Genomic DNA, 57,671 nt, shown 5'->3' on the forward strand with positions numbered 1-57,671 from the left:
AATCTGCGCCATGCCCGAGAGCTGATCTCGGCTTGGCGCGTTGACTAAAACCTTCACCGCCCCCACACGAGCCTCGACGGGCTCACTCCGTGGGAGTATCACAAACGGTCAGTAGAGGACCAAAACCTGAACAGAGCGAACTAAAGAACGCGGACACTCAGGGGAGCAGGTCAGTCGTAACCTGATGCCGTATCAGACCTATGGTGAGTGAGTGCGAACGTCATCCCGCTTGAACTTTTCGCTGTGTATCGCTGTCCTGTGTCCTATGAACAGAGCATCACTCTCAGAAGACCGGAACGAGGCCGCGATAGGTTGACGACGAATCTACAAAACTCGCGAGGTGTCAGGCGGGACGTTTTCGACTGCATCGAAGTGTTCTATAACTCCAAGCTCAAACACGCGTGCAACGGAATGCTGTCGTCCATCGACTTCGAACGACAGCAGAAAACGACTACTGACGGCGCCTAACAAACGCGGGACTATTCAGTCCAACTGCCCCGCAGAACGATGATTGCGGTTAGCCGCGGTCTCTCATACTTCGGGCGGCGGCGGTCGTCAGCAATTCACCGCCATAGCCCCATGCACCACTGCTCACTTCATGTATTCGCACGGATGTCCCAGATTTAATTGTTTCGCCAGCTATATGGCCGAAGGCATCGGTCACTCGCAAGATGATGTCAGCTTTCTCTTCCTTGGAGAAAACACCATCTAGGACGTGAATATCGATTGAGGGCATAAGAACGCCTCCTATTGGGATAAGTATCTAATCTTCTTGTTGTTTCTGACTTCTCGGCGACTGGTTTTGCATGATTGAACAGAACAACGGGACCAATCAGTTTGGTAAGGGCAAAGGCGGTGCGGAACGCCGCAGCCCGTCATCTTTTTTAAACCTTCAGAATTGCAGCCGTTCTTCTGGAGCCGTAGCAATTGCCACAGGTGAACGACTGCATTCTGGTTTCGTTCATTGGGAGCGTGTCATCCTTTCACCACAGTGAGGCTTGAGGAATACTTCCTGTTTGGCCGCTGTGGCGCATATTCGCTTCTGTGCGGGGAGGAATCCCCATGTCTTCCAGGCGTTCACGTGAGAGTCCGTCCAGGCGGTCGGTTTCAACTTCAACCCAGCCGTTACTCCCAATTGTACGGAAAAAAGCTGAGAGGGACCGGTTAACTGCATTGCGTGGGAGGGAAAGCAACTGATGCATTGGAAGTCTCCATATCGAAGTTAAGATAAGTCCATTGTGACCAGCCGCCGTCAGAGCAGCGCAATTTCGGGGCTGTGCCGCCGTCCAAAAAGTGCAATAGTTTCGTAAAATCAGCGTTGTTCGGCGTAAAAATCTCATTTGGAACCTGTCGGATACTCAATGCCGCATGTCGTCTTGCATCTATCCGGTCCTTTCCGAGCCGAGCGCGACGGCGCGGCAATTCCTGGATTAAGTCGTCGGGCGCAGGGCTTGTTGGCATTTCTTGCTTGTCAGCCCGGTATGCGCGCAGAACGCGGAGCGATTGCCGATTTGCTGTGGTCGGATCGCAGCGAAGCGCAAGCGCGCGCATCACTTCGGCAAGAACTTTCAGTGCTTCGAAAATCGCTCAGGGAAGCAATAAAGGCTGACCGCCGTTGCGTCTGGATGGACATAGAACAGTTCGAGGTTCGAAGGGGCGCCGAAACTTTTCTGGAAGGTTTCGACCTCGCTTCTGAAGGGTTCGAAGACTGGTTGCGTGAACGCCGACAAGCGGACGCGGTCGCGGCAGCACCATTGACGGCAAGGCGAGATGAGCGGCCCGCTTTGGCGGTTTTGCCTTTTGACGAGATTGGCGCAAGCGAGGCAGACATGTTTGCCGACGGGATCGTTGAAGAGATTACCGGCGCGCTTGGCAGGAGCCGGGATTTCGATGTCATTGCCCGGCAATCGGCGTTTATGCTGCGCGGCCAGAATTTACCGATACCTGAGATCGCAAAAAAGCTCGGCACCGAATACTTGCTGGAAGGCTCGGTACAGCGGGCGGGTGAACGGGTACGGATCTCGGTCCAGTTGGTCAGTGGTGCAGACGGGCGCACGCGCTGGTCACGTCGGTTCGACGATCGCATGGATGATCTTTTCGATTTACAAGATCGGATTGCGGCGCATGTGGCAGGGCAACTTTCTCCCAATCTGCGTGCGGCCGAGATTTTGCGTGCAAGAGGGCATCCGCCCGAGGTCCGAAGCGCCTATGACCTTGTTCTGACCGCGATGCCGCATTTCTGGGTTCACGACCCAGCGGAAAATCGTCGTGCCATTGAGTTCTTGGATCGTGCCTTGGAGAAGGATCCGGACTCGGCTCATGCCTTGGCTATGAAAGCATGGTGTCATGCACACGAATGCTGCTATCTTTGGTCACTGCCCACGGACAAGGCACGGGCGGCAAGTCGAGCAGCGTTTGATCGGGCGCTGCCGAGGGCACAGGATCATTCCGCAACCGTGACGGCACTTAGCGCTGCTGCTGCACTGGCTCTCAAAGATTTTCCGACTTCCGAAGATTTGGCCCGGCGCGCTTTGGAACTTGACCCCAACAATGCCTGGGCGTGGCTAAGGCTGGGGTGGGTGGCGGTTTACCTTGGGCGAGCCGAGGAAGGACTTGCACATTTCGACAGGGCAGAGGAGTTGAGTCCGCTTGATCCATTCCTGTTTAACATTGAATTTGGTCGATCCGCAGCTGTTCGAACACAAGGCCGCTTTGAAGAGGCGGTCGCGTTGATTGAGAAAGGATTGCGTGCGGCACCTAAAGCACATTGGGCCTATCGAATGCTATTTGGAACTCTCTGGCTCATGGGCGAGCATGACCGTGCCATAGCGGCCGGCAGAAAATGGCTAGCGGCACATCCTAATTTGTCGACGGAGACCTTAATTGAGGGGCTTCCATCTTGGAATCATGATCCGGAATATCTGAAGGTTCTCAGCGCGTTCGATCAGATCATTCCCCGAGGGAGGTGATCATTTATGGTAGTGTCCTGCGAGCATTGATCTATCCATTTTAATAACGTCTGCCGGTCTCATCCAGGAAACTCGATCTCGCGAATTATATCGCACTAGTATAGATAGTTTTCGGATTTTGTGATCATTGACGTTTGCAAGTTCCGATGTTCTGCTTAATCGGAAAGCCTGTTTCGGTGGCGAACGACTGCTTGCGGTCAACCGTATCTTCAGTGCGACATTCCCGTTGCGATAGCGAAATGAGGATCTGGTAATGCGCGCCTTTGGCGCGTTACTCGAAGCAGACCAGAGCGAGGATCTTTTTACTGTTGTCTTATGAATTGCCCGGGAGGTGCCAAAGGAGAGCGTATCGAGCTTCGGACGTTTTCCTTGCCGATAAGGATGTGTGTTCGAAAACCATGCACACTGCAGTTTCTCCGGTGGGGTGCCCCTATCACTTTCGGCAGCGTTATTGATTTTCGCCATGACTAATCGAAACCTTTCCGGCGGTATTAGCGCTCGGGGGTCAATCGGTTTCAAATGCCAGTTTGGCCGCAAGCATCAGAAACGCCATTGAGAACCCGCGCTTCATCCATGCGAGGATGGAAGGTGTGCCTTCTACCCGGGACCGGATTTTTGCAGCGAAGCCACCGTAGAGGATAAAAATTGCAAAGGTCATTGCCATGAATATCCCACTCAACAGAAGCATGTGAGCCAGAGGGTGCAAAGTCTCCGCCGGTACGAATTGCGGCAGGAAAGCCAGGAAGAAAATCGACAGCTTGGGGTTCAGAATGTTGATCAGGAACCCGGTCATTGCCACCTTGCGCAGCGATCCCGGTTCGGACTTCGTGTCAAAGTTGACCGAGCCCTTGTCCCGCAAGACTGACCAAGCCAGATACAAAAGGTAGAGGATGCCGGCCCATTTGATCGCTTGGAAAGCCACCGCGCTCGCGTGCAAAACGGCCGCAAGGCCAGCGATGGCCGCAGCCATTGCCGGAATAATCCCGCAGGTGCACCCCGCAGCCGCGGCGACGCTGGCACTGACACCACGCGACATCCCGACGCCGATCGTGTAGATGACGCCGGTACCCGGTGCGACGACGACGACGAAAGAGGTTACGAGGAACTCAATCCACATGATGTTTCCCCATGTCGTTACTTGAAAGGAACGAGGTATCTGAGGTCTTCCTCGCGAGCTCCTCTAGGATCCGCTGAATATCAGCACTGCAGCCGTGATTTAGCGGCTCGATGACGCTTAGCTCCTGCGTCGTCTCCGGCGAGACAGCTGACTTCCGGCTTTGGCGATTAGGCAGTCGACAGGCATGGGCGGTTCCAGCGTCATCGGCAAAGATCACCTCGCTGATGTCCGGTGCTTCGACATCGCGAGTGAAGGTCAGGTATACGTCCCGCACCATCGCCCGGTGCACTGTAAGATCTTCGGCGAAATTTTCGAAGTCGCAGACTGAAACATGAAGGTCATAGGCCACCAAGGCGACATTGCATGGGTCGAAGAGAGGATCCAGCGAGGTCCGCGTGCCTTCCGGACGCAGCCGGCGAAGGAGGGCTTCGGAGGCACATCGAGACCGCGTCGGCTTTAAGGCCATCGTGGAATAGGCGCGCCGACAGGATCGGATTTCTGGGAAAGCGCCTTCGGTTTCTAGACGCTGCAGTGCAGGTGAAGTCAGTGGGTCGACGGCCTCAGTGACCTTTGGCTCCGTCTCGATGCCTCCAATTGTCAGGAGACCTATCGCTCTCCCCCTGAACGTCTGTTGCACGTAATGTGAATGGAGAAGCGGCATTGGTATCTGATCCTTTTACAGGACGATAGCCGTTCGGCGCGCGCAGAGATTGAAAGATATTGCAGACGGGTTAGCCGACCTTCCGAACGAAGCAACCGGGAGTCAGTCCTAGTTGCCGGGAGAAAGCGCGCGTCAGATGGCTCTGGTCCGAAAACCCGCAGGCCAAGGCCGTCTCGGCCAGAGGAGAACCCGCAACGATCATTTCCTTGGCGCGCTTGATGCGGTGCTGGGTCAGATATGCATGTGGCGTCGTTCCTACCTCGCGCGAGAACCGGCGCAAGATCTGGTAGCGGCTGGAATTCGTCGCGATCGCGAAGTCGGCCAAGGAGAGGCAGGAATCCCAGCATTGGAAGATCATGTCCATAACCGTCCGGACCTCGGGAGTGCGCCGGGTGTCCCTGCCGGTTAATGGGTTGGAATCGAGCTGGGTGTGCAAAGCCAGCATCAAAAGCTGCTCGGCGTGGTTCGCGTCAGGCTGATCTTGTGTCAGAGCCGAGAATGCTCCTGCAGACTGCTTCAATGCCTGCCTAGACCGAAGAACCGGACGGGAAAATTCAGCACTGCCGACGGGCTTGTTAATGTAGTCCCGAATTGCCGCCGGAGACAGAAACAGCATCCGCCAGTCGCGTGGATATCCTTTTCGGCCGACACCGTCATGAAGTTCTCCTGGATTGACCGTTATCGTGTCACCTGCTTCCGCCTCGACAAGGCCACGGCCGCTCCAGCTATCCTGAGCCCCATCAACGATATAGCCAAAGCCGAACTCATCATGTGAATGACGCGGAAATGTTCGGTCCGAACTGATCGAGATCGCGTCGACACCTGTAAGGATAGTTTTATGGCGGACTGATTTGTGCATCTCTGATATATAGCACACTTGCATTGGAGTGAAGACGTTTTCAGCGGTTTGAGACGAAACAAAAAATTCAAGCCTACTGACCGAACGATCAGTTCGTCTCGCTTGGCTGACCTTGGCGGTACGGTGTATTCCTAACGGGTCTCGGCTCACACCAAAAACTCGTTGCGCAGTGAGCAAGGATCAACTCAGGGCCGATTGCTCTATCGGTTGACCGGAACGGGGTTTCTATGGCAGCCGGACGACTTTCTTGATGAACGCCCGACGCGTTTGTGTCGGGCCCAGCCGAAGGAAGGACCTATGAACCTAACTCTGGTTAGAAACCGTGACCGCGATCTGACCCCATTGGCATTGATGCTGCCGGACGCTGAAATCCCACTGCTGAACCCCAATGCGAAAGTGCCCTTCGATGAGATGGAGTGGCATAGGAAGTGGCTTGGAGACCTTGAGGATGTCTCGTTCTACCTGCAAGATATCGACGGGCGCAACGTCGGTTTCTTCGCCCTTCGGGTGGGCATTGGGCCGGAAGTCCGGCACCTTAGCTATGTCTTTCTCGCCGAAGAGGCGCGCGGAGGTGCCGCTCAGGAGTTAACGAGGCGAGTGGAGCAGGCGGCACTGGAACTCGGTGCATTGACCCTGACCTTGAAGGTGGACCGCGGTAACACGCCCGCCTTCAACGCCTATCTCTCGGCCGGTTACGAAGAACTATCTCGTCGCCAAAATATGGTCACGATGCGGCTGGATCTCGAAGAGCGGCGTGCGTTCTAAGCGGAACGGTCCGAAAAGTAAGCTTGGTTGTAGAAAGACGCTTACTGTTTGTCTCTCAATTTAGCCCACCGAGATTGTATGAATTCTGTGGGCTAAATTGAGAGACCCAAAGGTGGATCAAATAACCGCTGCGGTGACGCAGACAGTCTTGCTGAGCAATTGCAGTAATGTCTTCCATGGGCTTATGGTGTTGAACAAACAGAACCTTGTTTAATTCGCTCAAAGTTATAGAAAACCTTTTCTCGCAGGCTGCGATAGTGGCTGAACAGAGGATCTATTTCGACGTCTCCCGGAGCATGAACTTTGGCCTTTGGTCTAATTCTAAGGGCAGAAGGAGTTTTTTTAAGCATAGGGTGGAAACAGACACGCCATAGTGATCACTGCAAGACGACGTGAGCAGCGGGTGTCTCTCTGACCAGCTTCTAGTGACATCCGCCATGTTTCGAATGACCGCGAACGATCCCCCGCGCAATCACCAACTTCAGGGGCTCACTAAACAACCGCATTCCCTCTGTATCCGTCGATTGCAATGGAAGCTGCGTCAGGATCAGGTCCTGCTCTCCGCTCAGCAGTTCGTCCTGAAGAACGGATGGGGTCGCATCGCGCGCGGTCCCCTTCAATGCGGGATACGTTTTGTGCAGCTTCGCCATGACATGAGGCAGTAGATACGGGCCCAAACCCACCATTATACGACTGAAGAGGACCTAATTATTTTACCTCTTCCAGCGATTGCAGAGCGTCTTGTGCAGCCAATAGTTTGCAGGCGCATCGCGCTATCGTAATTAGTGAAGATAATCCCGCTCAACACCCGCCAATCAGCTACTCGAGACTTGCCGTGCGATTTCAGCAAGTAGAGCTCAAGGCGCGCCGGCTGCACATCCGTCAGCCAGGAGAGACCAGACATTGTCACTGCCCGGTTATTGAACCGTGAAACACGCATCCAAGCGGAAATTAATGGGTCCTGATCCTTGCATGAAAGATCGTTTTTATGTCGGTGTCGTTCGGTCGAAATGACGCTGGTATCCAAATATTCGGAAGAGACATTTGGATTATATGGGCGAGAACAAGACATTCGCCGCTTACGTGATGAATTGCCGGTTCGAAAATGAGAGTTAGCCGCGTTCGTTTTCGCGGCCGAAACGGCTTGCATCGCTTCTGCGCCTCATTTGCTGGCGAGGGATCTTTGAGGCACGACGCTCCGCCAGCAAATGCAAGTGTCGCTCAACTGTGCCGGATTTCTGTGCCCAGCACTTTCAGACATTCCCGCATGAAGGCAGCTAGGGCGGTCCAGCCCTTGGCCGAAACCATGGTGCCGTCGACATAGGCTTCCTTGGGATCCGCATCATAGTAAGTGCCGCCTACGGCCCTAACCTCTGGGGCACATGCGCCGAGGCCAGCAACGGTTTTGCCCTTCAACACACCGGGCACCGCCATCAGGATCTGTACGCCATGGCAGATGGTGAAGATTGGTTTGCCGGTGTCGTGGAAATGTTTGACGATCGCTTGGATGCGGGGATCAGTGCGGATGTATTCCGGGCCTCGACCGCCGGCCGCGTAGACCGCGTCATAGCTGTCGAGCTCGGCTTCTGCTTCGGAAAAGGTCTTGTTTATCTCGGCATTATGGCCCGGCTTTTCCGTATATGTCTGGTGTCCCTCGAAATCGTGCAGCGAGGTGGCGATCATGTCGCCTGCGTTCTTGTCGGGGCAGACCACATGTACGGTGTGGCCGACGGCCTCCATGCCTTGCTGGTAGACGTAGATTTCGTACTCTTCGGTGAATTCACCGCAGAGCATGAGGATTTTCTTGCCGCTCATCTGGGCCTCCTGGATTAATGTGTGGAAACGCCCGGCCGCTGGAAAGGCCGGGCAGGGAAATGGGTTCAGAACGGGGAATCGGGGAAGTAGAACTGATCCGCGTTCTCTGGGGTGATTAGCGGCGCGTCCAGCTTGAAAGATCCCCGCATCGGTGCTTGGCCCGCGAACTGCGCTGCGGTCATGTACATGGCCGAGGCGATCATCGACGGCGCGTAGGGTGTCGAGATCGGTGTGCGTTCGTCACCCGCCTTCACCATTTCGATCACCTGCTTCATGCCATTGCCGCCAAGTGCATATTTGATGTCCGTGCGGCCCGCCTGATCGACGGCCTCGAGCACGCCGAGCAGCATGTCGTCGTCATTGGCCCAAACAGCGTCGATCTTCGGATATTTACCAAGATAGTCCTGCATCAGGGTAAAGGCCTCGTCCTGGTTCCAGTTGGCATACTGGATATCGAGGATCTTGATGTCCGACTGGTCGATGACGTCCTGAAATCCCTTGATGCGTTCGTCATCGATCACCGTCGGAATGCCACGTAGCACGACAATTTCGCCCTCGCCGCCGAGCTTGTCCACCAGCCAGTCGGCGGTATTTGCTCCCACTGCGATGTTGTCTCCAGCGACGTAGAGATCCTGGATCGACGGGTCCGAAAGGCCCCGGTCAACCACCGTGATAAATGTGCCGTTGGAGGCGACCTGCTCGACCGGGCCGGTCAGCTCTTCCGAGGTGAAGGGCAGGATCACCAGTGCGTCGAGATCATTCGTCGCCGACAGATCCTCAAGCGAGGAGACCTGCGCCGTAGCGGAGGACGCGGTCGAGACGATAACGTCGATGTTCGGGAACGCGGCCTCTAGCTGCTTCTCGGCCTCCTGCGCATGATAGACGACGCCGCCGGTCCAGCCGTGGGTCGCAGCAGGAATGGACACCGCGATGGTGAACTCTTTATCCTGGGCGTGGGCCATGGCACCGGTCAGCGCACCGGCAACGATGGTGGCCGACAAAAGCGCCGCTCCTTTGGTCAATTTCCTCATTTTCCCCTCCTCCATTGGGATGATTTGGCGCCCGCCTTTTTTAGCGGGGGCCTGTAAAGCGGTGAGCCAGCATGGCGATAATGATTATCGTTCCCTGGACCGCGGCCACGAGGTATTCCGACACCATGTCCGATAGGACCATGACATTGGCGATGACCTCGAGAATGAGTGCACCGGCGACCGTTCCCCAGATATGGGCCTTGCCGCCGCGCAATAGCGTGCCGCCGATGACGACCGCCGTGATAACCTGAAGCTCCCAGAGCTGCCCGGTGGTGGGCGTCGCGGCGCCGAGGCGCGGCACGTAGCAGATCGCGGCCACGGCAACACAAAATCCCTGGATGACAAATGCCATGGTGCGGACACGCCCGACATGAACACCCGAGAAACGGGCAACGTCAGAATTGGACCCAACGGCGGTAACCCGACGACCATACTTTGTCCGATACAGGATAAAGGCCCCAAGCGAGGCAATGACCAGCGTGATGATCACCGGGTACGGGATGCCAAGAAAGTCACCGAAGTATACCGGGCGATAGGCGCTTCGCAGGCTCCGGTCGATCGAAAGCGAGCCGCCATCGGTCATATAGGTGATAAGCGCGCGGAAAATGCCCATGGTGCCCAAGGTGACGATAAAGGGCTCGATCCGCCCCACCGTGATAATGAGCCCGTTCAAAAGGCCGCACAGCGAGCCCACCACCAGTGCGACCAGCGCGCCTACCGGGATTGCCCATGCGCCCAGCGATGGGGCTAGCGCATTCATCGCCATGATCATGATACCGACGACAAAGGCCATCATAGACCCTATCGAAAGGTCAAGCCCACCGGTCGCGATCACAAACGTGGCACCGACGCCAATGATCGCGATAAAGGCGCTGCGCGTGATGACGTTCAGGATATTGTTCGTCGACATGAAGTTGGAATTGATCAGTGCGCCCAGCAGGATGATGAGCGCCAGCGCAATGAAAGGGGCAAAGTCGCCCCAGCGGATCTTGAAGCCTTCGTTTTCCGGAATGGCTGCGATTTCGGCACTGCTCATGCGCGTTTCCTCCCCTCGGTGTCGTTGCCGCTGCTTGCGGCGGCATAGACAATGTTCTGTTCCGTGATGTCCTCGCCCGTCAGTTCGGCGACGAAGCGCCCGCCGCGCATCACCAACACGCGGTCGGACAGGCCGACAAGTTCGGGAAGTTCCGACGAAATCACGACGCAGGCCTTCCCCGCCCGGACGAGATCGTCGATGAAACTGTAGATCTGGCTCTTGTTGCCGATATCGATGCCGCGCGTTGGCTCGTCGATAATGACGACCGAGGGATCGGCCATCATCACCTTGGCCAGCAGCAGCTTTTGCTGGTTGCCGCCCGAAAGCTGTCCGGCCTCGACCGACAGGGTGCGAACGCGAATGTCGTAGTCCTGCACCGCGCGCCTGACCGTACCGGTTTCTTTTCGACGATCGAGGCGAAGATTCGGATTGAGGATGTCGAGTGCCTGAAGCGTCAGGTTCGGGCCCAGCCCCTCGTTGAGCAGCAGGCCCTTTCCCTTGCGGTCCTCAGTTAGATAAACAAGTCCCGCGCCCATCATGGTGCCGACGTCAGGTAGCGTGACATTCTTGCCGTTAAGAATGATGGAGCCCGCCTGTGCCCGTCGTAATCCCATCAGACCCTCGATAAGTTCGGTGCGGCCGGCCCCGATCATGCCGCCAATTCCAAGCACTTCGCCCGGGCGGACAGTAAAAGACCCAATGGTCTTGCCATGATCAACTGAAAGATCCTCGACAGTGAGTACTGGATCGGCGGCAGATAGACCGCGTTTCGGCGGGTAGAGCATCGATAACTCGCGCCCAACCATCAATTCCGCCATCTGGCGCTGATCAAGCTCCGTCGCCGGCCAAGTTCCGATCATCTTTCCGTCGCGCAATACGGTGACACGGTCGGCCAACGTCTCAACCTCTTCAAGACGGTGGGAGATGTAGAGCACGGCAACGCCCTGCGCGCGCAGGTTCCGAACGATGTCCAATAGCGCGTCGACCTCGTCATTGGCGAGCATCGCGGTAGGTTCGTCCAGAATGATAACCTTTCGGTCGTCGAGAAGGGCACGGGCGATCTGAACCAACTGCCTCTGAGCAAGGGGCAGGTCGCCCACTCGCGACGAGGGACGCGCCGTTGAGCCGACGCGTTCCAGCACCTCGGCAGAGCGCCGATTCATCTTCCGGTCGTCTACGCTGAAAAAGCGCGACAGTTCGCGCCCCAGAAAAAGGTTCTGCGCCACAGTAAGATCGGGCGCGAGCAGGATTTCCTGATGTACTAGAACGATGCCCGCATCTTCGGCCTGTACAGCATCTGCAAAGGCGAACCGTTCACCAGCCATGGCCATCGTGCCGCTGGTCGGCGCGGCGTGGCCGGACAACAGCTTCATCAACGTCGACTTGCCGGCCCCGTTCTCGCCGATAATTGCATGGACCTCGCCTGCGCGTATGTCGAGTGTAACGTCGCTCAGCACGGTGATCGGGCCGTAGGCCTTGGAGAGGGCCTCGGCGTGGAGCACCGGCGGCGTGGGCGCGTTTTCGGCATCCGAAGTCTCGGGCAATCGGGAAATCATTCGAAGGCCGCCGCAAGCCGGTCACGGGACCGTTCAATGTGTTCTTTCATGGCCTCATAGGCAGAATCCGCGTCCGCTCTCCTAAAGGCGGAAAGCAGGCGATCGTGCTCTTCAAGCGCCTCCTGTGTGACGCGGCTGTGGAACATGAGGCGAAAGATATGCAGGTGGATATGCTGGTCATTCAGCGCCTGCCTGACAAACTCATTATCCGCTACCCGCAGAATCTCGTCATGGAAATGCGCATCCGCCCGTGCAAAGCGCGAATACCGGCTGTTACGGTCAACCGGGGGGCCGCCCTTTTCCATGTCCGCCGCGGCGCTCTCGATCCGGGCGAGCGTGTCCGGCGTCAGCTTGAGGCAGGCTTGCCGGGCGCTCTCGGGCTCGAGCAACAGCCGGAACTTGTAGAGGTCGTCGAATTCCTTGCGTGTCAGCTGGGGCGAGGCAGAATAGCCGATCAGATGCGCCTTGCGGACCAGACCCTCGCGTTCGAGGCGGGTCAGGGCTTCACGCACCGGGGTCTGCGACACATTGAGTTCGCGAGCCAGCCCATCGATTGGAATGCGGGCCCCGGGCGGAATTTCAAGCGACATGATGCGCTCATAAATCCGCTCGTGGATGCTCTCGGCAATGCTGGAAGGCCGCACGAACCCTTTCGGGTCACGATCCGTCGATACAGCCATCATTCCTCCCAGTTCAGCGTTCTTGACAAGCATGATCCTAACACTGATAGGATATCGAATGTCAAATACAATATCATATACGATTTGATTCAGGGAGGTTTGGCGTTTGCTGGTTTCGGCCGAAAATCTACGGGGACTTTCGGAAAGAACGCTGCTTGCAAGGGCGGTATCACCTGAAAATGCGCGCGTACAAGCGGACCTGTTGATCGAGGCCGAGCTGAGGGGGCTACCTTCCCATGGGCTTCAACGGTTGCCGCGAATCGCCGAGCGCCTCGTCGCCGGCGTTGCCGATCCCATTGCGTCGGGCGCTTCTCGGAAATCCGGACCCGGCTTCTTGATCGTGGACGGGCAACGCGGGCTCGGCCCGGTTGTAATGATGCAGACACTGGAGGAGCTGGCCGAACTGGCGCCTGCGCAGGGAATCGCTGTCGCCGCAATCCGAAACGCCAACCACATCGGTATGTTGGCCTATTACGCTGAGGCCGCCGCCAATCGAAACCTGATTGGCATCGTCCTGACCACCAGCGAGGCGCTCGTTCATCCCTTTGGCGGGACCGAGGCGATGCTGGGCACGAACCCGATCGCCATCGGAATCCCAACCGGGTCTAAACCCTACATCCTCGATTTGGCGACCAGCCGCGTTTCGATGGGCAAAATCCATCACTACGCGCTGACCGGCACCGCCATTCCGGAAGATTGGGCCGTCGATGCTCACGGCCGTCGGACCACCGATCCCGAATCGGCGAAAGGCGGGGCTATCGCACCGTTCGGCGATGCGAAAGGGTATGGCCTCGGCCTCGCCGTGGAACTCCTCGTCGCCGGATTGGCCGGTTCAGCCTTCGCGCCCGAGGTAGGCGGCACGCTTGATTCAACTGCTATTGCCAACAAGGGCGACATCCTCATCCTGATCGACCCCGCCGCCGGGGAAGGCAACGCCGTCGCGCTGGCCGCTTACCTCGACCGTCTGCGCGCGTCGCGGCCCGCAGACCAGGCCAACCCGGTGGCCGTACCCGGCGACGGGATGCGGGCCCGCCGGGCAAAGGCTCTGGCCCATGGCATCGATCTGCCCGACCCGCTCTACTACGAAATCCGTGCCCTCGCTGAGGGCTGAGACCATATGACAGGAGACGATATGACCCTTTTCGGCACGATCAGAGCCCCGCGAGAATTGATCTTCGGAAGCGGCCAGCGCAACGCCCTCGGCAAGGTCGCGGTGAAACTTGGCAAGCGGGCGCTGGTGGTGACCGACGAACGGCTGGCGGACGACGCGGAGTTCCGGGCAATGGTCGCGCAGCTCGAGGCTGAGGGGCTATCGGTGCGTGTCGATGGCTCGACCTTGCCGGACGTGCCGGTCGAGACCGCCATCGCCAGCGCCAAGGCGGCGCAGGACTTCGCGCCAGATCTGGTGATCGGGGTCGGCGGCGGATCCTGCCTCGACATGGCGAAATGCGTGGCGGTTCTGCTAACCTACGGTGGCACACCGCAGGACTACTATGGGGAGTTCATGGTACCGGGGCCGGTCATGCCGCTTATCGCGGTGCCGACGACCGCGGGAACCGGGTCGGAGGTAACCCCAGTGGCGGTACTGTCGGACAGTGAACGCCAACTCAAGGTCGGCATCTCCTCTCCCCACATCATTCCCACTGTCTCGATCTGCGATCCGGACCTAACGCTGACCTGCCCGCCCTCGCTCACCGCTATCGCGGGGGCCGATGCGCTGACCCACGCAATCGAGGCCTTTACGGCGATCCGACGCGCGCCCACGCCGGGCTTGGCGCAAGAGCGGGTCTTTGTCGGCAAGAACGCCACGTCGGACCATTTCGCACTACGCGCCATAGGTCTCATCTGGGAGGGGCTGGAGGCCGCCTTTACAGACGGCGCCAATGCAGAGGCGCGTGCGAAGGTGATGATGGGTGCGACGTTGGCAGGTCTTGCCTTCGGGGTCGCGGGCACTGCTGCCGCCCATGCGATCCAGTACCCGGTCGGCGCGCTGACCAATACGGCGCACGGGGCAGGGGTGGCCTGCCTTATGCCCTATGTCATGGCTTGGAACGCGCCCGAGATCGGAGCGGAGCTCGACCAGATCGCCAGAACCATCGGCCTGAAATCCAGCGCCGAGGTCATTCCTGCTATGGCTGCGCTCTTCGGGCGTATTGGCATCCCCCACACGCTCCGGGACCTTGGACTGGCCGAGGAAAAGATCTACTGGGTCGCCGAGCAATCGTGCGGCATTGCCCGGCTGATCCAGAATAACCCTCGACCGTTACCGCCCGAAGACATGCGTAGACTTGTCGGTGCTGCTTTCTACGGCGAGCTCGCCGTGCTTGAAACCAATTGAGGGAGACTTTGAAATGACACTCGACACCGCTTTCACCGGCTACGCCGACCCTGCGCTCCACGCCGAAGGTCTCTATATTGGCGGAAAGTGGGAGGCCGGGACCGGCATTCCAGTGACCGATCCCTCGACCGGAAAAACCCTGGCCGAGGTGCCCGATGCCAGCATTGAGGACGCGATGCGAGCAGTCGATGCCGCCGAAGCCGCAGCCGCCGGCTGGCGCCGTACGCCGCCCCGCCAGCGCTCCGAAATCCTACGCCGCTGGTTCACCCTGATGACGGACCATGCCGAGGAGCTGGCGCTGCTGATTTCTATCGAGAACGGCAAGGCGCTGGCCGACGCTCGTGGCGAGGTCGCCTATGCCGCCGAGTTCTTCCGCTGGTACGCCGAGGAGGCCACGAGGATCGGCGGCGAATTCCGCCACACGCCGTCGGGCGCGCACAATATTCTCGTGGATCATGAACCCATCGGGATCGCTGTCCTCATCACGCCGTGGAATTTCCCTGCTGCCATGGCCACCCGCAAGATCGGCCCTGCACTGGCTGCCGGCTGCACCGTGATCCTCAAGCCTGCATCGGAAACCCCGCTGACCGCCTACGCCATGGTCCGGCTCGGGGCGGAAGCCGGGGTGCCGCCGGGCGTGCTGAACGTGCTGACCACCTCCAACCCCGGACCTGTCACTGCAGCGATGCTGGCCGATCCCCGGGTGCGTAAACTGTCCTTCACCGGGTCCACCGGGGTTGGTCGCACTCTACTGGCCGAGGCCGCCAAAACTGTCGTTAACTGCTCGATGGAACTGGGCGGCAACGCGCCCTTCGTGGTTTTCGACGATGCCGACCTGTCTGCGGCAATCGACGGCGCGATGGTCGCCAAGATGCGCAACGGAGGCGAGGCCTGCACCGCGGCGAACAGATTTTACGTGCAATCGGGAATTCACGATGCCTTCGTCGAGGGTCTGACCCAGCGTATGGCCGCGTTGAAACTGGGGGCGGGGTACGACCCCGACACCCAGTGCGGTCCAATGATCACCACCAAGGCGGTGGACAAGATCGACCGGCTGGTGTCCGAGGCAAAGGATCGCGGCGCGCGGGCCACAACCGGTGGCGCGCCACTGGACAGCAGCGGCTACTACTATCCGCCGACGGTGTTGGAGAACGTGCCGACCGACGCCTCCCTCGCGCACGAGGAAATCTTCGGCCCAGTCGCCGCGATTTACCGCTTCGAGACCGAGGAGGAAGCCATTCGTTTGGCCAACGCCACCGAGTACGGACTTGCGGCCTATGTCTATTCGCGGGACATCATGCGGGCGATGCACGTTGGGCGCGGGATCGAGACCGGCATGGTCGGCATCAATCGCGGCTTGATGTCGGACCCGGCCGCCCCGTTCGGCGGCGCCAAACAGAGTGGCCTTGGACGCGAGGGCGGTGTCACCGGCATCCTCGAGTTCATGGAGCCCAAGTACTTCGCCGTCGAATTCTGACGGGTTGAAAGGAACACAATGGCCGAGCGCGACCTCTACCTCAACCGGGATTTCATCCCTGATTTCGACGCGATCATGGAAGAGACTGAGGCGCGCAGCCGCGCCTTAGCCGACACCGCGCGTGTCGAGCGGAACCTGAGCTATGGGCCGACGCCACGGCAGAGCTTCGATCTTGTCTTTCCGCCAGACATGGCGCCTGGCGCACCGCTGCACATGTTCATCCACGGCGGCTACTGGCGCGCGGGGAGCAAGGAGGCGCATAAGCTCGTAGCGGCTCCCGTGCTCGCCGCGGGCGGGGTCGCAGCGCTGATCAGCTACGACCTTATGCCGGGGACCCGGCTAGCCGATATTGTCGGGCAGGTTCGCAGCGCCGCGCGGCACCTCGCCAAGCTTGCGCCCGAAATCGGCGCCGACCCGGCCCGCTTTACCGTGAGCGGTCATTCGGCAGGGGCACATCTCGCGTCGCTGCTTGCGTCGGAGGCTCCGGGCGATGCAGGGCCGATCAACCTGCCCGATCTTCGCGGGCTGCTCCTTGTCAGCGGGATTTACGACCTCTCCGATATCCCTGGGTCATTTCTGAAGGACGAGACAAAAATGACCCGAGATGAAGCAAGGGCATGGTCGCCGCTTCTGGCAGAGCACGGGCCTGGCCCAATGCGGATCATCACCCGCGGCGAGGACGAGACCGCACCTTTCCAGAATCAGGCAGTTGCCCTGAACGCACTGCTCGAACGCGAAGCGCATGCGGTCGAACTGCGCAGCGAGAGGGGCAGGAACCACCTTACGATCGTCTTTGACTTGGCCGATCCAGATGCACCTCTCGGTCGAAGGCTGACCGAACTTGTCGAGTCGTCCTGAAGGGCTATGACGACGTCGAGAACGTTGCGACATCTTTCGTTTCGGGGCGAAGCAGGCTTCTCTAGGCCGTCGGATGAACGACTAGTAAGGACCAAAACGGTTCTAGGAAGGGTTTGCCTCCAAACTCGGTTTATTGGCGATGCTATCTTTAAGCGAGCTTTCGGTACTGCGCGATAGCATCTTGCTTGAGGGTAAACACAGGTTTTGTCGCTTGCATGACAGTCTAAGAAGCCATTGCTCTCCTTCGAGAGCTACTGCCATTGCCTTGTAGGCTAGACTTCAGATCTTCCTTCGAGCAGATGCGTTTCAATTTTTTCGGCGGTTTCTTTTAGCGCTTCGAGCAATTCTGCTTTTCGACCGGCTTCCTTCAGGCGCACCGGTGCGAGAGAAATGTTAGCTGCTGCGATCACGCGGCCGCTTGCCGCGCGTATTGGAACCGCAAGTCCGGCGATGCCTTCTTCTAATTCGCGATAGACCATGGACCAGCCTTGGTCTCTATCGCTGAGGATGGCCGCTTTCAGGCGATCGGGCTCTGTGATCGTCCAAGGGGTAAAGGCTTCGAGGCGGACCGTTTCGAGGTAATGTCGAAGCTCCCGTTCCGATAGTTCCGCAAGTTGAATTCGGCCCATGGAATTTGCGTGTGCGGGCACCCGGCTGCCCACATTTAGCGAGTTCTTCAGAATTCTGTGGGTCTGAACACGGAGTACGTAAACGATGTCATGCCCGTCCAGAACCGAAATGGATGAACTTTCCCCGACCCTTGAGGCAAGCGCCTGAATGTCCGCCTCGGCAAAGCGCCAGATCTCCGATGAAGACAGGTAGGCAAAACCAAGATCAAGGATCTTGGGCGTAAGGGAAAAATACTTTCCGTCTGTGGCCGCATAGCCGAGTGTGACCAGCGTGTGGAGCAACCGACGTGCCGTTGATCGGGTGACGCCTGTTCGTTCCGCGACGTCCGAGAGGGTCAAGACACGCGAACCTTCGTCGAAGGTGGTAATGACTTTCAAACCACGTGCAAAAGTTTGGGCGTAGGTGTTCGACGGTTCGTTCTCTGACATCGGCCTTTCCGTTCTCTATTCAAACAAATGCAGCGGTTCGGGCTTTCGAGCGAATTTGCCGAGTTGACGCGACGCTGATCCGTGGCTCAGGTTATACATCAGTTGTTTGAATAATACGCAATGTGTTTGAATATAAAACACGTTGTGTGAGGAGGAGGTGAGCGCATGAATGTCATGGGCGAAGATTTCGAAACGGATTTCTGGAAAGAAGTGAACGATCGCGCGACATGGGATCTGATCGTTCCAGGTGAGCTGCGCGAGACCCGGCCTGTCACGCTGACCAAGAAAATTATCCAGGATTTTGCCCGTAAGGTTGGCGAGGACAATCCGCTATATTTCGACGAAGAATATGCCAAATCGACGCCTTATGGCGGTATCGTCGCGCCTCCGTCGATCCATATCCTGTTGATGTTCGCATGCACGACATCGAAAGACTGGATGCGGTCACCCGGTACGATCAACGCCGGCCAGAATTGGTATTACAACGCGCCGATCCGACCTGATGATACGATCACCATGCGCGGCACGGCGCTGGACAAGTTCATCAAGAAAGATCGGCTCTTTGCGGTTCATGAGAACCTTTTTACCAACCAGCACGGTCAGGTGGTCTGCACAGGCCGGGGCCAAACCATTCGGCCTGTGTGAGGAGATACGATCATGAACGCAAAAGAAAACTTCGAGAAGATTCAGACCGGTGATGTTGTCGAGGGGCGTCCCTTTACGGTGACGACGGACACGATTCAGGATTTCGGCGACGCATCGCTGGACTATAACCCGCTGCATTTTGACCCGAACTGGATGGAGAAGAACGATTTCGGCGGGACCTCGTTCAATGGAGTCATCATGCACGGAATGCAGAATTTCGCGTTGATTACCCGCACCTTGACGGACTGGTTGGTGCCGCGCGGTGGGTATCACCGGCGGCTGGAAACGCGCTGGATCAAGCCGGTTAAACTTGGTGACACCATTACGCCTGAAGCCAAAGTGATCCGTAAGAACCCGACCGACGGCGGGCATTGGGTTCAATTCGAGGTCATCGTCAAGAACCAGCATGGCGAACCTGTCGCGACAGGACAGGCGCTGGCTGAATTCCGCGACACGATCCCGGCGTGAGGAGCAGGCGGGCCATCGCCTGCCTGGTCGGGGTCTTTTCAATTTCAAAGGGAGGAACGATAATGTTTAACTCAATAACACGCCGCGGTGCGATGGCCATGGCCATCGCGATGCTGCCGGTCATGGGTATGGCTCAGGATGTGCCGAAATTCTTCAAGATTGTGTCGACGTCACCCGGCGGTCTCTGGCACACCTTCGGCACGCAACTGGCAGACAAGTTAGGCAAGGCTTTTCCGGAGATGGCGGTCAGTCACGTGCCCGGAGGGTCGAACGTGAACCACAAGCTGGTCAGTTCCGGCGATGCGCAGATGGGGTTCAGCTTTGCCCCGACCTCCATCGAAGCGTGGAACGGGGAGGGCGGGTTCGACCAGAAATGGCAAGATGCGCGCATAGTCGGTACTTTCTATCCTGCCTATCTGCATGCTGTGGCGCGCAAAGGTGCGGGCATCGAAAATATGGAAGATCTGCAGGGCAAGGTGGTCAGTCCGGGCAAGCGCGAGTGGTCCACTGCTGCCATCGCGATGCAGATTCTGAACGATTTTGGCATTACCGAAGAAAGCCTCTCGGAAGATGGTGGCCAGATGCAATACCTCGGGTTTGGCGATGTTACAAACATGATGGCCGACCGTCGATTGGACGCCTTCATGTACTACTCCTCGGTGCCCAGCCCGCTTTTGCTGAAGCTCAACGAACAGCCCGGCATCACAATTGTGCCCTACACGCAGGAAGAGGTCGACCGCATCCTGCCAACCCTGACGCCCAAGGGCGCCTACGTCGAGATGACCTATCCGGCTGATCCTTACAAGGGCAGTGCTGGCAACTTTCCGGTGCCCACGATGTGGTCGATCTTCCTTGTTAACAAGGACGTGCCGGACGCCGTTGTTTATGAGCTGACAAAAATTCTCTACGAAGATCCGGACCTCAAGAAGTTTATGGGTGAGGATCCTTCTCTGGCTCTCGACTATGCAACTACGGGCCTGACGGGCGGCGTGATTCCTTTTCATCCCGGCGCGCAGAAATACCTGGAGGAGAAGGGCGCATTCTGAATGTGCTCTTTAGCTAACGAGCTTTCCTGAAGGACTGCAGACTTGTCGGACAGACGTGAATTCGAAACTGCGACCGATGCTTATGTGTCAGGGCAGGCGCTGCCTGTTCCGACTTGGCTGGTTGCTATCATCATCGCGGTCTCGCTTGGGACCGCGATGTATCACTTGCTTGGCGGAATGTTCGGGACCGCTGAAGCTTTCCTTCATCGCACGGCCCATATTACACTCTTTCTTGTGCTCGGTTTTCTGTTTTTTCCACTTGGAAGATCTGATTGGCAGGAGAAACTGCGCTGGACGTCGGTGATCGACTTTATGCTCATCACAGCCGCAATCGGTGTGTTCATCTACCGTATGCAGGACGTTGACTCCTTGGCTTCGCGTTCGAGTTTTCCTAACCAAGGCGATGTAATCAGCGGGACTATTCTAGTGCTTCTGGTGCTTGAGGCGGTGCGGCGGACAGTGGGCCTCGCCCTCGTTATCCTACCGACGCTTTTCATGCTCCACGCACTCTATTCCGATCATTTCCCGTCCATCTTTCTGGCCGCACCGACGCGGTTCTCATCGCTCATTGGCTACCTGACCGTCGATCTTGACGGAATGTTGGGTGTCCCGATTGCCGTATCGTCATCGTTCATTGTAATATTCATGATGTATGGTGCCGTTCTGGTGCGCTCCGGCGCGGGGACTTTTTTTACGGATCTCGCCTTTGCCGCGACCGGCTGGATGTCGGGTGGAGCAGCCAAAGCCGCAGCGCTGGCCTCCGGGCTTTACGGAACGCTCTCGGGTAGCACTACGGCGAACGTCGTGACGACCGGTTCCTTTACCATCCCGCTTATGAAAAGCTCGGGGTTTAATCCGCGTTTTGCGGCATCAGTTGAGGCGATGGCATCGAATGGCGGCCAGATCGTGCCGCCGGTCATGGGCGCGGCCGCGTTTATCATTCCGATGTACATTCCAGGCGCAAGCTACCGAGACGTGGTGTTGGCCGCTGCTATCCCCGCAGTGCTGTATTATATTTCGATCCTCGCCATGATCCATTTCCAGGCCAAGCGCACCGGACTGACAGGTGTAGCACGAAAAGATCTCCCAAGCGCCTGGATGACCCTGCGTAAGGGCTGGCCAATCTTGATCGCGTTTGGCGCCATTGTTGGATTTCTTTTGGCAGGGTTCACCCCGATGATTGCGGGCGCTACCGCGCTGGTGCTGACAGTTATCGTCACAATGTTCCGAGCAGAAACGCGTCTGACGCCACAGGACCTTTGTGCGGCGCTCGAGACCGGTATCCGGGCCACGATCCCGATTGTGATGGCCTGTGCTGCGGCCGGGATCATCATTGGGTCGATGGACTTGTCGGGTCTTGCAGGACGGGTATCCGGAGCAGTGACTTTATTGGCTGATGGCAAACTGGCGCTGGCGCTCGTCATCACTGCGGTGGTCTGCGTCATCCTCGGCATGGGCATGACCACAACCATAGTTTACATTACACTTGCCGCGTTGGTTGCGCCTTCGATCACAGAGATGGGCGCACCGGTAATGGCCGCCAACCTGTTTATCTTTTACTTCGGATGCCTGTCCGGTGTTACACCGCCGGTGGCGCTGACAACTTATGCTGCTGCCGGGATAGCTGGGTCCAACCCTTGGTCAACCGGTATAGAGGCCGTGAAAGTCGGGATCGCATCTTTCCTGATCCCCTTCATGTTCATTTATACGCCGAGCCTGCTTCTTGACGGCGCTTGGTACAGGATAGCAATTGACAGCGTCACGGCGGCGATCGGGATCATCTGTCTTGCTGCCGCAGTGCAAGGTTACTTACGTCGCTTGCTCAAGCCGTGGGAACGCGTTGCGCTCGCAGCCACTGCGCTTTTGTTCATCGTGCCGACCTGGGAGACCATGTTATTGGCGGGCGCGGTTCTGATCATGTTGTGGTTCCGGGGGCGTACCAATCAGGGGAAGAGGCTCGATGCGTAGACTGCTATTCCAATGGGCCACGTTTTCAATCGTGCTGGCAGTGGCGGTCGTGCCCGCCTGGCTTGGCGTCCATTTCCGACAATTCATGCCCTACATGGGCGGGATGACATTGTTTGCCATCTTCGCGCTGATTTGGCTGCGCCTCTCACGAAGCGGGAGAAATGTTGCAGATGAATGAACAACATGCTGCATTTGCTGGGCTAAAAGTTCTCGACTTTACCGCTGGGGTCGCCGGGCCTCATGCCACGCAAATCATGGCTCTTCACGGCGCCGAGGTCATCAAGGTCGAGCCTCTTAATGGGGAATGGGGGCGGACGCTCGGCAGGGCCTATGAGAACCACACTGCTCATTCGATTGCCTTTAACCGCGGCAAGAAAAGTCTGGCCGTAGATTTGAAAAACGCGGACGTTCTCGCGGCTGTGAAGTCCCTCGCTCAGTCGGCAGACATCGTTGCCGAGAGTTTCCGTCCCGGAGTGATGGCACGCTTTGGCCTCTCTTACGAGGACTTGTCGAACGACAACAAGGACCTGATTTATCTCTCGATTTCAGGCTTTGGACAGGCTGGCTCTTACATGGATCGACCGGTCACCGACGCGGTCATCCAGGCCTTCTCGGGCTGGATGACGATGAACGCCGATAGTCGAGGTGTGCCGCAACGGTCGCGGATGGTGGCGATGGATGTGATGACTGGCCTTTACGGCTGCAATGCCGTTGCAATGGCCATGATTGCCAAGCTGCGCTTTGGTCAAGGAAAGTGGATCGACTGCAGTCTGATGCAGTCTGCCGCAGCCTTTCAGGCACCCAAGATGATAGAATTCCATCTTCAAAAGGGCGAGACCGGAAACCTCTATGCGCCTGTCGGCGCCTTTCCGACCCGCGACGGTCAGATAAATATAACGGCCATGCGGGATGATCATTTCGCAGCGCTTTGTCGAGTGCTTGGGCGGAGAGAATTGGCAGATGAGCCGAGGTTCCGGACGGCAGCCGACCGGCTTGAGCATGAGGAGGATCTGAACGCGATCCTTTTCGCAGCTTTCGCAAAACGGGATTCCCAAGATTGGGCCCAGCGGTTGACCGAAGCGGATGTGATGAACTCGGTTGTCTACAGCTATTCAGACTACTTTGACGATCGCCACGTAAAAGAGGTCGGATCGTACGACTGGCTTGAGCATCCTATTGTGGGGAACGTGCCTGTTCCAGGGGTTCCCGGCGCGCCAGAGTCGCGCGCTGAAAGCCCAGAGGTGGGACAGCACAGCATTGATGTGTTGCAGATGGCCGGCCTGCAAACAGATGAGATCGAGCGGTTGGCCGAGTCGGGAGCGGTGACAGTTGGTAGGACTTAGGTTCGGTTTCAAATCAGGCACCTAGCCCAAGTATCTTGAAAATTTGGTCCTCTGTTTGGCAGTTTGAACCTAGCGCAGTTTTTCGGAATTATTCTCCACGAAAATTGACCTTATGCGTCGATTTCGACGTGTTAAGCTGACATCGGACTCGATCAGCTGAAATTTAATGGGACTTTAGCCTAGTCAGGGTTTAATGCGATAAGCGCTTCAGCATGTAGCTTGGCGCTGGCGGCTGCGATGACTTTTCCTCCAGAAGTGAGACTCAATGGTTGCCCGTCCCAATCTGTGATGATCCCTCCTGCGCCTTCGATAATCGGTATAAGTGCCATGTAGTCGTATGGGTGAAGGTTCATCTCGAACAGAAGGTCCACATGACCCGAAGCCAGCAGACCATAAGCGTAACAGTCCCCGCCAAAGCGTCGCATATTCGCTTTCCCGGATAATTTTTCGAATTGCGCCCATCCCGCAGCGTCAAAGTTGTCCGGGCTGGTGGTGTAAAGGATCGCCTCGGAAAGGCGTAGCCGACCGCTGGTGCAGCAAGGCGCGCCGTTTAATTGCGAGGGTGCGCCACTCTGGCCAGTCCAGCGTTCGCCGCTGGGTGGAACCGATATGACTCCGACGTCGGGCACACCGTTTTCCAGGCAGGCGATCAGCGTGCCGAAACTTGGCATTCCTGAGAGAAAGCTTTTCGTTCCGTCGATAGGATCGATGACCCAGATCCGTTCGGCGTCAATCCGGTCGTCCTCATGTTCTTCGCCAAGGATACCATGGCTTGGAAAGGCTTCGGCGATCTGGCGCCGCATCTCGGCTTCGATGGCTCGGTCGGCTTGGGTGACAGGCGACTCGTCGGCCTTCGCCTCGATGTCGAGCGGCTTGCGAAAATAACTCATGGCCATCGCGTCGGTCGTATCCGCCAAGGTATTTGCGAACTGAGCCAGCCGATCCGTATCGGGGTTGGGCTTAAGGGAGTGCATGGAAATTCCTCGGAATACGTAAAGTGACAGGCTGCGGGCGCACACCGCGGGAATTATTAGTAGACAAAGGCCACAAAAACGCAAGACTACACATATTGCCCCAATGTTCCACCGGACGACGCATGACGCCGGGCAGCTATACAGAAGGGGTTTTGCAGGGCCCCCATCGACCGGGCACAGGTCCGGACAAGGAAGTGAACCAACAAGGAGATGATTATGAAGACCTGGATTCAGACTACCACGTTGTCGCTGGCAGCTCTCGCCGCTGCGGTGCCGGCCTTGGCCGACGAGCTGACGGTATACACCGCACTCGAGGAAGAAGAGGTCGCGGCCTATATCGAAGCTGCTAAGGCGGCGATGCCTGATACAGAAATCAACGTGTTGCGCCTGTCCACCGGCAAGCTGGGCGCGCGGTTGCTGGCTGAGGCAGGCAACCCGCAAGCCGATGTGATCTGGGGCTGGGCGGTCAGCGCCATGATGGATCCCCAGATTCTCGAGATGCTGGAGCCTTACGAAGCAAAGGGTGTCGACGTGCTGCCCGATACCTTCCGAGACGCGGATGGCAAGTGGTTCGCCCCGATCGGCTATATGGGTGCCTTTTGCGTGAATACCGCTCGGCTCGAAGAAAAAGGCCTGACGATGCCAAAGAGCTGGGCCGATCTCGAAGATCCGGCCTTCAAGGGCGAGGTGCTGATGCCGGATCCGAACTCCTCCGGTACGGGGTATCTGCACGTCAACGCGGTCCTGCAGAGCATGGGCGACGAAGCTGGCTGGGCGCAACTCGAAGCGGTCGATCCAAATATGGCGCAATACACATCTTCGGGCTCCAAGCCGTGTAAGTCCGCTCGGGTGGGCGAATATACTGTTGGGATTTCGCTGGCTTTCACGGCGATGCAGTCGATCGAAGAGGGCTATCCACTGGCCATGGTTTTTCCCGAAGGCGGCGTGGGATATGAGCTGGAAGCCTCCGGCCTGATGGCCAGCACCGACAATCCCGAGGCGGCGAAGGCCTTCCTGGACTGGACGATGTCGGACGAGGCTATCGACCTTTATCAGCAGTACAAGGCGCTAATCACCGTGCCGGGTGTCGATGCATCTGAAGCGGCCGAGGCGGCTGGCCTCCCCGCCGACATCTCGACCATCCTCGCAGATATCGACTTTGTAAAAGCCGCGAATGACCAGTCCGATGTAAAGGCGACATGGAAAGAGAAGTTCGGCCGCTAAGGCCAAAGATCGGGGCGGCTTCGGTTCGCCCCTACCCTTTGCAGGCGGTCTCGGATCGCCTGCACGCCGAAGGAAAGTAAAACCCCATGTACCTAACCGTCCGCGATGCCACCAAGATCTACGGCAATTTTACGGCGCTCGACCGCGTTTCTATAGGGATCGATCAGGGCGAGTTCGTCTGCCTGCTCGGCCCTTCGGGCTGCGGAAAAACGACGCTGCTCAGGCTGATCGCCGGTCTCACCGATCTTGACGGCGGAGAGATTACTCTGGAAGGCGCCGATCTGTCACAATTGCCCGCTCGCAAGCGTGGCTTTGGCATCGTCTTCCAGTCCTATTCCTTGTTTCCCAATATGACTGTCGCCGAGAATATCGGGTATGGGCTTAAAATCCGGGGCGCCGCGAAGACTGAAATCTCGGTACGGGTCGCGGAATTGCTGGAACTGGTCAAGCTGCCGCAGGTCGCTGATAAGATGCCCGGCCAGCTTTCGGGCGGGCAGCAGCAGCGAATTGCCCTTGCGCGGGCCATTGCTGTTGATCCGCGCGTGTTGTTGTTGGATGAACCGCTTTCGGCTCTGGATGCAAAAGTGCGCGCCACTTTGCGCGACGAAATCCGGCAGGTGCAGCGCGAACTCGGCATTCCGACCCTGATGGTGACCCATGATCAGGAAGAGGCACTGGCACTAGCAGACAAGATCATCTGTATGAACCACGGCGTCGTGGTGCAGGCGGGTACGCCGGAGGATCTGTACCATCGGCCTGCCACCCGTTTCGTGGCCGAGTTCATGGGGATCAGCAATCTGTTGTCGCCTGAAGAGGTTGACCGCCTGTTTCCCAATCTGCTGGCGACCCGACCCGCCTCAGGCAAGCCACAGCTTGCCTGCATCCGTCCAGAGCAGATCAACATTGCGAAGTCGGTCGATGGTGCAGCAACAGTGCGCAGCATCAGCTTTCTTGGCAACCTGCGGCGGCTCGAGGTCGAGAGCCCAGTCGGCATGTTGACCGTGGAAACCCACGGCACGAACCCCTGCCGCGCTGGTGAGCGTGTACGGCTGCACGTCTCACCAGAGGCCTGCACATGGGTCGACGACGACGGGGCCCTGGCCGAGGGTGTGCCAACATGAGCCTGCAGGAACAGGCCCCGGCGCGGGCCGGACGCGCGCCTTTTGATTTCGATCGCCTCCTGACCCTCGTCTGTGTCGGCCTGCCGCTGCTGGGGTTGATCCTCTTCTTTGCCTATCCGATGCTAATCGTCTTTTTGCGCTCGATCACTGTTCGCGACAGTTTTGGGCTTGGCAATTACGCCGAGGTGCTCAGTTCTTCCGGATTCTGGCGCGCAACGCGGCATTCGTTGATTATGGGCGGCGCGACCACGCTGCTCAGCGTGCTGCTGGGCTTCGTGATCGCACACGGCCTCTATCGCTGTGCTTTTCGCGGTAAATGGCTGATCCGTGGCATCATCGTCCTTCCGTTGCTTGCGCCCTCGCTGGTGCAGGCGCTTGGGCTGATTTTTCTGCTTGGGCGCAACGGCGTCATCAGCCGCGCCCTTGGGGTCGAGATCGAGATTTACGGGTTCTGGGGTCTGCTGATCGCCAATACGCTGTATGCGCTGCCGCAAGCGGTGATGATAATCGGTGCGGCGCTGGTCCTGCTGGATGCGCGCACATATGAGGCGGCGGACGTCATGGGAGCCTCGTCCTGGCGGCAATTCCGCGACCTGACCATACCCTCAGCGCGCTTCGGTATCATGAACGCGGGTTTTGTGTGCTTCACCATTACAATCACGGATTTCGGCAATGCCGCGGTAATTGGCGGTGACTATTCCGTCCTCGCAACCGAGATCTACAGCCAAGTTGTTGGCCAGAGAAACTTCAACATGGGGGCAGTGGTGGGGATCATGCTGCTGCTTCCCACCGTGCTATCGTACGCAATCGAGCGGCAGGCGATGAAGCGTCAGCAGGCGGGGCAGGCCACGGGGCAGGTGCCGTATCACCCCTCCTTCGCGCCATTTCGAGATCTGAGCATGGCGGCACTGTCATTGCTGATCTGTGCATGTATCGTCGCGGTTATTGGCATCGTGGTCTACGCCAGTTTTGTCGCGCTTTGGCCCTACAACATGTCGCTGTCGCCCAAACATTATGACATTACGCTGGCGGGAGGGTATTCTTCTCTCTGGATCACCATCGTGATTTCGCTGGCGGCGGCGGCGGGTGGCACCGTGGCGGTATTCCTGTTGGGTCTGGGCTTGCGGCGTTTGCCCCAGGCGCTGGCCCAGCCGATTCAGATCCTCGCTGCAATGCCAGCGGCCGTCCCGGGGATGGTTCTCGGGCTGGCCTATATTCTGACGTTCAACTCCACAGCGACACCGCTTTACCTGCTCTATGGCACCGCCGCGCTGATCGGGATTGTAAATTTCTACCACTACCATACTCAGGCGTTCCTGACCGCATTGACCGGGTTTCGACAGTTGCCCGCCGCCTTGGAAGAGGCCGCAGGCAGCCTTGGCGCAGGTCTTGGGCGTACGGCCCGCGACATTGTGGCCCCGTTTATCGCGCCCATGCTGGTGTCAGTCTTTTTCTTCCTCTTTATGCGCTCGATGGTCACTCTTTCGGCAGTGGTCTTCCTGACCACGCCCGAACTGAGCGTCGCCGCCGTAACGATCATGCGGCTGGACGATGCCGGGCTTACCTCGCAGGCGGCGGCATTTTCCACCTGCGTTATGGCGGTTGTTTGCGTCGCTGTCTTGTCTATGAAATTCACGCTGGCGCTGATGCGCCAGCGAGGCGAAAGCGGGGAGACAGCCTGATGTGGGCAAAAGAACGCCACCAGAGGATTCTATCGATGCTGGCCGCAAACCAGCAGGTCAGCGCCAATGATCTAGCGGGGATGCTGGGCGTGTCGCGCGAAACGGTGCGCCGCGATCTGCTTGATCTGGAAGAGATCGGCAAGGTGGCTCGGGTCCACGGAGGGGCCGTCTTACCCGAAGCCCGGATGGAAGATCCGTTTCGCCAGCGCATGACGACCCAAATCCGCGCCAAATCCGAAATTGCTAAAAAAGCGGTCAGCCTGATACAGCCCGGTCAGACGATCATGGTCGATGCCGGGTCGACCACCGCTGTCTTTGCCCGCGAGCTTGTGAAGGTTCCCGGCATTTCGGTCGTCACTAATTCGCTGGATGTGGCCACCACGTTGCAGGCCGGTGGCAGGGAGGTGGTTCTCCTGGGCGGTCGGATCGCCGCAGACGTGCCCGCGACAGTGGGCGAGCTGACCCTCTCCGAGATCCGTCGTTTCGAGGTTGACCTATGCTTTTCCGCGCCGGTGGCCCTGCATCCAGAGAAAGGGGCGTTTTTCTATGATCTTCAAGAGGCCGAAATTTCAGCCGCGATGGCCGCGCAGGCAGTGAGAACAGTAAGCATGGCCCACCACACAAAGCTGAATGCCACCAGCCGCGTTCGGTCATTGGATGCGGAGGGGATTGGTACCCTTGTCACCGATAGAGCTGCGCCCCAAGCGCTTCTGGACCAATTTAGAAACGCCTCTATTAAGGTCCTTTGATTTATGATCGTATCAAACGGCCCATGCCATTTTGCTGGAAGCAGCGTTGAGCTTTCTGGGCGTCAGTGTACAGCCGCCGACACCGTCCTGGGTGCTAATGATTTCGCAAAGCAAGAACATGATGCTTTTCGAACCCTATCTGGTGTTGATCTCCGGCGCGGTTCTATCCTTACTGGTCCTTGTGATCAACCTCATGGGCGATGGGCGGCGGGATGTCACGACCCCCGAAGGATCGAGCTGACCGATGTCTGGAACATATTGTCGATCACTTGGCACGGAACCGGGATATGCGCTTCGACGGGTAGCGATGTCTCAATGACCAGCCGCTTTTGCAATCGCCTGCTTGCGTGGATGTCTGGCGGTTGCCACGTTCCCTGCAATTTCTCAAACAACGCTGGTTCGAAAGCACTTAGCGTTTAAAACGCCATATGGATCAGACCTGATTTTTCTAACAACCGCGCTATTTTGCTTTGCGAGCAGTCGGTTGCAGCGAAGCCTGTGTCTCGTCTCACTTCATAATTTTAACGGAAACAGCCTGATCATGGACCTGAACGCATTCTTCGCTTTTAATCCTTATCATATTGCCTTGGCTGCTATCGGGACAATAGTGATTTTGGCGCGCTGGATCCCGAGGCTTGTGTCCCGCAGTGAGCCAGCTTCTGCCCCCCTCATGATCATCTTGGGAAGCGCTGGCGCATTATTGATCCCGGCCATTCCCACGATGCCAGATCCGCGGGAAGCTCCGATGCCGTGGGAACTTCTGAGCGAATTGGCCGTAATCGTCGCTCTGTTTGGGACAGGCATGCGGATTGATAGCGTTCTGCCTTGGCGCAAGTGGGCTCCGACGGCGCGTATGCTCGCGATTGCCATGCCACTTACAATCGCTTCCATAGCATTGTTGGGCGTCGGGCTGGAAAGCTTGACTGTGGCAGGGGCAATTTTGCTTGGCGCGGTATTGGCGCCTACCGATCCAGTTCTTGCGGCCGACGTGCAGGTCGGGCCGCCGCACGAAGGAGGCGAGCACCCTGTTCGTTTTACACTGACAACTGAGGCCGGGCTCAACGATGGGTTGGCCTTTCCCTTTGTATATTTGGGCTTGATTGTAGCGGCTGAGGGGGTGAACCCGGGCGCTTGGACGCTTGAATGGTTTGCTCTTGATGTCGTTTACCGTATCGCCGTCGGGGCCATTGCAGGCTGGGCAGGGGGACGGGCCTTGGCATTTGTCCTGTTTGCAGTGCCGAAAGGCGCACCATTGGCTAACACAGGGTCTGGTGTCGTTGCACTTGCAGGTGTTCTGCTATGTTACGGTTCGACCGAGTTGGTAGAAGGCTACGGGTTCATAGCGGTAGCCGTGATGGGCATGACGCTGCGGCGGATGGAAGAAGATCACCATTTTCACCGACGACTGCATGATTTTACCGAGTCCATCGAACATGCTCTGACTGCGGTGCTGTTGGTCGCTCTCGGATCCATTCTGCCGTTGGTATTCACGGATTTGACGTGGAACCAGGTTTTGATTGCGTTGATCCTGATTTTGGTTATCCGCCCCCTCACAGGTTGGATCAGTCTAATTGGTACGGGAATGTCGCGCCGGGATCGAGCTGCAATCTCAGTGTTTGGCGTACGCGGAATTGGTTCCATTTACTACCTATGCTACGCGATGAGCCACATGGAATTCGTAAACGAAAGCCAGCTTTGGTCGCTTGTTGGCCTCGTAATCCTATTGTCCACGGTTCTGCATGGATTCAGTGTAAGTTGGGCAATGCGGAAGATCGAAGATATTTAGAGCCAATCACCACGACAGTATTATGATCATGAGACTACGGATCGAACAAAGATACTCGTTCTGGGCCGATTGTTTGGCCGGTCTGAAGTTGCGACCCGCTTCCCTGTAATGTCCTTTTTGAAACCTGCTAGACGCATTCTTTCGGCGTGAGGATCGAGTATCGAACCTTCAATCGGGGTATATTGGCGACTTTATTTCGAACCGGGCGCTGGTAGAACTTTTTGTGTTTGCAGAGTGGTTCTCGGCTTAATACGTCCGCAGCTCACAAAAATTCTTCTTTACGTTTTTTGCCGCCGCGCACCCTTTCGGGTCCGCGGCAATTTTGGATCAGTCGCCTTACCCGATAATAGTGTTGAGCGTCTTGGACGGGCGCATCACGCTGGCTGTCTTCGCCGCGTCGGTTCGGTAATACCCTCCAAGGTCAACAGCGTTGCCCTGCACGCCAGCAAGTTCCGAAAGAATATCGGCTTCTTTAGCGGCAAGATCCTTGGCGATTGGCGCAAAATGCGCTGCGAGTTCAGTATCTTTAGTCTGAGCGGCCACAGCTTCGGCCCAATACCGCGCAAACCAGTAGTGGCTGTCTCTGTTGTCCGGTTCGCCTACCTTGCGCGATGGCGACCGGCCGTTGTCGAGAATGCCCTGCGTTGCGGTTTCGACGGCTTCACCAAGAATGCGGGCCTTGTCGTTCCCGTTTGCGTCGGCGAGGAAGATCAGGCTTTCGCCGAGGGCGCAGAATTCGCCAAGACTGTCCCAGCGCAGATGGTTCTGTTCAACAAGCTGCTGGACGTGTTTCGGTGCCGACCCGCCAGCCCCAGTTTCGAACAATCCCCCCCCATTCATAAGTTTCACGATGGACAGCATCTTGGCAGAGGTCGCCAGTTCGAGGATCGGGAAGAGATCTGTAAGATAGTCCCGCAAAACATTCCCAGTAATAGCGATTGTATTCTCGCCCTTGGTAATGGTTTCAAGCGACGCGCGCGTAGCTTCGCGCGGGGCCATTATTTCGAACTTGTCTGTCAGTCCTTGCGCTTCGAGTATCGGCTTTACGTAGGAAATGAGCTCGGCATCATGCGCGCGGTTCTCGTCAAGCCAGAAGATTGCCCGGCAACCTTCTGCCTTTTGACGGGAGATGGCCAGATTGACCCAATCCTCGATCGGGGCTTTCCGCGCCGAAGAGGAACGCCAGATGTCGCCTGCTTCCACAGCGTGCTGATGAAGAACGGTCCCATCGTCGAGGATCATCTTTACCGTGCCGCCTTCGGGGATCTCGAAAGTTGTCGGGTGCGAGCCGTATTCCTCGGCTTTTTGTGCCATTAGACCTATGTTCTGCACTGTTCCGGCGGTTGCCGGGTTCAATTTGCCGTTTTCTTTGAAAAATTTGATCGCCTCGTCATAAACCGGGGCGTAGGACGTATCGGGGATCACACAGTTCGCGTCTGCTTCCTTGCCATCTGGCCCCCAGCCTTTGCCGCCCGCCCGGATGAGCGCCGGCATGGAGGCGTCGATGATCACATCTGAAGAGACATGCAGGTTCGTAATACCCTTGTCGGAATCGACCATGTACATCGGCGGGCGGTCGGCCATGCAGGCGTCGATGTCGGCCAAGATCTCTGCCTCGTCTTTGACGCGAGCCAGCAAGTCCCCGAGGCCAGAGTTCGGATCTACACCGAGTGCTGCCATCTTATCGCCGTGCTTCTCAAACACCGGAGCGAGGTAAGCCTTCACAGCGTGACCGAAAAGGATAGGGTCGGAAACCTTCATCATCGTCGCTTTCAGATGCAGCGAGAAAAGGATACCTTCGTCCTTGGTCTTTTTGATTTCCTTGATCAAAAAATGTTTGAGTGCGGCGGCGCTCATAAAGGTCGCGTCGACTACTGTGCCAGCAGGGTACTCGAGGCCCTCTTTGAGAACGTTCTCACCGGATGCCGTCTCCAGCACGATTTTGGCGCCAGTGGCTTTTTCGAGAGTGGCAGAGGTCTCATTCGAGAAAAAGTCGTTTCCCGACATGGAGGACACATGCGTCTTGCTGTCGGACGACCATTCGCCCATGCGGTGCGGGTTTGCCTGCGCAAAGCTTTTTACGGCTTTGGCGGCGCGGCGGTCGGAGTTGCCTTCACGCAGAACCGGATTGACTGCCGACCCCTTGATCCCGTCATACTTGGCACGAACGGCTTTCTCTTCGTCACTCGCAGGCGTTTCCGGATAATCGGGCAGCGCAAAACCTTGCGATTGCAGCTCTTTTATTGCGGCAACCAGTTGCGGCACGGACGCGGAGATATTGGGCAGCTTGATCACATTCGCTTCGGGCGTCTTCACCAACCGTCCCAATTCTGCCAGATCATCGCTCTGACGCTGATCTTCACTTAGATGCTCGGGAAACGCTGCCAGAATGCGCCCGGCGAGACTGATGTCCATTTTTCCGACGCTGACGCCAGCGGCTTCTGCGAATTTCTGAATGATCGGCAACAGCGACGCCGAGGCCAACTCAGGTGCTTCGTCAACTTTCGTGTATATGATGTCGGACATGATATGCTCCAAATTGCTGCATTTGAGCCTCTCATATCTGAAGCGAAACAGAAGGTCGACGGTACACCGCAGCATACAGAGCCCCGGGCCACGAAATATTGTTACGACAGCATGTTGGTGCGAAGTATCGAGGCCAACTGCCCCATCTTTCCTGTATCACTCATAAGAAGGCGTGCTCAAGGTGCCGGAACCATAGTTGCCACGTGCATCGCCATTTATGTTCAAATCGCTTTCTTCGCAAATTTCATGGCAAGAATGCCATTTGATCAGCATCATCTTCTTGCAAGGATTCAGGCTGGATGCCATCGCGCATGGCATCGAGATAGACTATTCTGACAGAAAAGGTGGTCGAGCGGTCGGGAATAAGGCAATACAATTTACGCTCATGGAAAAAGATTCTCGCATAGCAATCTTAAGGTGACTCAGGGAACCGGTATTCGAAAATGAGCTTAGGCTCAGGAGTCGTTCTTACTGAAAGCCGGAAGATTACGGTCGGGACGAGTGCGATTGCTGAGAAGTAGGTTTGTGGCCAGGAGTCATAAAGGGTCGCAACCCTCCTCCTAGCCACGATCGCCGAGCAGCCCCTTCACGTTGGGCTACCAGCTGAGCAGCGCTCGCGCCTCAATGTAGTCGCTGACGGGGCCGGCGGTCAGAAACAAATCGATTGGGCGGCATTGGCTATCGTAAATGGCGTGCAGTTTCGGGTTCCGTTTTCGGGCGAAACGGTCACCCGGACCGTTTCTTAATCCCTCAAACCCTTTGGTTCGGCCAATCAAGCGTCCACGCCCCCCTTTTAAAGCCCAGGCTGTGCGTCCTGCGATGGGCCTTCAGATGTGTAGTGTCGATCATCACAGTCGTTTCTTCACCATGCTCGGCGGCCAGACCCGCTATGATCTGGGCGAAGACGCCCTTATCGCTCCATCGTTTCCAACGGTTGTAGAGTGTCTTGTGGGGACCGTACTCCGTTGGGGCGTGGCGCCACCGCAAACCGTTGCGATTAATGAAGATAATGCCACTTAGAAGACGTCGATCGTCAACTCCGGGCTTGCCGTGAGACTTCAGAAAGTAAGGCTCTAGACCTCCCGTCTGTGCGGCGCTCAATCAGAAAAGATCAGACATGGTCACCACTCGTTTCCGAACGGTGAACCATGCACGCCCAACCAATCCAATGAGGCATGAGAATAAGACGTGGCGCAACCGGTTTACCGGATCAAGGTTCGTCGACTTCCAAAACGAAAGCGCCGGGATCGATGCTGTTCCCAATGGCCTTCACTATGTCGCGGCGCAAAGCCGGATCATCGGGATAGAACATGCCAGTCTGGCGCATGGCGCGTAACACGCTGATATCCGTACCAAGGAACTCGAGCGCAACGCGGGACGCGCCGGGTTTGCGGCCACGTCGGGTGGGGCCACCGGTCTGTATACCTAAGAGGTAATCCACGCGGCTCAGATAGCTGGGATACAGAGTCATTTGCGTCACGGAATTCATTTCCATCGTTTCGTATTCGAAGAGTTGAATGCGGTCTGCCAGCTGAAAAATAAGCCCTTCGTATTTGTTCGTACGGACCCAGTGCCGTGTGTCCGGGTCGCGCAGGATTTCCACATTCTTGAAATAGCCGCGACCGTCGCGGATTACTATCCGCGCAAGAGATCGGATGATGCAGCCCTTGTTGCCGAAAGAATAGAAATAGCGGAAGTAGTAGCCTTCATAACGGTTCACCGGCATGCTGCGTGACAAAAGGGTCTCTAAGTGCTTCATCGGAAGATCGAGCTGTGGGGTCGCAACAGACTGACGGCGCAGTCCAATCACCCGGGCAAAACGTGTCTCATCCATCAACATCTCTGATTCCGTTACGCCAACAAAATCGCATATCCGGCGCATGTTGTGCCGCGAGGGGTAGACTTGGCCGTTCAGATATTTGTTGAATTGTTGACGGTTAATCCGGATGCGACGGCACACCTCCGAAATTGATTTGTAATAGCTGCAAGCCAGGGTGAGGTTCTTAGCAAAATTTGACATAGGCCTATCGCATAGTGACGCACTTATAGCGCAAAGTAGCGCACAGATGCGAAATTGCCATTCATGAACCCCTCGCTCATCCTTCAGGCTAATAAAGTGTTACAAATGCCTTCCGACGGCGCTTGCTAGAGCCAGGTCGTGTAGGGGAAACAACAGGAGCCAGACCTTGACATCCACAAAGACCACTCGGCGAACTTTCCTGACTTCGGCGGCCGCAATCGGTGCGGCAGGACTCTTTCCGGGCGGCGTCGGAATGCTGCGCGCGCAAGAAGGAAGCGTCCTGAATCTGCGACTGGACGGCGACAATTCAATTCTTGATCCGGGCTACATGGTTGGCGGAACCGAGGTCGAAGCGCAAAAGCAATGTCTTCCATTCCTTGCTGAATATGTACGTGACGGCGACACTTTCAGCTGGCAACCGACTGATTATGTCACCCGGTTGGAATACGTCGACGACACGCATATCGAATTCGAATTGGCTCCGGGACTGGTCTGGTCCGGTGGTAATGGCACGCTCAAGGCTTCTGACGTCGCCTACTCGTATGCCCGCATGAAAGACAGTGAATGGTCGGGCTATTTCGATGCGTTGGAAACTGTCGAAGTAACCGGCGAACTGACGGGTACGCTAGTTCTGAACAAGCCCTTTGCGCCCTTCATCATGGTCACCCTCTGCCACGGGCCCGGCGCCATCGTCTGTGAGGCGGCAACAGAAGCAGCCGGTGGCCGTTTCACCACGGAGTTCCCGGCAATTTGCGGTCCCTACACCTATTCCGCCACGCCGGGACAACGCGCTGTTTTCGAGAAAAACCCGGAATGGACCGGCCCCGCGCCGGGCTTTGACCGAGTAGTATGCCATGTCATCACCGAGGTCCAGGCGGCTGAACTGGCCTACGAAGCTGGCGAGATCGACTGCACCGAGCTTGGCCCAGACAGTCTGGCCCGTTATTCGAAAGAGATGCCCGAAAATACGGCGATCACCACAGCGGGGCAGCTTCAGTACATGTGGATGGGCATGAACACGCAGCATCCCAAGCTGCAGGATATCAAGGTGCGTCAGGCGATACAGCACGCTGTAGATGTCGATAGCATCCTGGCAGGTGCCTTCGCGGGCACTTCAACCAAATCGCACGGTATCGTATGCCCCGGTCTGCTGGGCGCGCGCTCGGATCATGGCTATAGCTACGATCCCGCAAAGGCGCGCGAACTGATGGCTGAATCCGGTGTCACGGGGCTGGAGTTGACGCTGCGCACCCTGAACTGGCAGGAACGCTTGCTGACGGCGCAGATCATTCAGGCGAACCTTGCCGCCATCGGTATCACCGTGAATATCCTGCCGATGGAAAGCGGTCCGTTCTGGGAAATGGGTATGGAAGAGGCGGGTGACACTTGGGAAGACCTCGAACTCTGGATCATGCGCTTTGCGACGGTGCCCGACCCATACGAAGCGACCCAGTGGTTCGTGTCCGAGCAGGTTGGTGTTTGGAACTGGGAACGCTGGACAAGCGAAGAATTCGATAGCCTCTATGAAGAGGGTCTTTCGGAAACTGACGAAAGCAAACGTGAAGCGATCTATGTCCGTATGCAAGAGATCATGGATGAAACCGGCGCCTATGTCTGGATCAACCATGAACCCGAAACCTATGCGCACAGGACAGACATCGAGGTAGTCGCCGCACCATCCGGTGAACTGAACTACCACCGGTTCAAGCCGGTCTGATCTGTGGCGCCCCCGCGTTTGTCCTGCGGGGGCGTTCTATTCGAACCGGGAGCAATCCGGCATGACGATCTACCTATTCAAGAGGTTCGGTCTGGCGGCAGTCGTCGTCATGGCCGTTCTCTTGTTGCTCTTCTCGATGCTGCACATGATCCCGGGCAACCCCGCGATCCTGGCACTTGGAACACGAGCGACACCCGAAGCCATTGCGGAATACTCCGCAAGGATGCATTTGGATGAGCCTGTCCTGAAGCAGTTCATTTACTTCCTTGGGAGCGCCGTGCAGGGCGATCTCGGTGAGGACGTGTTCTCAAACCGACCGGTCACCGCGATTATCGCGGAACGCATGGGCTTTTCGCTGGCTCTGATCTGTACCGGAATGAGCTGGGCCGTGTTGTTGGGCGTGCCGCTGGGTTGTCTCGCTGCCGTGCGTCCGGGATCCTGGCTTGATCGCGTTACAGGAATATTTTCGGTCGGCACAATCGCCGTGCCGTCATTTCTTGTGTCGATCTGGGCGCTGCTGCTTTTCTCGATCCAGTTACGCTGGCTGCCCGCCATAGGGGCAGGGGAGCCGGGTAATTTTAGCGATCAACTGAGCCATCTCGTTCTTCCGGCCTTCGCCATCGGATTGGGATGGGTCGGCTATCTCGCGCGTATGGTCCGCGCATCGATGCTGGAAGTTATGGGAGAACCTTACATCCGTTCAGCGCGCGCCTTTGGCCTCAAACCAAGGCGCATCGTACTGGGCTATGCCCTGCGGGTCGCCATTTTGCCGACAATCACTCTGATCGGTATGGGGTTTGGCGGGCTTATTTCTTCTGCGGTCTTCGCCGAGATTATTTTTGCCCGGCCCGGTGTCGGCAAAATGATCTTCGACGCGGTGTCCGACCGCAATTTTCCCATCGTGCAGGGCGGTGTGCTGGTTGCCACTGGCTTCTACATCCTCGTTGTCCTGATTTCCGACCTTCTCATTGCTTGGCTAGATCCCCGTGTCCGCTCTTCCCTCTGATACCACCACCGCTGCTCCTGTGCCCGAAGCCCGCGAAAGCGCCGGCCGCGAGCGGCGTGAAAAGCTCAAACGCTTTCTGACCGACTGGCAGGCGGTGACAGGGCTCTTGCTGGTCGTGCTATTTTTCGCTTCCGCCATCTTCGCGCCTTGGATCGCGCCTTATGACCCGAACGCGATGGACATTCCCGCGCGTATGTCCGGCCCGACCTGGGCCCATATTGCGGGCACGGACCAGCTTGGCCGGGATACGTTCTCTCGTATTCTGCATGGCGGTCGTGTGGCCCTTTATATCGCCGCGATCGGGGTTTCGGCGTCGCTGGCGATCGGCTTGGTACTCGGCATGATCGCCGGCTACGGTCCGCGCTGGCTGGACAACCTGTTGCTGCTGGCCTTTGACGCCGTGCGATCTTTTCCTGCAGTTATTCTCGCTCTGGCCACCGTGGCTCTGACAGGTCCCAGTCTGACCGTGGTGCTAGCCATCGTGATCCTGACAACGATCCCCAGCTATGGCAGGGTTGCAAGGACGGCAACGCTGGCTTTGCGCCACACGGAATTCATCTTGGCAGAACGGTCGCTTGGCGCTTCGACCACGCGAATACTGTTCCAGCATGTGATGCCCAACGTGATCGGCCCATTGCTGATCCTAGCCGCGATGGAAGTACCGGTTGTCGTATCGATCGAGGCAGGGCTTTCGTTCCTCGGCATCGGGGTGCTGCCGCCGCAGGCTAGCTGGGGCACGATTCTTAACGAAGGTTATCTTGTTATACGAGATGCGCCGTGGATGGTGATCGCAGGTGGCATTCCACTGATCCTCACGACACTGGGTTTTACTTTTCTGGGGGAAGCACTGAGGGATATCTTCGATCCGCGCATGGGGAGAGGGCGATGAGAGATTTGGCCACTGACACCCTGTTGGACATCGACGGTCTCACCCTTAGCTTTCGTACCAACCGTGGCCGCGTAAAGGCGTTGCGTGACATCACCTTTCCGGTACGCAAAGGCCGCATTCTAGGCATAGTGGGGGAAAGCGGTTCCGGTAAGAGCACAGTGCTGTGGTCGATCCTTGGTCTATTGGCAGGCAATGCCGAAGTGACCGCGGGACGGGTCGAATACGGCGGCAAGAACCTACTGACTTTGAACGCAGAAGGTTTGCGCGCATTACGTGGCGAAGAGATTAGCGTGGTATTCCAGGACCCCATGACCTCGCAGATCCCGGTGCTGCCATACGCACAGCAGATGTCCGACATTCTCTACCGGCGGTCGATGTCCGAAGCTGACAAGCGTAAAGCCGCCATCGATATGCTCAGACGCGTTGGTATTCCCGATCCTGAAAGCCGGGTGGACGCCTATCCGCACCAATTCTCGGGCGGGATGCGCCAGCGCGCTGGCATCGCTATGTCGATGCTGACCGGGCCGAACCTGCTGCTCGCGGATGAGCCGACGACTGCACTCGACGTCACGATGGAAGCCCAGATGATCGACCTCATGCGGGGGCTGCGGGATGATTTCGATACGACCATCGTAGTGGTATCCCACAATCTTGGTCTGATCGCCGAGATGTGCGACGACGTGGTGGTGATGTACGCGGGTGAAGTGGTTGAGACTGGCGAGGTCCATGACATTTTTCACAACGCACGTCATCCCTACACACGTGCGCTTCTGGAATGCGATCCGGCAAGGATCGCCGATGTGTCGCGCAGGCTGCCTGTTATTCCCGGAGATATCCCCGATCTGACAGCTTCTTTGTCAGGCTGCATCTTTGCGAGCCGGTGCCAGAAAGCTCTGCCTGCTTGTTCCACGACCGCGCCACCACTTGTCGAACGGGGAACAGGCGTAGCCAAATGCCACCTGCTGGAAGGGCCATTTGCCGACCCGTCATGGCCTCCACCCGCTGATGTCACGACCGTCGTGCGCGATACCGGCAAGAACATGGATGCCTCCGTTACAGAGGCCAAGCCGCTGCTTGAAGTTCGCGACCTGAATGTTCAGTTTCGCACGATGGGCGCGATGAAAGCCCGGTTGCGCGGTGTCGAGCGGCCATTTGTCGACGCAGTTCTGGACGTAAGCCTAGATGTCCGTCCCGGCGAAACGCTGGCGTTGGTTGGTGAGAGCGGTTCGGGCAAGACGACACTTGGCCGGACGATCCTGAACCTTCAGGATGCCGCCGGCGGTTCGGTTCGTTTTGAGGGCAACGAAATCCGGAACATGTCCGAACGACGTTTCAAACCGTTGCGGCGCGATATGGCGATGATGTTTCAGGATCCGGTCGGTTCACTTTCGCCGCGCAAGTCCGTGCGGGCGCTGATTACCGAACCTTTGCTGATCCACGGTGCCGAGGGCCGCAACCTCGATTCCGAAGCCGAGCGGCTCGCCGATATGGTGCGACTGCCTCGCGGGTTCCTCTCGCGTTATCCGCACGAATTGTCGGGTGGTCAGGCCCGCCGCGTTGGTGTGGCACGCGCCTTGGCTTTGAATCCAAAGCTGATCATTGCGGATGAACCGACAGCAGGTCTGGACGTGTCGGTTCAGGGGGAGATCCTGAACCTGATGGCTGATTTGCAGGCGGAACACGGTCTCAGCTACCTGATCATAACGCACAACCTGCCCGTTGTTCGTCACATCGCCGATCGCATCGCCATAATGTACCTCGGCCGCATCGTTGAAGAGGGGCCAGCAGCCGAGGTCTTTGCCCGCCCGGCCCATCCTTACACCCGCGCGCTGGTCGAGGGCGTTCCACAGCCTGACCCGAACCGTCGCCGCCAAAAAACCGATGCCATCAAGGGCGAGGTTCCGAGCCTGCTGCGACGTCCCAAAGGGTGTGATTTCGCGACGCGTTGTCCGCTGGCCCAAGATGCCTGCCGGGAGGCCAAACCGCAACACCGGCAGATCGCGCCGGATCACAGGCATGCCTGCCTGTTTCCGCTTCGCTGAGCCGATCAACCGATAACCTTATTTCACAGACAACAACGAGGACCCTATGAGCTACGGGATCTACATCGGCCGCAACTTGACGGCGGACGGACATGCTTGGCTTGCCGGATATGGCGACGAGCCCTCGAGCCATTGGCTCGAAATCATTGACCGGGCCGAGCACGGTTCGGATTCTACCATCACTGTGGGGGTTGGCCCTGACAGCGATATGCCTGGACATCGGACCGAAATTCCGCAGGCAGATGTGACCGCTAGACACATGCGGGTCAGCTATAGCTATTACCTTGGTGTACCCGCGCCGATCACGAATGGCGGTCTGAATGAATATGGGGTGGCGGTGCGCGACATCTGGTCGACCTCCTGTCAGGCTCTCATCGACATGACACCAAAAGATCAGACGGGGCCCAATTATTCTGACCTTGCCAGAATTGTGCTGGAGCGCGCGCATACGGCACGCGAGGGCGTCGACATCATGGCTCGGCTTATCGCGGAGCATGGCTACTCCTGTTACGGCGGTAACTCTCACATCATCGCCGATCCGGATGAAGCGTGGGTGGTAATCCAGTTCTCGGGAGGCAAAGGCCTCTGGGTGGCTGAGCGTCTGGGGGCTGATGACATTCGCGCTTCCCGTCCTGGATACGTCGGTGTCGTCCCCACCGAACCTGACGAAAAATTCCTTTACCCAGACCATTTTATACAGACCGCGGTCGATCTTGGCTGGTACGACCCGGCTTCAGATCAACCTTTTGACGTCAATTCTATTTATGGTGACGGCAAAGGCCCTTGGAAGGGGATGGCATGGGTTGAAGCAGAAATGCGCAAGCGCGCCGACTCAGCGCCGATTACTTTTGCAGACGTCTGCTGGGCCATCCAGACCGAGCGTCTGACCGGCGATACCGCAGGCTATGGTCAGGTGGTTCCGCTGGTGCACCCCTCGCATCCAGACCTGCGCGTGATGTGGCACGCACCCGTCGGCCCGGTGACCGCGCCGCTGGTACCCGTCTTCCTCGGTCAAACCGAGGTGCCGGATGAATTCGCGCTGCACCGTTACCTGACCACGGGCGAGGCGCATCGTTTTCTCGACCGTCGGAAAGAGGCCACCGCTCCTGATACGGTCAGCCATGTCCCTCAGGGCGTCGAGGTCTCGGACAGTGCCGTCTACCAGTACAAACGCCTTATGCATCTGGCATTTCAGGATGAAGATCTGCTGAAAGAGGTTTGGGATCACTGGCGTCTGATGGAAGAACAGCTTGCAGAACAGTTGCCCCTGGTCCTGCGCAGCGCGCAACTCTTGCTACAGTCCGATGAGCAAGAGCTTGCCCGGCGGGTCTTGACGCGCGAGAGCCGAACTTGGCTTGGTCAGGGACTGGAAGATTGTCGCGCATTTGTCGCCGCAGGCCATGCGCGTCTCCGCCTCCAAGATCGGCTTAACCGAAGCCGGAAGCCATTGGCTCCGGAGCAATTCTGGTAAGTACCAAGCCCCAGCTGGTCGTTGAAATAACGGGTCGAGGTGAATGCTTTGGAGAGCACTTAGGCCTTCAACGAAAGAACATTTCTTCGCGGCGAGCCGAGAAATTCGCAGATCTGTAATTGCCCAGTCGCCACTAAACGCCAGGTTAAACGTCGCTATGGCTGGCAAACTTGCATTCGATGGCCGTTCGGAGAAAATGTTCGCGCCGCGGTTGTTCCGTATCGATGTGCGTGACTGTCGGAAAGTCGCGATCAGCCCATCTTGTTCCAGCCTGTGCAATGCTTCTTGCGCTGCGTCGTTAAAAAAGCGTGGAAGCCGCTGATCGGTCGCTTTTAGCGAGGGTACTGCTACATCTTTTCGCGACCTGCTACGCAGGCGGACAAAGCCTGCAACTTTGATTTTCTCGAAACGGGGTTCGGGCGCACGGTCGGCGAACCCGACATCCCTTGATAGAGCAGCCATGAGCCACGCATAAGTTCTGTCCGAAGACACCCGTCACCGTCTGTTGCGCGCCTCTATGGCCTCGATTGCAACGCAGTTCTGCAAGCGCAGTCTGCAAAACCAATTCATCCAACGCGTATCGATTACAGCGCCAAAAGAGTGGATATGGTCGGGCAGGCGTTTACGCTGCGGTATATTTCGGTACGTGAGAAACGTAGTGGTCTCGACGTTTCCCGCGACGCAGACCATCCGCAACGTCTTGCGGTGGAAACCTGTCCTCCCAACCAGATACTGGTGATCGATGCGCGGTAAGACGCGCTTGCGGCCACGGCCGGGTCGATCCTAATGGCGCAACTGGCGGTGAGCGGATGCACCGGTGTCGTTTCCGACGGAGGGTTTCGCGACGTCGGTGGGATTGCCGCTCTTAATACCATCATACTGCGCCAGCCCCTCTGCCCCGACAAATCTCACGTTTCACGAGGCACTCGCGATAAATGTGCCCATAGCCCGCGGTGTCGCGCCTGTTTTCCCGGCTGATGTTATGGTCGGCGATCAGGATGGCGTGATGGTCATCCTGGCCCATCTAATAGACGAAATTTCCCAAGGCTGTGCAAATATGGAAGACTTCAAAAACTTTTTTCTGGAAGAAGTCTTTGTTGGAGCGCCTGTGATCCTTCTCCATTCCTGCACAACGCATGAGAACATGCGCAAATTCGAAGTATGGAAAACCAAACGTCAGGAAGAATGGAATCGCGTATCCAATCGGTGCAGGTAAGCATCAGGCCGAAATCAACAGTTTGATCGACTGATTTTTGCCGTCCTGATCGCGGCAACGCGGGCAACGCGGGCAACGCGGGCAACGCGGGCAACGCGGGCAACGGTTGTTATCAGGTGGCTAATCTTGTTATCGGACGCAAGGTTGGCCATAGTGTGCTGCAAGAGCCAATCCCTGCCAAATGCCTCTTTCGTCTTGAATTGGTTCGGATAGCCAATTCCACGATATTTTGCGGAGCCAACGCCTCTTGGGCTATAGTCACGATTTCACCGGTCTTACTGAAAAGGTCCAATGCACGGCGCCTGTCTTATGGCGACAGTTCGAAAACGTGCTTGCGGCCTACTGGGAAGCAACCGGAGAAGTTGAAGGGCAGGGGTTTTACGTCTCGGCCAATCCTCGCCTGAGTGTTTTCTTCTCTGATGTGAGTTCCATCAAGGTTCTCGGCAACAAAGAAAGCCGTCCCTTGGCGCGCGCGATTTACGTTCCGGCGGGGATGCAGTTGCGGACGTCCTTTACTGAAGCGGTCACATTCTCACATCTCGATATCCATTTCGACTTCGCTTGGGCGGTCCAATTTCTTTCGGCGAGCTTGCCGCGCTCCTCTGCGGTCACGTTCTTGGAGCGTCCGGCTGAATGCGACGACATTTCTGATCTTCAGGGTATCGCGCTCTTGCTTGCGGATGAATTGCGCATGCCAAAGCGAAATACGATTTACGCGGAAAGTATGGCGGCGAGTTTGTTGGCGGGCGTTGTTGATATCGATGCTGTTGACCAAGATCCGGTCAATGCCCGTCTTACAGCCTCGCAAATGCGAAAGGTGGTGGCGCGGTTTGAAGATGGCGGAGGAAAACGGCTGACCATTGCGCAGATGGCAGAGGCCGTTAGCCTTTCTGAAAGTTGGTTTTCACAGGTCTTTAAGAACACGACCGGGGTGACGCCACATCAATGGCAGTTGAACCGGCGCGTTGAAGAGGCGAGGGGACTACTTTCTAATTCAGAACTGACTGTCGCGGACATAGCGGACCGACTTGGTTTCTCGGATCAGGCCCATCTGACCAAATCGTTTCGGCAACTCGTAGGAGAGACACCGGCTGCATGGCGTCGCAGTCATCGGACGCGTTGAAGCCGTCCTAAATTTACCTTCCACGCAAAGTAAAACCTCCCCATCCGCCCGATGAAGGACGGACGGGGACGAGTTGGCATTACCATGTATGTCGCAGCGCGGCAGTGATGGTTCTGCCGTTATTGTAATAGTCCGCAGTTCCACGGCCCACGACATACTGCTTGTCGAGCAGGTTACTAACATTCACTGTCAGCTCTGTATTCGGCGTGAAGGCATAGGAAAACGATGCGTCGATGTAGGTCTGCGACGGGCTCTCGCCGTTGTTGTTGTAAACATTGTAGTAGTAGGATCCGACGTATCGTGCGCCTAAACCAACGCTCATGTCATTTCCGGGCAGATCATAATTCAGCCAGAGCGACGCTAGGTGGTTGGGAACAGCCGAGAATTCGTTTCCGTCAACGGTTACCCCCCGAACATCGCCACGCACGAATTCGGATTTCTGGTAGCTGTAGCCACCGATCAGGCTCAGATCTGCCGAGATTTCGGCTTTGCCTTCGAGTTCAAAGCCCCGTACGCGGGATTCTCCGATGGTCTGCCGCTCAATAACGCCGCTGGGAAGAACGACGGGAACAACGACGTTGTTCTTGGTCAGATCGTAAACAGAGGCCGTGAAGAGCGCGTTTATGTTCTCAGGCTGATACTTGACGCCGATTTCGTATTGTTCACCACGTTCCGGCTGAGTTCCAATCGATGGCGGAGCGACGGATTCCACGTAGCTGAGGTAGGCCGAAACCTGATTGTTGATCTTGTAGGTCAAAGCGCCCCGATATGAGGACTCGGAAAAATCAGCCTGCGTGGTAGCAGCCGCGAGATTGTCCGTGTTGGTGATGTCAAGCCAGTCATGACGCGCACCGAAGGTTGCAATAACAGTGTCCGAGAAGGACAGGTTTTGCTGTATAAAGACCGATTTAGTCGTGAAATCGTTGGCCTGGACACTATAGGGGGCATACCCGGTCGGGGCACCAGTGTAGACGGGATTGTTCAGATCGATCTGCGTGTAGAGCCCATAAAACGCCGAACTTGTGTTTGAAGCGTCCCGGTATTCGAGCCCTGCCAGTGTGCTGCTGTCGATGCTGCCAAAGCTCGTATCGTACTGGAGAATGACGTTCCCGATGAGCTCTTCAGAGGTGCTGTCGGTACCAAAATAGTAGCGATCGACCAATGATCCGACCCGCGCGGCATTATCTGACAAGTACACATAACCAAAATCGTCTTCCAGATCGCTGTAACGAAGATTGGCCCGCAGGCTCAGCCCGTTTTCGAATTCGTGCTGGAAGGCGGTTGAAATCGTCAGCCGGTCAACATCATGATAATTGAAATCGGGCTCACCGAAGAAAAGGCTCCGGTCATAACGCTTGTCCAGCGGGTAGCCGCCGCTGTTTGGCGTACCCTCGCGTTTAAGGTAATCTACCGTGAATGTCAGCTTGGTATAGTTTGTCGGTGCCCAGGTGATCGCACCAAGAAAAAACTGCTCATCGTCCTCCGATGTCGCGTATTCCAAGTCCGCATGCTGGACTTTGCCGACTACGCGGTAAGCAAGCGTTTCTTCCTCGTTCAGAACATCTCCGAAATCAAACCCAATTTCCGCGTGATTGTTCGTGCCGTAACTCGTGTAGACTTCACCAAACCGGTAGAACTTGGGCGATTTGGTGACGAAGTTGATTGTGCCGCCCGGGTCGGATGTACCAAAAAGTGTAGAGTTGCCACCTTTGATCACTTCAAGCCGTTCAAAAGCATAAGGTTCCTCGCGAACGCCGCGCATGCTGCCAAGTGTCAGCCCGTCACGGTAGGTCGACGCCTGAAAGCCGCGTACGAGGTAATAGTCGTTGCGGTCATCTGTCCCATAATAGTCAGTTACCACGCCCGGCGTGTATTCTAGAACATCTTCGACCTTGTCCGCGTTTCGCTGGCTGATTTCCTTTTGGGTGATGACCGACACCGAGGCCGGCGTATCAAGGACGCTCGTTGCAACCTTGCCCCCTGTCCAGAGTTCTGAGGCCACGATCGATTCAGCATCGTCATCGGCTTCAACGCCCATGTCCACGATGATCGGAGACAACCGGTAGGCACCGCTGGGGTTCAGATCATCCTGGGCGAAAGCGCTAAGCGGCAGGGTGACAAGTGCTGTGCAACCCAGAAGCAGGAAAGCCGATCGCCGCGCAGGTCGCGACAGTGAAGGACGGAAAGTTTTGGTCGGTGACCCCATGATGCGGTTCCACGGTTTGAGTTATCTTTGATGTTGGCTTGCTGTCCGGCCAAAGCGGCAGCTTGCTGTTCGCCATGATCCGAGCGGTTGGATCACTGACTGCGGTGGCACGAAAACTTCCTTATCACCTTTGGCTTGGTCGCTTCCCGCCGGGGACGCTCATAGGGCATCGGGAAGTGAAAGTGTATTGTACAATCTGACTGTTTTTGTCGGAAACTTTGGAAACATGACATTTTTCATCTAATAATGGGCGCCCTTACAAGGCGTTTGCCTTGACGGAACTCGGTCATAGTGAAAAGCCGACAAAAATACTTGCCTATATCGAATCGAATGCGGAGGCGTCGAACCGCCCATGAAAAAACTGTTGAAAGCTGGTGCCGTCCTTGTCTCTCTCGTCTCTGCAGCCGGGATTTCCACAAGCACTTTCGCCCAAGAGTTCCCGGTGTCGGTTGATCATGCCTTTGGTACGACAGTGATCGAGTCGAAGCCGGAACGCGTCGCAACGGTGGCTTGGGCCAACCACGAAGTACCGATTGCCTTGGGCATCGTGCCGGTCGGCTTTGCACGGGCGAATTTCGGAGATGCAGACGGCGATGGCGTTTTGCCTTGGGTATCCGAAAAGCTGAGTGAATTAGGCGCGGATACTCCGGTTCTTTTTGACGAAGGCGACGGCATAGATTTCGAGGCCGTCGCGGCCAGTCGCCCCGATATTATTCTGGCTGCATACTCCGGACTGTCCCGGTCGGAATATAACACTTTGAGCATGATCGCCCCGGTCATTGCCTATCGGAAAGGTCCGTGGGCCACGGACTGGCGCGAGATGATCCGCCTGAATGCCGCAGGGCTTGGAATGTCCGAAGAAGGCGAGGATCTGATTGATGAGATCGAGAAAGAAATCACACAAGTGATTTCTGGATATCCTGAAATCTCGGGCAAAAGCGCGATGTTCATCACCCATCTTGATGTCCGTGATCTCAGCGTAATCCGCTTTTACTCTGCCGAAGATACACGGGTTCAATTCCTTGATGATCTTGGCCTGAAATCTCCGAAAAGCGTGATCGATGCAGCGGAACCTGGAAAATACTCTGGAGAGTTGAGCGCCGAGAAGATTGATGACCTGTCTGATGTCGATATCTTGATCACCTACGGTGGCGAGGCGCTTGTCGACACTGTCACGGCAAATCCCCTGACATCGCGAATGAAGGCCATTGATGATGGCGCGATTGTCCTCTTGGGTGACGATCCGGTCGGAACGGCTGCAAATCCCACGCCCTTGTCCCTGCCTTGGGTTCTTGAAGAATACGTTTCCCTGCTGGCCGAGGCGGCGCGCAAAGTGGAATGAACGCTAGTTTGTCGCCAGAATTTGTTGTCCGCGCGTTGCGGCATTCCAGACGTCAATTGTTGGTCGTCGTCCTGCTTGCGCTCGTATGCGCGAGTGGATTGTCAGTGAGCTTGGGAACACGCGACGTCGTTTGGGCGGAAATTTGGGCAGGTGTGACGGGGAATACAGAAACGATGGCGCAAGCCGTTGTGGCCGTCCGCGTTCCGCGCACTGTACTGGCGGTTCTGGCCGGAGCCGCGCTCGGGCTTGCCGGTGCCGTCATGCAGGGTATCACCCGTAATCCGCTTGCCGACCCCGGCATCCTCGGTGTGAATGCAGGGGCGGCAATGGCAGTCGCCATCGGCATCGCGTGGTTCGGTATGGAAACGCTTGATGCCTATATATGGACGGCAATATCTGGAGCCGGTGTCGCGGCATGCTTCGTCTATACTATCGGATCGATCGGGCGTGGCGGCGCCACACCATTAAAAATGGCTTTGGCAGGCGCCGCGACAAGCATTGCTGCCGTCTCATTTACAATTGCAATTATCCTTCCAAGAAACGATATCGCCGGCGGAATTCGCTTGTGGCAGGTCGGCGGTGTGGGCGGTGCCACTTTCGAGGCTATCCTGCCATGTCTCCCGTTCCTGATTGCTGGTGTCACTCTCAGTCTGCTGTCAGCGCGAAGCCTCAATCTTCTTGCCCTCGGGGATGAAGCTGCGGCAGGCTTGGGCGCGCGGATCGCATGGGCGCGCGCAGCAGCCGCACTTGGCGCAATACTGCTTTGCGGCGCGACCACCGCTGTCTGTGGCCCGATAGGTTTTGTCGGCCTCGTCGTGCCGCATGGCTGCCGCGTGCTCGTAGGGGTGGATCACCGCTGGCTATTGCCGTTTTCTGCGCTGACTGGCGCAATTCTCCTTATCTGCGCGGATGTCGTAGGCAGGATCATCGCCCGTCCGTCTGAATTGGACGTGGGGATAGTAACGGCATTCATCGGGGCTCCGGTATTTATCTGGATTGTCCGTCAGCGCCGGGTGAGAGAGCTATGAGCACGGCATCTCAGACCGCACTTGCGGATCAACTCGCGCAGATGCGTCAGCAACGCGCCAGGTCACGCAGTCGGGTCGTCACAACCATCTGTGGCGCCGTGTTGGCTGGGTTCGCCGTGACACTCTGCCTAGGACAGTCGCTCACGCCGCCAATTGATGTGCTGCGCGTTTTGGCGGGAAGCGACGTGCCCGGAGCAAGTTTCACAGTCGGCACCTTGCGGCTGCCGCGAGCGCTCGTGTCAATCCTGGCAGGGATGAGCTTTGGCCTCGGCGGGGTGGTGGTCCAGACCATGCTCCGCAACCCCTTGGCCAGCCCGGACATCATCGGCATCAGCACAGGGGCAAGCGCTGCGGCAGTCTTCGCCATCGTCATGCTTGGCTGGAGCGGTGTGGCGGTTTCAGTGGTCGCGGTTCTTGCTGGGTTGGGCGTAGCCCTGTTGATCTATATGTTGGCCTGGCGTGACGGCGTCACGGGCACAAGATTGATCCTCGTCGGGATCGGACTGTCGGCCATGCTTGAAAGCTTTATCGCCTATGTTCTGTCCCGCGCGCCAAGTTGGTCGCTACAGGACGCGTTGCGCTGGCTGACCGGCAGCGTGAATGGCGCGACATTGGGTCAGGCTTTCCCGGTGCTTGCATCACTGACCGTATTCGGTAGCCTGTTGTTGACACGGCAACGTGCCATCGAAGCCATGCGCTTGGGCGACGACAGCGCTATCGCACTTGGTGTGCCCGTCGCACGGGATAGGGCGATAGTTATTCTTTCCGCCGTTGGCCTTATTGCTGTCGCGACGGCAGTATCGGGTCCGATCGCATTCGTTGCATTCCTTTCCGGGCCGATTGCACTCCGGATTATCGGTTCCGGTAAGTCGCCGTTCGTTGCGGCCGCTCTGATCGGCGCATTGCTTGTTTTGATCGGAGACTATGTCGGCCAGCATTTGCTCCCGGGACGTTATCCGGTCGGGGTCGTGACCGGCGCATTGGGCGCGCCTTACCTTATCTACTTGATCGCCCGATCTAACAAATCCGGAGAGGGTAAATGACCAGATCGAACCTTGTGGCTGAACAACTTACAGCCGGGTACGATCACCGTACCATTCTACGGGGGCTCGACTTAAGCGTGCCGCCCGGTCAAGTCACCGCGATCGTCGGCGCGAACGCTTGCGGCAAGTCCACGCTGTTGCGCTGTCTGGCCCGATTGCTGCAACCGGAACATGGGAACGTGCAGTTGGATGGCCGCTCTATCCACCAAATCCAGACAAAAGAACTGGCGCGAAAGCTTGGCTTGCTTCCGCAATCGCCTCTTGCGCCAGACGGTATCACGGTCGCCGATCTGGTCAGCCACGGTCGTCACCCTCATCAGGGAATGTTTTCCCGCTGGAAGAAGTCGGATGATCTCGCCGTTGCAAAAGCATTGGAAGCGACAGGCACCACCGATTTGGCCGACCAGGCTGTCGATGAACTGTCTGGTGGTCAGCGCCAGCGCGTCTGGATCGCGATGGCGCTGGCTCAGGAAACGGATGTTCTCTTGCTAGATGAACCGACGACGTTTCTCGATATCTCCCACCAGATCGAAGTCCTCGACCTGCTGATCGATCTGAACCGGAACCGTGGGACCACCATCGTGATGGTCCTGCACGATTTGAACCTTGCGGCCCGCTACTCGGATTTTCTGGTCGCGATGCGAGAGGGACAAATTCACGCATCCGGGCCGCCCGACAAGGTTCTCACCGAAAGCCTTGTCGAAGACGTTTTCGGCCTGAGCAATGTCGTCATGATGGATCCGACCTCTGGAAAACCGATGATGTTGCCGCTTGGACGCCACCGGATGATGTCTGACGAAAAGGGAATTGCTTAATGACCTTTGCAGCAAAGGCCACAGCCAAGTATAGCGGCGAGATAGCTGGGGATCTACTGGCTCACATCGCGAACCAAGTTCGAGAGGTCGATCTTCGGGTGCAGGAAACTGAACGCTGCTTGGTCGTCACACTTCCTCATGCAAGGGTCACCTTTGAGCGCGCGCAGAAAGCGTTGCAGGTGCGTATTGATGCTGCTGATGCGGTCAACCTGCACAATATCCGTGAATATGTGCTTTACATCCTTGATCACGTGGCCCCCGGAATTACCGCTGGGTCGGTCTGGGAGGGTGATATCTCCCATGGCAGCGCTCCGCCAAGTTTCACGACGGCAACAGTTGAAAAAATCTGGCGTGTCGCTCCGAACTTTCTGCGGATTGAAATGAGCTGTGACGACACGCGTCGTCTTGCCGAGGGCAGGGGGATGCATTTCTCGCTTCTCTTGCCGCCTGATGAACATGCACCGATCTGGCCCCGGTTGGATGAGAATGGCAGAACTGTCTGGCCCAAGGGAAAAGACGCGCTCCACCGAGCGGTCTACACTTTCGTCAATCTGAACCAAGAAGAAAACCGGTTCACTTTCGACCTGTTTGAGCACGAAGGAGGCAGGGCCACAGCTTGGGCACAAGCGGCCCGGCCCGGGGAGGTCGTCGGTATCATGGGGCCCGGCAGCGGTGATTTCCCTCCCGGGCAGGACATGCTGATCGCCGGTGACGAAACAGCCCTTCCGGCCATACGTCGAATTCTCACCTGTTCCGCGCCTGATCGCCAGGGCAAGGTCCTGCTCGAGGTCGAAAGCGCCCGGGACATCTGTGATCTCCCGCACCCCGATGCGATGGAAATCACGTGGATCCTGCGCGAAAAAGGCAGCGAACTCTGGGATCATCTCAAGAGTGCCGATCTGCCCGCTTCACAAGATCGATACGTATGGATCGCCGCCGAAAAGGAATTGGTCAGAAAGGCAAAAAAGCGTTTTCGTGATCAACTGGGCATTTGCCATGATAGGGGCTACTTCGCCTATTACTGGGCGTCCTGATTGGCGTTCGTAGGTCGCGGATGGGCGTCGACCGCGTAGGATTTCGCCAGGGTTATCAATTAGATCCTAAATCCACCGGCTTTCCTCACGCGGGTAATTGCGTTGAGGCGCGGAACACCAAGCGCCAGTCGTTTTTGGCAGACAACGGCAACTAATACCGCACTCACTCTTTTATTTGTACAACCTATGCGTGTTGCGGCCCATCCACCTATTCGATATCGTTGTGAGATATGATCTCAGGTTTTCAAGTCGTTTCAGTCTCAGGGGGCCTCCGTGAGCCGAATTATCCATATCTTTATACTGCTGATCCCTCTCTGTTTTTCGCTACAGACCTCTTCTCTTTACGCTCAGGGCACGGCATCAGACGGCTTGGCAGACGAAACGGCAACGGCTGAAGAAGAAGCGCCGGCCGAGGACGCCATCCCATCCTATCCAGCGGGTCTCGATAATCCCGAAATGGATATTGAAGAGTTTTCTATTCGCCTGATTCCACTCACAAAAGAAGAGCTATCCGAACTCGCGATCGTCTGGCAGCAGATCGCACGCGAACGAACGCAAGCGGTTGTCGAAAAACAGGTCGAACTGGAAACTTCCACAAACGAAAACGACAGTGCAGCCCGTGAAGAGCTGATTGCCCTGACAGAAGAGCGCGGAGACGTGTTCGACCATTATTCCGAAGTTGTCGATATGCTCGATAAAAAGGGCGGCGATGAGGCCGAGGTTGCCGATCTGCGATCCTATCGCAGTGCGATCATTGTTGAGGAGAAACAGCGCGCTGACTGGCGCACTCTTGCTCAAGAAGCTTTGAACTGGACCAGTTCCGAAGATGGCGGCATTCAACTGGCCAAGCGCGTAGGTGTCATTCTGATATCGCTGTTGGCACTTTTTATCGCCGCCCGGATCGTGCGTGGCTACGCGCATCGGTTGTTTCGTCGCGTCCCAGACCTTTCAAAGCTGCTACAGGCGTTCCTTGCAATGATGGTCTACTGGCTGACAATTGCCATCGGTTTGATGGTGGTCCTCTCGGCGCTCGGCGTCGATATAACGCCGCTATTTGCGATGATCGGTGGTGCATCCTTTATTATCGCCTTTGCGATGCAGGATACGCTCGGCAACCTGGCTTCGGGCCTGATGATCATGATAAATCGCCCGTTTGATGAAGGCGACTATGTCACGGTTGCGGGCACCGGAGGTACCGTGAAGTCGGTCTCGATCGTTTCGACGACCATCGTGACCCCAGACAATCAGGTGATCGTCATCCCGAATTCAAAGGTCTGGGGGGACGTGATCACGAATGTCACCGCCTCGGATACGCGGCGTGTCGATCTCGTCTTTGGTATTGGATACGACGACTCGATTGAAGAAGCGCAGAAAACGCTTGAAGAGACGGTATCGGCACATTCCCTAGTTCTTGCCGATCCTGCTCCAGTCATCCGCGTCAACGAACTCGCCGATAGTTCCGTAAACTTCGTGGTACGCCCGTGGACCCGGGCGGCAGATTATTGGACGGTATACTGGGACCTCACACGCTCGGTGAAAGAAGCTTTTGATCGAAAAGGCATCTCGATTCCATTCCCGCAGACCGATATGCATATCCGCGTTATGGGCGAAACGTCCCCGGCCGAGCTCACCGCAGGCTCTTCTGGTCGAGGTCGGCCCAAAGGCGCTCCGAACTTTCGAACTGGCGATGCTGGACCGGAAACGGCTGAGGAACTGGCTGGAAGCGAGCGTGACGGGTAGCTTCACCGCAAGATTTCGTGCAGCCGAGAATTTGAACGCGCCTTCAGAAGCGTTCGGAGCAGTACATGCTTTGCCTAAAGCTGCGATCCGATGGGAAGCACCGATAGGAGTCCCGCCTTCATATGTTGCCAAATGGTGCCTGTCGGCTCTTGGCTGTAAATATGTCTCGCACCATCTTCTCTGATTGTTTGCCAGGTGATCTGCCCGGTTTCATCCAGTCGAACCGCATAGGTATGATCCTGCAAAACGTCATCCAGCACGTCGGCCGCCCGATGCGCAACTATCGGTGAATCGACAAGGACTCCCATTTCGGTATTTATGTTCACGGATCGTGGATCCCAGTTGAAAGATCCCACAAAGAGGTAGCGATCGTCGATGGTAAATGCTTTCGTGTGGAGACCCGAGCGGGACTGGCCCCAGTTCACACCGCGTTGATCGACCCGGTCGGCATCCGGTCTTAGCTCGTGCAATTCCACGCCACCTTCAAGCAAGGCGCGTCTTCTCTTGGCGTAATGCGCATAAACCGGCGCGACGTCGTTTGATGCGAGCGAATTGGTAACGACCCTGACGTCGACACCCCGGTTTTCCAACTCGTTCAGCCATTCCACACCGTTCCTGCGCGGGACAAAGTAGGCAGACACGATGTTGACCGAGTCTTTGGCCGCCTCGAAATAGGGTACCAGTTTGGACGCGAGGATCGGCTGCGTCTTCGCATCCCCTGCGGCTTTTTCGGGCGGATCGGAATACAAGGTCGCGGGGACCCAATCGAGGTTCAGCGTGCGAAGTGTAAACTTGTCTTTTGCGGCCTTTCGCACCGCATCGGCATATGGTGTCTGACGCGCCTCGGTGATCAGCGCTCTCAGCCGCTCCCGTGCATCATTCAGCCCCAACTCCACCGGATCGCCGATGACGACTTTGGTCGGCACTGCAAAGTCACTGTTCCAATAGGCGTCGAAATTGTCCGAGACCTGATTGACGACCGGCCCGGCGACCAGAATGTCGAGATCCGCATAGTTCATTTCTTCTTTCGCAAGGAAGTATTCGGCACCGATATTTCTGCCGCCAACAATCGAAATGGTGTTATCCGCAGTCATCGACTTATTGTGCATGCGCCGATTGATGCGGTTGAAATCAGTAATACCGGCAAAGAGCAGGTTCTGGTCTCGCCAGAACGGATTAAAGAGCCGGATCTCAATATTTTCATGCGCGTCGAGCGCGGCTGTCATGGCGTCGTAGCCGGAAGTATCCATATCGTCGAGCAGGAGCCGAACACGCACGCCCCGGTCGGCGGCCTCAAGCAAGCTCCAGGCGAAAAGCTGTCCCGTCGGGTCATTGTGCAAAAGATAGTACTGAGCATCCAGCGACACATCTGCCTCAGCGGCGAGCAACATGCGCGCGGCAAAGGCTTCTTCTCCGTTACTGATCAGTTTCACGCCCGATCGCCCATCCCGCGGATCGCCCAGCTTGCGCTGAACCTCCGCAAGCCTGGTGCCTGTCTGGGGTTTGGCTGCGTAAGAAGGTGTCTTCGTGTATTCACGAGGTCCCGACGCACAGGCGGTAAAAGACGCGCTTACAAGTACAAGAAAAAGGATTGTTCTCGCCATGATCTGACATCCGCACTTACTTCAACAGTAGCCAAGCGCAACATCTTATTTCAACCTTAGCAAGTATTTTATTGTTCATCGCAGCTTCAGGGAGTGGACCTGAAGGTCGGGGGCAAGAATTGTGAGAATTGGAACCAATAGCCAAATCGTACGCTATCGTGCCCGGCTAACCATCCTTATGGAAAATAACCGCTGCAGATGTTATAAAGCTGCCAAAGCCAAGCATCGCGGGAGGACAAGATGCAACCAGAGCTTTTGACACGCCGGCGCGCAGTCCGCTTGACACTCGAACGATACGACAAAGCTGACCGAGAGTGGCGGAATGCACTTGTGGAAATGAGGAGCTGGTTTCCGGTGTCTGCGGGGGCATTCACCGGTGCGATGGGAAATCCCGGGTCTCGCATCCGCAAAATCTATGACACCCGCGCCCGTGCACTCATGCAGTTCGAGGTTGCGCTGCGAAAACTCGAGAATGCCAGACAACGGCAATCCGAAAGTCACGCGAGCCGTAGGGTCCGGGTGACGATGTTGCACGGTAGCCAATATTTCTAGCCGGCGGTCTCATCCAAATATCGATCTGTAGCAGCGGCATAAGACGCAACCCTAAGCTAAACGGCTTAGGGCTTTTTCAGCTTGTTGGCGCTGATCTTTTTTGGGTCCACCCATGCGATGCTTCGGTTTCAATGAGGATCAACCATTCGCCGTTCTAAAGCCAATCTCTGCCCGGCACTCTCATGCGCAAAATGAGAGTTTTGATGATGTGCTTGCTCGCACATCAACGGAGTGACCTAAGGGCACGCAGCAAAATACTTCCTTAGTTTTAACCGCTTGCGCTCGGTGCAACCCGGCCTTGCAGTTAAATCTGTTACGTCTGCGCGGTCGGGCACCGATATAGCGGGAAACCAATCAAACCTGTTGCCTCCAATGTCCACGACCTTAGCCCAAGCGCTGCCAAAACCCGGATTGATTGAAGGAGGCCTCTCGCGCTGGCGCGAAGTTCTCGCAGGCCATTACATGCGGTTGAGCGATCGGTCACGGCGCTTGCGTTTCCTGTCGCCTGTCAACAAGCCGATCATTGAGGCCATGACCCAAAATGCCCGGCCCGCGGCAGTTCTCGGGATCGAAATCGACGGTCAGGTGCGAGCTGTGCTGGAAATCTTCCATACAGAGGAAAACCACGCAGAAATCGGTCTCTCGGTCGAGGACGCCTATCAGGGGCGCGGTCTGGGGCGCCGGTTGTTCGATGCGGGCCTAAGCGTGGCCGCTGACTCAGGTATTGAAACAGCAGATTTCTTCTTTGATTCAGAGAACGTCAGAATTCGCTCCTTGGTCAAACGGGCGGGAGCAAAGATGCGGTCGCTGGGCGGCGGTGAAGTCACTGCCGCGATAAACATCGCTAACGCTATGGCTGTGCGCTCTCATAAGGCGACCGTCTAGTACAGCCATTCGCTCGGCTGGCCCCAACTGAATTCCGTTCCTTAGTATCGCTCCACATGAAAGTATCTCGGGTCGTTTGATCTGGGTCAGTAAATCTGGCGCGGAGTTCCTGCAAACTCATCACAGCATCAGTCGCATCGGATGATTTCGGCCGGTGAGACGGGCCGACTCATTTCATCAAGGAGA

Annotated in this window: 47 protein-coding genes and 4 pseudogenes; 34 read left to right on the forward strand and 17 right to left on the reverse strand. The window is 57.0% G+C overall.

Annotated features, from left to right (window positions below; translation table 11 throughout):
- Window positions 1–144, forward strand: a pseudogene (locus ACU0FH_RS22920) (integrase core domain-containing protein); the annotation flags it as partial.
- A 172-nt stretch (window positions 145–316) separates the two neighbouring features.
- A pseudogene (locus tag ACU0FH_RS22925) lies at window positions 317–468 on the forward strand (IS3 family transposase); the annotation flags it as partial.
- Between the two features lie 49 nt (window positions 469–517).
- On the opposite strand, the gene ACU0FH_RS22930 reads toward ACU0FH_RS22925, so the two are convergent.
- On the reverse strand, window positions 518–736 hold the full coding sequence (locus ACU0FH_RS22930) for a tautomerase family protein (protein ID WP_446197017.1): 219 nt from the start codon (window positions 734–736) through the stop codon (window positions 518–520).
- A 625-nt stretch (window positions 737–1,361) separates the two neighbouring features.
- Here ACU0FH_RS22930 and ACU0FH_RS22935 point away from each other — a divergent pair.
- On the forward strand, window positions 1,362–2,969 hold the full coding sequence (locus ACU0FH_RS22935) for a tetratricopeptide repeat protein (protein WP_446197018.1): 1,608 nt from the start codon (window positions 1,362–1,364) through the stop codon (window positions 2,967–2,969).
- A gap of 505 nt (window positions 2,970–3,474) precedes the next feature.
- Here the strand turns inward: ACU0FH_RS22935 and ACU0FH_RS22940 are convergent.
- The 3 genes from ACU0FH_RS22940 to ACU0FH_RS22950 form a co-directional block, all read right to left on the reverse strand.
- The gene (locus ACU0FH_RS22940; RefSeq protein ID WP_446197019.1) at window positions 3,475–4,086 is read right to left on the reverse strand and encodes a LysE family translocator; all 612 of its coding nucleotides are present in this window, start codon (window positions 4,084–4,086) and stop codon (window positions 3,475–3,477) included.
- Window positions 4,076–4,747, reverse strand: coding sequence for a phenylalanine--tRNA ligase beta subunit-related protein (locus tag ACU0FH_RS22945; RefSeq protein WP_446197020.1), 672 nt, complete (start codon window positions 4,745–4,747; stop codon window positions 4,076–4,078). Before ACU0FH_RS22945 ends, ACU0FH_RS22940 begins: the two co-directional genes overlap by 11 nt.
- A gap of 70 nt (window positions 4,748–4,817) precedes the next feature.
- A complete protein-coding gene (locus ACU0FH_RS22950; RefSeq protein ID WP_446197021.1) occupies window positions 4,818–5,756 on the reverse strand; it encodes an AraC family transcriptional regulator in 939 nt (312 codons plus the stop codon).
- Window positions 5,757–5,903: 147 nt separating this feature from the next.
- Here ACU0FH_RS22950 and ACU0FH_RS22955 point away from each other — a divergent pair, with 147 nt between their 5' ends.
- On the forward strand, window positions 5,904–6,371 hold the full coding sequence (locus ACU0FH_RS22955) for a GNAT family N-acetyltransferase (RefSeq protein WP_446197022.1): 468 nt from the start codon (window positions 5,904–5,906) through the stop codon (window positions 6,369–6,371).
- 422 nt (window positions 6,372–6,793) lie between these two features.
- Here ACU0FH_RS22955 and ACU0FH_RS22960 read toward each other — a convergent pair whose 3' ends face one another.
- From ACU0FH_RS22960 to ACU0FH_RS22985, 6 genes are all read right to left on the reverse strand, one after another.
- Window positions 6,794–7,057 carry a LysR substrate-binding domain-containing protein gene (locus ACU0FH_RS22960; RefSeq protein ID WP_446197023.1) on the reverse strand — a complete coding sequence of 88 codons (264 nt, stop codon included), beginning with the start codon at window positions 7,055–7,057 and terminating at the stop codon, window positions 6,794–6,796.
- Between the two features lie 535 nt (window positions 7,058–7,592).
- On the reverse strand, window positions 7,593–8,186 hold the full coding sequence (locus tag ACU0FH_RS22965) for a DJ-1/PfpI family protein (protein ID WP_446197024.1): 594 nt from the start codon (window positions 8,184–8,186) through the stop codon (window positions 7,593–7,595).
- 65 nt (window positions 8,187–8,251) lie between these two features.
- Window positions 8,252–9,217 carry a substrate-binding domain-containing protein gene (locus ACU0FH_RS22970; protein WP_446197025.1) on the reverse strand — a complete coding sequence of 322 codons (966 nt, stop codon included), beginning with the start codon at window positions 9,215–9,217 and terminating at the stop codon, window positions 8,252–8,254.
- Window positions 9,218–9,257: 40 nt separating this feature from the next.
- On the reverse strand, window positions 9,258–10,253 hold the full coding sequence (locus ACU0FH_RS22975; protein ID WP_446197026.1) for an ABC transporter permease: 996 nt from the start codon (window positions 10,251–10,253) through the stop codon (window positions 9,258–9,260).
- Window positions 10,250–11,809, reverse strand: coding sequence for a sugar ABC transporter ATP-binding protein (locus ACU0FH_RS22980; RefSeq protein ID WP_446197027.1), 1,560 nt, complete (start codon window positions 11,807–11,809; stop codon window positions 10,250–10,252). Before ACU0FH_RS22980 ends, ACU0FH_RS22975 begins: the two co-directional genes overlap by 4 nt.
- On the reverse strand, window positions 11,806–12,489 hold the full coding sequence (locus ACU0FH_RS22985) for a GntR family transcriptional regulator (RefSeq protein ID WP_446197028.1): 684 nt from the start codon (window positions 12,487–12,489) through the stop codon (window positions 11,806–11,808). The genes ACU0FH_RS22980 and ACU0FH_RS22985 overlap by 4 nt, the downstream gene beginning before the upstream one ends.
- A 106-nt stretch (window positions 12,490–12,595) precedes the next feature.
- Between ACU0FH_RS22985 and ACU0FH_RS22990 the strand changes: the two genes are divergently transcribed.
- Genes ACU0FH_RS22990 through ACU0FH_RS23005 form a run of 4 tightly spaced genes read left to right on the forward strand, consistent with a single transcriptional unit; the run spans window position 12,596 to window position 17,162 of the window.
- The gene (locus tag ACU0FH_RS22990; RefSeq protein ID WP_446197029.1) at window positions 12,596–13,600 is read left to right on the forward strand and encodes an Ldh family oxidoreductase; all 1,005 of its coding nucleotides are present in this window, start codon (window positions 12,596–12,598) and stop codon (window positions 13,598–13,600) included.
- 21 nt (window positions 13,601–13,621) lie between these two features.
- Window positions 13,622–14,827, forward strand: coding sequence for an iron-containing alcohol dehydrogenase (locus ACU0FH_RS22995; protein WP_446197030.1), 1,206 nt, complete (start codon window positions 13,622–13,624; stop codon window positions 14,825–14,827).
- The gene (locus ACU0FH_RS23000; protein WP_446197031.1) at window positions 14,814–16,304 is read left to right on the forward strand and encodes an NAD-dependent succinate-semialdehyde dehydrogenase; all 1,491 of its coding nucleotides are present in this window, start codon (window positions 14,814–14,816) and stop codon (window positions 16,302–16,304) included. Before ACU0FH_RS22995 ends, ACU0FH_RS23000 begins: the two co-directional genes overlap by 14 nt.
- 18 nt (window positions 16,305–16,322) lie before the next feature.
- On the forward strand, window positions 16,323–17,162 hold the full coding sequence (locus ACU0FH_RS23005; RefSeq protein WP_446197032.1) for an alpha/beta hydrolase: 840 nt from the start codon (window positions 16,323–16,325) through the stop codon (window positions 17,160–17,162).
- Window positions 17,163–17,434: 272 nt separating this feature from the next.
- Here the strand turns inward: ACU0FH_RS23005 and ACU0FH_RS23010 are convergent, their stop codons facing one another.
- Entirely contained in the window at window positions 17,435–18,220 is a 786-nt protein-coding gene (locus ACU0FH_RS23010; protein ID WP_446197033.1) for an IclR family transcriptional regulator domain-containing protein, read from the reverse strand.
- A 165-nt stretch (window positions 18,221–18,385) separates the two neighbouring features.
- On the opposite strand from ACU0FH_RS23010, the gene ACU0FH_RS23015 reads away from it, so the two are divergent.
- The 6 genes from ACU0FH_RS23015 (at window position 18,386) to ACU0FH_RS23040 (ending at window position 23,690) form a co-directional block, all read left to right on the forward strand.
- The gene (locus ACU0FH_RS23015; protein WP_446197034.1) at window positions 18,386–18,865 is read left to right on the forward strand and encodes a MaoC family dehydratase; all 480 of its coding nucleotides are present in this window, start codon (window positions 18,386–18,388) and stop codon (window positions 18,863–18,865) included.
- Between the two features lie 12 nt (window positions 18,866–18,877).
- A complete protein-coding gene (locus tag ACU0FH_RS23020) occupies window positions 18,878–19,333 on the forward strand; it encodes a MaoC family dehydratase (protein WP_446197035.1) in 456 nt (151 codons plus the stop codon).
- 62 nt (window positions 19,334–19,395) lie between these two features.
- Entirely contained in the window at window positions 19,396–20,379 is a 984-nt protein-coding gene (locus ACU0FH_RS23025; protein WP_446197036.1) for a TAXI family TRAP transporter solute-binding subunit, read from the forward strand.
- A gap of 42 nt (window positions 20,380–20,421) precedes the next feature.
- Window positions 20,422–22,347 (forward strand): TRAP transporter permease, encoded by a 1,926-nt coding sequence (locus ACU0FH_RS23030; RefSeq protein ID WP_446197037.1) that lies wholly within the window; start codon window positions 20,422–20,424, stop codon window positions 22,345–22,347.
- Window positions 22,340–22,525 (forward strand): hypothetical protein, encoded by a 186-nt coding sequence (locus ACU0FH_RS23035; RefSeq protein ID WP_446197038.1) that lies wholly within the window; start codon window positions 22,340–22,342, stop codon window positions 22,523–22,525. Before ACU0FH_RS23030 ends, ACU0FH_RS23035 begins: the two co-directional genes overlap by 8 nt.
- A complete protein-coding gene (locus tag ACU0FH_RS23040; RefSeq protein ID WP_446197039.1) occupies window positions 22,518–23,690 on the forward strand; it encodes a CaiB/BaiF CoA transferase family protein in 1,173 nt (390 codons plus the stop codon). Before ACU0FH_RS23035 ends, ACU0FH_RS23040 begins: the two co-directional genes overlap by 8 nt.
- 179 nt (window positions 23,691–23,869) lie before the next feature.
- On the opposite strand, the gene hisN is transcribed toward ACU0FH_RS23040, so the two are convergent.
- Window positions 23,870–24,664 (reverse strand): histidinol-phosphatase, encoded by a 795-nt coding sequence (hisN, locus tag ACU0FH_RS23045; protein ID WP_446197040.1) that lies wholly within the window; start codon window positions 24,662–24,664, stop codon window positions 23,870–23,872.
- Window positions 24,665–24,880: 216 nt separating this feature from the next.
- On the opposite strand from hisN, the gene ACU0FH_RS23050 reads away from it, so the two are divergent.
- The 6 genes and pseudogenes from ACU0FH_RS23050 (at window position 24,881) to ACU0FH_RS23075 (ending at window position 31,226) form a co-directional block, all read left to right on the forward strand.
- Window positions 24,881–25,888 (forward strand): ABC transporter substrate-binding protein, encoded by a 1,008-nt coding sequence (locus tag ACU0FH_RS23050; protein ID WP_446197041.1) that lies wholly within the window; start codon window positions 24,881–24,883, stop codon window positions 25,886–25,888.
- A gap of 86 nt (window positions 25,889–25,974) precedes the next feature.
- Window positions 25,975–27,009 carry an ABC transporter ATP-binding protein gene (locus tag ACU0FH_RS23055; RefSeq protein WP_446197042.1) on the forward strand — a complete coding sequence of 345 codons (1,035 nt, stop codon included), beginning with the start codon at window positions 25,975–25,977 and terminating at the stop codon, window positions 27,007–27,009.
- Window positions 27,006–28,691, forward strand: coding sequence for an ABC transporter permease subunit (locus ACU0FH_RS23060; RefSeq protein WP_446197043.1), 1,686 nt, complete (start codon window positions 27,006–27,008; stop codon window positions 28,689–28,691). Before ACU0FH_RS23055 ends, ACU0FH_RS23060 begins: the two co-directional genes overlap by 4 nt.
- Complete coding sequence (locus tag ACU0FH_RS23065) at window positions 28,691–29,440, forward strand: DeoR/GlpR family DNA-binding transcription regulator (RefSeq protein WP_446197044.1); 750 nt, start codon at window positions 28,691–28,693, stop codon at window positions 29,438–29,440. Before ACU0FH_RS23060 ends, ACU0FH_RS23065 begins: the two co-directional genes overlap by 1 nt.
- A 13-nt stretch (window positions 29,441–29,453) precedes the next feature.
- Window positions 29,454–29,681: pseudogene (locus tag ACU0FH_RS23070) on the forward strand (ABC transporter permease); the annotation flags it as partial.
- A 300-nt stretch (window positions 29,682–29,981) separates the two neighbouring features.
- On the forward strand, window positions 29,982–31,226 hold the full coding sequence (locus tag ACU0FH_RS23075; RefSeq protein WP_446197045.1) for a cation:proton antiporter: 1,245 nt from the start codon (window positions 29,982–29,984) through the stop codon (window positions 31,224–31,226).
- A 336-nt stretch (window positions 31,227–31,562) separates the two neighbouring features.
- On the opposite strand, the gene ACU0FH_RS23080 is transcribed toward ACU0FH_RS23075, so the two are convergent.
- The 3 genes and pseudogenes from ACU0FH_RS23080 to ACU0FH_RS23090 form a co-directional block, all read right to left on the reverse strand.
- Window positions 31,563–33,752, reverse strand: coding sequence for an NADP-dependent isocitrate dehydrogenase (locus ACU0FH_RS23080; protein ID WP_446197046.1), 2,190 nt, complete (start codon window positions 33,750–33,752; stop codon window positions 31,563–31,565).
- Window positions 33,753–34,351: 599 nt separating this feature from the next.
- A pseudogene (locus ACU0FH_RS23085) lies at window positions 34,352–34,853 on the reverse strand (transposase); the annotation flags it as partial.
- Window positions 34,854–34,962: 109 nt separating this feature from the next.
- Complete coding sequence (locus ACU0FH_RS23090) at window positions 34,963–35,772, reverse strand: helix-turn-helix domain-containing protein (RefSeq protein WP_446197047.1); 810 nt, start codon at window positions 35,770–35,772, stop codon at window positions 34,963–34,965.
- Window positions 35,773–35,938: 166 nt separating this feature from the next.
- Here ACU0FH_RS23090 and ACU0FH_RS23095 point away from each other — a divergent pair, with 166 nt between their 5' ends.
- From ACU0FH_RS23095 to ACU0FH_RS23125, 7 genes are all read left to right on the forward strand, one after another.
- The gene (locus tag ACU0FH_RS23095; protein WP_446197048.1) at window positions 35,939–37,489 is read left to right on the forward strand and encodes an ABC transporter substrate-binding protein; all 1,551 of its coding nucleotides are present in this window, start codon (window positions 35,939–35,941) and stop codon (window positions 37,487–37,489) included.
- 61 nt (window positions 37,490–37,550) lie between these two features.
- Window positions 37,551–38,495 (forward strand): ABC transporter permease, encoded by a 945-nt coding sequence (locus ACU0FH_RS23100; protein ID WP_446197049.1) that lies wholly within the window; start codon window positions 37,551–37,553, stop codon window positions 38,493–38,495.
- A complete protein-coding gene (locus ACU0FH_RS23105; RefSeq protein WP_446197050.1) occupies window positions 38,476–39,384 on the forward strand; it encodes an ABC transporter permease in 909 nt (302 codons plus the stop codon). The genes ACU0FH_RS23100 and ACU0FH_RS23105 overlap by 20 nt, the downstream gene beginning before the upstream one ends.
- A complete protein-coding gene (locus ACU0FH_RS23110) occupies window positions 39,381–41,426 on the forward strand; it encodes a dipeptide ABC transporter ATP-binding protein (protein WP_446197051.1) in 2,046 nt (681 codons plus the stop codon). Before ACU0FH_RS23105 ends, ACU0FH_RS23110 begins: the two co-directional genes overlap by 4 nt.
- Window positions 41,427–41,472: 46 nt before the next feature.
- A complete protein-coding gene (locus ACU0FH_RS23115; protein WP_446197052.1) occupies window positions 41,473–42,897 on the forward strand; it encodes a C69 family dipeptidase in 1,425 nt (474 codons plus the stop codon).
- A gap of 786 nt (window positions 42,898–43,683) precedes the next feature.
- Window positions 43,684–43,875, forward strand: coding sequence for a hypothetical protein (locus ACU0FH_RS23120; protein WP_446197053.1), 192 nt, complete (start codon window positions 43,684–43,686; stop codon window positions 43,873–43,875).
- Between the two features lie 485 nt (window positions 43,876–44,360).
- A complete protein-coding gene (locus tag ACU0FH_RS23125; protein ID WP_446197054.1) occupies window positions 44,361–45,236 on the forward strand; it encodes a helix-turn-helix domain-containing protein in 876 nt (291 codons plus the stop codon).
- Between the two features lie 79 nt (window positions 45,237–45,315).
- Here the strand turns inward: ACU0FH_RS23125 and ACU0FH_RS23130 are convergent, their stop codons facing one another.
- Complete coding sequence (locus ACU0FH_RS23130) at window positions 45,316–47,442, reverse strand: TonB-dependent siderophore receptor (RefSeq protein WP_446197055.1); 2,127 nt, start codon at window positions 47,440–47,442, stop codon at window positions 45,316–45,318.
- A gap of 352 nt (window positions 47,443–47,794) precedes the next feature.
- Here ACU0FH_RS23130 and ACU0FH_RS23135 point away from each other — a divergent pair, with 352 nt between their 5' ends.
- The 6 genes from ACU0FH_RS23135 (at window position 47,795) to ACU0FH_RS23160 (ending at window position 54,444) form a co-directional block, all read left to right on the forward strand.
- Complete coding sequence (locus ACU0FH_RS23135) at window positions 47,795–48,784, forward strand: iron-siderophore ABC transporter substrate-binding protein (protein ID WP_446197056.1); 990 nt, start codon at window positions 47,795–47,797, stop codon at window positions 48,782–48,784.
- Window positions 48,781–49,812: a FecCD family ABC transporter permease gene (locus ACU0FH_RS23140; RefSeq protein WP_446197057.1), complete on the forward strand. Its 1,032-nt coding sequence runs from the start codon at window positions 48,781–48,783 to the stop codon at window positions 49,810–49,812. Before ACU0FH_RS23135 ends, ACU0FH_RS23140 begins: the two co-directional genes overlap by 4 nt.
- The gene (locus ACU0FH_RS23145; protein WP_446197058.1) at window positions 49,809–50,855 is read left to right on the forward strand and encodes a FecCD family ABC transporter permease; all 1,047 of its coding nucleotides are present in this window, start codon (window positions 49,809–49,811) and stop codon (window positions 50,853–50,855) included. The genes ACU0FH_RS23140 and ACU0FH_RS23145 overlap by 4 nt, the downstream gene beginning before the upstream one ends.
- Window positions 50,852–51,670 carry an ABC transporter ATP-binding protein gene (locus tag ACU0FH_RS23150; protein WP_446197059.1) on the forward strand — a complete coding sequence of 273 codons (819 nt, stop codon included), beginning with the start codon at window positions 50,852–50,854 and terminating at the stop codon, window positions 51,668–51,670. Before ACU0FH_RS23145 ends, ACU0FH_RS23150 begins: the two co-directional genes overlap by 4 nt.
- Window positions 51,670–52,704 carry a siderophore-interacting protein gene (locus tag ACU0FH_RS23155; protein WP_446197060.1) on the forward strand — a complete coding sequence of 345 codons (1,035 nt, stop codon included), beginning with the start codon at window positions 51,670–51,672 and terminating at the stop codon, window positions 52,702–52,704. The genes ACU0FH_RS23150 and ACU0FH_RS23155 overlap by 1 nt, the downstream gene beginning before the upstream one ends.
- A gap of 273 nt (window positions 52,705–52,977) precedes the next feature.
- Window positions 52,978–54,444 carry a mechanosensitive ion channel family protein gene (locus ACU0FH_RS23160; RefSeq protein ID WP_446197061.1) on the forward strand — a complete coding sequence of 489 codons (1,467 nt, stop codon included), beginning with the start codon at window positions 52,978–52,980 and terminating at the stop codon, window positions 54,442–54,444.
- A 74-nt stretch (window positions 54,445–54,518) separates the two neighbouring features.
- Here ACU0FH_RS23160 and ACU0FH_RS23165 read toward each other — a convergent pair whose 3' ends face one another.
- Complete coding sequence (locus tag ACU0FH_RS23165; protein WP_446197062.1) at window positions 54,519–55,877, reverse strand: phospholipase D family protein; 1,359 nt, start codon at window positions 55,875–55,877, stop codon at window positions 54,519–54,521.
- A gap of 1,212 nt (window positions 55,878–57,089) precedes the next feature.
- Between ACU0FH_RS23165 and ACU0FH_RS23170 the strand changes: the two genes are divergently transcribed.
- On the forward strand, window positions 57,090–57,485 hold the full coding sequence (locus ACU0FH_RS23170) for a GNAT family N-acetyltransferase (protein WP_446197063.1): 396 nt from the start codon (window positions 57,090–57,092) through the stop codon (window positions 57,483–57,485).
- Window positions 57,486–57,671: the final 186 nt, after the last annotated feature.

It is taken from the genome of Heliomarina sp. (genome assembly GCF_052826185.1).

Excerpts from the sequence above, each read along its gene's own strand:
- ACU0FH_RS22930 (WP_446197017.1), bottom strand. The coding sequence starts at position 736 with ATGCCCTCAATCGATATTCACGTCCTAGATGGTGTTTTCTCCAAGGAA.
- ACU0FH_RS22935 (WP_446197018.1), top strand. The coding sequence starts at position 1,362 with ATGCCGCATGTCGTCTTGCATCTATCCGGTCCTTTCCGAGCCGAGCGC.
- ACU0FH_RS22940 (WP_446197019.1), bottom strand. The coding sequence starts at position 4,086 with ATGTGGATTGAGTTCCTCGTAACCTCTTTCGTCGTCGTCGTCGCACCG.
- ACU0FH_RS22945 (WP_446197020.1), bottom strand. The coding sequence starts at position 4,747 with ATGCCGCTTCTCCATTCACATTACGTGCAACAGACGTTCAGGGGGAGA.
- ACU0FH_RS22955 (WP_446197022.1), top strand. The coding sequence starts at position 5,904 with ATGAACCTAACTCTGGTTAGAAACCGTGACCGCGATCTGACCCCATTG.
- ACU0FH_RS22960 (WP_446197023.1), bottom strand. The coding sequence starts at position 7,057 with ATGGTGGGTTTGGGCCCGTATCTACTGCCTCATGTCATGGCGAAGCTG.
- ACU0FH_RS22965 (WP_446197024.1), bottom strand. The coding sequence starts at position 8,186 with ATGAGCGGCAAGAAAATCCTCATGCTCTGCGGTGAATTCACCGAAGAG.
- ACU0FH_RS22970 (WP_446197025.1), bottom strand. The coding sequence starts at position 9,217 with ATGAGGAAATTGACCAAAGGAGCGGCGCTTTTGTCGGCCACCATCGTT.
- ACU0FH_RS22975 (WP_446197026.1), bottom strand. The coding sequence starts at position 10,253 with ATGAGCAGTGCCGAAATCGCAGCCATTCCGGAAAACGAAGGCTTCAAG.
- ACU0FH_RS22980 (WP_446197027.1), bottom strand. The coding sequence starts at position 11,809 with ATGATTTCCCGATTGCCCGAGACTTCGGATGCCGAAAACGCGCCCACG.
- ACU0FH_RS22985 (WP_446197028.1), bottom strand. The coding sequence starts at position 12,489 with ATGGCTGTATCGACGGATCGTGACCCGAAAGGGTTCGTGCGGCCTTCC.
- ACU0FH_RS22995 (WP_446197030.1), top strand. The coding sequence starts at position 13,622 with ATGACCCTTTTCGGCACGATCAGAGCCCCGCGAGAATTGATCTTCGGA.
- ACU0FH_RS23005 (WP_446197032.1), top strand. The coding sequence starts at position 16,323 with ATGGCCGAGCGCGACCTCTACCTCAACCGGGATTTCATCCCTGATTTC.
- ACU0FH_RS23010 (WP_446197033.1), bottom strand. The coding sequence starts at position 18,220 with ATGTCAGAGAACGAACCGTCGAACACCTACGCCCAAACTTTTGCACGT.
- ACU0FH_RS23015 (WP_446197034.1), top strand. The coding sequence starts at position 18,386 with ATGAATGTCATGGGCGAAGATTTCGAAACGGATTTCTGGAAAGAAGTG.
- ACU0FH_RS23020 (WP_446197035.1), top strand. The coding sequence starts at position 18,878 with ATGAACGCAAAAGAAAACTTCGAGAAGATTCAGACCGGTGATGTTGTC.
- ACU0FH_RS23025 (WP_446197036.1), top strand. The coding sequence starts at position 19,396 with ATGTTTAACTCAATAACACGCCGCGGTGCGATGGCCATGGCCATCGCG.
- ACU0FH_RS23035 (WP_446197038.1), top strand. The coding sequence starts at position 22,340 with ATGCGTAGACTGCTATTCCAATGGGCCACGTTTTCAATCGTGCTGGCA.
- ACU0FH_RS23040 (WP_446197039.1), top strand. The coding sequence starts at position 22,518 with ATGAATGAACAACATGCTGCATTTGCTGGGCTAAAAGTTCTCGACTTT.
- hisN (WP_446197040.1), bottom strand. The coding sequence starts at position 24,664 with ATGCACTCCCTTAAGCCCAACCCCGATACGGATCGGCTGGCTCAGTTC.
- ACU0FH_RS23050 (WP_446197041.1), top strand. The coding sequence starts at position 24,881 with ATGAAGACCTGGATTCAGACTACCACGTTGTCGCTGGCAGCTCTCGCC.
- ACU0FH_RS23055 (WP_446197042.1), top strand. The coding sequence starts at position 25,975 with ATGTACCTAACCGTCCGCGATGCCACCAAGATCTACGGCAATTTTACG.
- ACU0FH_RS23060 (WP_446197043.1), top strand. The coding sequence starts at position 27,006 with ATGAGCCTGCAGGAACAGGCCCCGGCGCGGGCCGGACGCGCGCCTTTT.
- ACU0FH_RS23065 (WP_446197044.1), top strand. The coding sequence starts at position 28,691 with ATGTGGGCAAAAGAACGCCACCAGAGGATTCTATCGATGCTGGCCGCA.
- ACU0FH_RS23075 (WP_446197045.1), top strand. The coding sequence starts at position 29,982 with ATGGACCTGAACGCATTCTTCGCTTTTAATCCTTATCATATTGCCTTG.
- ACU0FH_RS23080 (WP_446197046.1), bottom strand. The coding sequence starts at position 33,752 with ATGTCCGACATCATATACACGAAAGTTGACGAAGCACCTGAGTTGGCC.
- ACU0FH_RS23090 (WP_446197047.1), bottom strand. The coding sequence starts at position 35,772 with ATGTCAAATTTTGCTAAGAACCTCACCCTGGCTTGCAGCTATTACAAA.
- ACU0FH_RS23100 (WP_446197049.1), top strand. The coding sequence starts at position 37,551 with ATGACGATCTACCTATTCAAGAGGTTCGGTCTGGCGGCAGTCGTCGTC.
- ACU0FH_RS23110 (WP_446197051.1), top strand. The coding sequence starts at position 39,381 with ATGAGAGATTTGGCCACTGACACCCTGTTGGACATCGACGGTCTCACC.
- ACU0FH_RS23115 (WP_446197052.1), top strand. The coding sequence starts at position 41,473 with ATGAGCTACGGGATCTACATCGGCCGCAACTTGACGGCGGACGGACAT.
- ACU0FH_RS23120 (WP_446197053.1), top strand. The coding sequence starts at position 43,684 with ATGGCGCAACTGGCGGTGAGCGGATGCACCGGTGTCGTTTCCGACGGA.
- ACU0FH_RS23130 (WP_446197055.1), bottom strand. The coding sequence starts at position 47,442 with ATGGGGTCACCGACCAAAACTTTCCGTCCTTCACTGTCGCGACCTGCG.
- ACU0FH_RS23135 (WP_446197056.1), top strand. The coding sequence starts at position 47,795 with ATGAAAAAACTGTTGAAAGCTGGTGCCGTCCTTGTCTCTCTCGTCTCT.
- ACU0FH_RS23140 (WP_446197057.1), top strand. The coding sequence starts at position 48,781 with ATGAACGCTAGTTTGTCGCCAGAATTTGTTGTCCGCGCGTTGCGGCAT.
- ACU0FH_RS23145 (WP_446197058.1), top strand. The coding sequence starts at position 49,809 with ATGAGCACGGCATCTCAGACCGCACTTGCGGATCAACTCGCGCAGATG.
- ACU0FH_RS23150 (WP_446197059.1), top strand. The coding sequence starts at position 50,852 with ATGACCAGATCGAACCTTGTGGCTGAACAACTTACAGCCGGGTACGAT.
- ACU0FH_RS23155 (WP_446197060.1), top strand. The coding sequence starts at position 51,670 with ATGACCTTTGCAGCAAAGGCCACAGCCAAGTATAGCGGCGAGATAGCT.